Genomic DNA, 55,943 nt, shown 5'->3' with positions numbered 1-55,943 from the left:
GGCGTACAGCGACCAGCCGAACGCGGCGAGCACGCCCAGGGAGATGAGGGTGTCCATGGTCGCCGCGCCGTGCCGCAGGTTGGTCCAGGCCGCCCTGTGGAACGGCCAGGCGGCCCAGGTGACGACGGGCGCGACCAACGTCAACACGAGCCACTGCCAATAGTCGAACTGCAGCGCCGGGATCATGGCGAGCGGGATGACCGGCAGTGTCAGCACCAGGCTCGTCACCAGGCGGTGGCGCAGCGCGGTGAGCGGGTCGGGCGCCGCGACGGATGGGGCGCCCGCGTCGGCACGGGGCGGCTCGGGCAACGTGGCGGTGTACCCGGTCGCTTCGACCGTCGCGACGAGATCCTCGGGGGTCACGGTGGCGGCGAAGCTGACCCTGGCCTTCTCCGTCGCGTAGTTCACGGTCGCGCTCACGCCGTCCATGCGGTTGAGCTTCTTCTCGATCCGCGCGGCGCAGGAGGCGCAGGTCATCCCGCCGATGGCCAGCTCGATGATGGTGCCCGCGTCGGCGGGTCGGGCGCTGCCCGACGCACCGGTCGGGGTTGTCGTCGTCACGAGGATTCTCCTGTATCGGTGACGCGGTCAGTGGCCGTGCGGGGTGGCGTCGTGTGCCGGGGTCGCCCGGGTGTTCGCGGCGGGAGCGCTTGCGCCGACGGTCACGGTGAACGCGGCGGTACGCACCTTCCCCGCGTGCTGGAAGTCCAGGAAGAGCCGGTAGGTGCCGTCGGTCGGGAAGGTGGTGGCGAAGCTGACCCGCGGGCCGCCCCGCTGACCGGCGTGCGCCTCCTGCGTCGGGTGCGTGTGCAGATAGGCCAGGTCGCCGCCGCGCAGCGACACGAGATGGCCGTACGCGCCGAGGTAGGGCTGCAGGTCGGTGAGCTGTTCACCGTCCCTGCTCACGGTGAACGTCAGGTCCGACTCCCGCCCGGCGAGCGGGCTGCCGTCCATGCGCACCTCGTACCCATCGACCGCGGCCGTCGTGGCCGGGGCGGGCAGCGGCGCGGGCGTGAACCGACCGGCGACCGCGACGTCGGTGCCGAGGGTGAGCCCGTCGCCGCCCAGCGCGGTGGGCGCGAAGTCGGCGAAGACGCGGTACGTGCCCGCGTCGGCCAGGTTCAGCGGCACGGCCCAGGTCCCGGCGGCGTCGCGCACGGGGTGCACGTGCTGGAAGCCGGCCAGGTCGCGGCGGACCACGATGAGGTGCAGTTCCTTCTCGTGGGAGAGCGTGAAGTCGCGGACCGGAGCGCCGTCCGGCCCGGTGATGGTGAAGGCGAACGGCACGCGCGTGCCGGCCGGCAGCGTCGCCGACGCGGGGGTCAGGGTGTAGCCGCGCTCGGAGACGGCAAGTCCGGCGGGCGTGGCGCGGGCGGCGGCGTGGGCGCCGTGCCCGTCGCCCGGCGCGGGTGTGCTGCTGTCGTGGCCGTTCAGGTCATCTTCCCGGGGCATCGCGCCGGTCTGGTGGCTCGCGGCGCTCGACGTGGGAGTCGTGATCGGGTCGATCACGTCGCCGACGGCGAACGCCGCCGCGAAGACGACGGCGAGCCCTCCGGCGTACGCGCCGAGCTTGACCGGTGCGCTGCCCAGGTTCATGACCGTGCCCCGGTCAGCTCGTAACCGGCCTCGTCAACCGCCGCGCGCACGGCGGCCTCGTCCAGTCGGGTCGCGCTGGTGACCGTCACGGTGGAGTCGCCGCCGCTGACCAGGGCGACGTCGACGCTCTCTACCCCGGCAAGCGCGGTGAGCTCCGCGGTGACGGCGGAGACGCAGTGCGCGCAGGTCATGCCGGTCACGGTGTAACGGGCGGTGGTCGCCATGGCGGCGCTCCTTCTGTCGACCGGCGCGGTGGCGCCGGAGTTCGCTCTCCGGTTACCTACCCCCAGGGGGTACCTGTCGTGATCATATACCCCCTACCGGTAGGGAGTGAAGCGGATTGCGGGCGACGGGCATGGTGGCGCGCGTCACGACCACCGGGAAAAGGCGCGCGAGAGGTCACCGGGGTCAGCGCGCCAGGAGATCGAGCAGGCGGTCCAGCTCGGCGGCGGGATCTCCGGTCAGCCCGGTGTGGACGGGACCGGCCCGCACCACCGTGCCGCGCGGCGCGATGAGCAACCGGAACCGCGCAACGGGCCGCATCACCGCCGCCGGCCCCCCGCCGTCGCCGCCGAGACAGGTGGACTCTTGATCTGCTCGCCGCGCTCGATGCGCGGAACGGCGCGGATCACCGCGTACTCGAAGGGATGCTTGTCGAGCAGCTCGGCGGTCACCCGCGGGGCGAGCTCGGCGTCGGCCTCGGCCAGCGCAGTCGCGTACCGGGCCAACACGTGGTCGTCTCCGCGAAAGGGGCGGTGCACCACGCCGGCGGCGCGCGGCCAGTTGTGGTCGAAGTAGCGGGACGCACCGTGGTCGATGAGCCACAGGTCGCGGTGCCAGATAAGCAGGTTGGGGTTGCGTCAGCCGCGGTCCACGTTCTCGACGTAGGCGTCGTTCACGAGGTAGCTGCCGAGATCGTCGCTCTCGACGAGGGCAGGGAGCGCGCCGCCCTCGCGCAGGGGGTGACGTCGCGGGTCCCGGTCACCTGTCGCAGCACGATCAGCACCCTAACCCGGCGCTGCCGACGCAGCTCCCGGGCGTCCTCGGCGGTCGGGCCGAGGACGCACCGGGAGCTGTGGGTGAGCGTCGGACTCCCCGTCAGGCGGGGAGACCACCGACCTGGGAGTTGATCCAGGAGCGGATCGACGGCAGATCCCCGTAGATCGAGGGCGCCGTCGCGCAGGTGGAGCTGCTGTTGCCGGCCCGGCTGGTGGCGCCGATCAGGTTCCAGACACCGTTGACCCGGCGCACCTGCGGGCCGCCGGAGTCGCCGTAGCAGGCGCCCGCGTTGCCGTTGGTGTTGTTGGTGCAGATCTCGTACGGGCCGTTGATCCCGCCGCAGCGGCTATCGGCGACGATCGAGGTGTCCAGCTCGTTGGCGACCGTCGGGGAGCTACCGCAGCCGCGCGGCGCGCAGGTCTGACCCCAGCCGATGATCCGGGTCGCCGTGCCGACCGCGCCCGAGCTGGTGGGGATCGGCGCCGGGGCGTACGCGACCGAACTGCTGAGCTGCAGCAGCTTGACGTCGATCGACGGGTGGTTGACGCCGCGGACGACGCCGACGACCGTGCCGCCGCTGGTGCGGTTGACGCTGCCGACGCGCACCGAGCTGGGTGTCGGACAGTGCTTGGCGGTCACGGCCCAGTTCGACTTGATCAGCGAACCGGTGCAGCCGGAGACGTAGACCATGAACGGGTAGTTCTCGGTGGCCGGGCGGCCGTTGACCACGAGGATGCCGATGTCGTCGGCACCGGCGGGCGCCGCGCTGGCCGCGGCCGGCGCGGCGAGCCCGGCGGCGACGAAGCCGACCGCCAGGAGCAGTCGGGCAAGGAGCGAGTGGGGCTTCATCGTTGCGGGTCCTTCTCTGTGCGGGGGGGGCCGGGCACGCCGGCGGACGCCGAGGTCGCCGGGGGGATCGGCGATCTCGGGGGTTGGCGTCGCCGGCGTGACCGGGCCGGTGTGGGGGATGGAGCTGCGGGCACCCGAGGAATACGCTAACGCCGAAACACCGCATTTCAATGTTTCGATGTATACCGGTTCCGACCTACCACCGGGCGATGACCCGACCCGCCGGGCGCCTCGCACACGTCGCCCCGCACCCGTCCACCGGTTCGGCCCATACCGGCTGCGCGCGCCGGTTGCCGTTATCGCACCGCAGGCTCCCGAGGTGCCACGGGTTGCTGACGTGGGCGGCGAAGCAGTGCGTAGACGGCTGGCGGATTCAGGCGGACAACGACCGCTTCCCGCCTGTCGAAAGACGCGATCGCCTAACGTACGACGAGTGGCCGGCCAGGACCGCCGGCTTTGTGTCGTACGGCTGCTGTTGAATAGGCCCGCACGCGGTCGACCAGTTCGGTCTTCACCGCGCTGCACGCCGTGCCGGTGCGCGACATCGTCGGCGTCGACCTGCTCTGCGGCGAGCCGACGCCAGTGGCACCGACCAACCGTGCCAGGACGCGCGCGTCCTGCTCGACCAGCTCTGCCGGTGGGGCCCGGCGCTGCACGACGGCTGCGCGGCGCGTGCCCTGACGTCTCCTGAATGCGCACGAGGAAGGTAAAGATCATGAGCAGACGCACGACCGGCCTGGCGATCGAGGCGGAAGGAGTCACCCGATCGTTCGGCGAGACCCGCGCGCTGGCCGGCATCGATCTCCAGGTCCCCGCCGGCACCGTCTACGGACTGCTCGGCCCGAACGGGGCGGGGAAGACCACCGCCGTACGGGTGCTGGCGACGCTGCTGCGTCCCGACGGCGGCCGGGCTCGGGTCTTCGGCCACGACGTCGTAGAGGAGGCCGACGCCGTTCGGGCCCGGGTCAGCATGACCGGCCAGTACGCCTCGGTGGACGAGGACCTGACCGGGACGGAGAACCTGGTGCTCCTCGGTCGCCTGCTCGGACTGAAGAAGTCGGCCGCCCGCGAGCGTGCGGAAGCCCTGCTCGCCGCGTTCGGTCTGAGCGAGGCGAGCGACCGCCAGGTCAAGAAGTATTCGGGCGGCATGCGGCGGCGCATCGACATCGCGGCGAGCATCCTCGGCACCCCTGACCTGCTGTTCCTCGACGAGCCGACGACCGGGCTCGACCCGCGCAGCCGCAACCAGGTGTGGGAGATCGTCCGGGCCGTCGTGGCGCACGGCACGACCGTGTTGCTGACGACGCAGTATCTGGACGAGGCCGACCAGCTCGCCGGCCGCATCGCGGTCGTCGACCACGGCAGGGTGATCGCGGAGGGCACGCCGGGCGAGCTGAAATCGTCGGTCGGCTCCGGCACCGTTCACCTGCGGCTGCGCGACCCGGGACAGCGGCCGGAGGCCGACAAGGTGCTCCAGGCGGCGCTCGGCGTTCCGGTGCAGCTCGAGTCCGATCCGCTCGCGATGACCGCCCGGGTCGGCGGAGCCGGCACCGACCTCGATGCCAGCGAGCAGGCCGCCCGTGCCCTCTCCGACCTGGCCAGCGCCGGCATCGCCGTCGATCACTTCTCCCTCGGCCAGCCGAGCCTGGACGAGGTCTTCCTGGCCCTGACCGATCACCCCGCGGGCCCCGCCGACGAGCGGGACGACGAGCTGGAGGCAGCCCGATGAGCAACACCGCTACCACGGCAGGGCTCGCCCCGTCCGTCTATGTACCGTCCGCCGAGGCCCTGGGGACCGTTCTCGCACCCGGTGCGCGACCGCCCAGGCCGAGTGCGCTCTCGGCGTCGCTCACGTTCGGCTGGCGCGCCCTTCTGAAGATCAAGCACGTGCCGGAGCAGCTGTTCGACGTGACGGCGTTCCCGATCATCATGGTGCTGATGTTCACCTACCTGTTCGGCGGCGCTCTCGCCGGCAGCCCGCGCGACTACCTGCAGTTTTTCCTGCCCGGCATCATGGTGACCAGCGTCGTGATGATCACGATGTACACCGGCGTCGGACTCAACACCGACATCGAGAAGGGGGTCTTCGACCGCTTCCGGACGCTGCCCGTCTGGCGGCCGGCCGCCCTGGTCGGCATGATCATGGGAGACGTGCTGCGGTACATCCTCGCGGCCGTGGTCATCCTCGGTGTCGGGCTGGTGTTGGGGTTCCGGCCCGGCGGCGGGCTGATGGGCGTGCTGGCCGGGATCGGCCTGCTGGTGGTCTTCTCGTTCGCGTTCTCCTGGGTCTGGACGTTCTTCGGCCTGGTCCTGCGCAGCGAGAAGTCCGTGATGGGGGTCAGCATGATGGTGCTGTTCCCGCTGACGTTTCTGAGCAACGTGTTCGTCGAGCCGGGCACGATGCCCGGCTGGCTCCAGGCGTTCGTGAAGGTCAATCCGGTGACTCAGCTGGTGGCGTCGGTGCGCGCGGTGATGTCGGGGTCGCCCGACCCGTCGAGCACGATGTGGACGCTGCTGTGGAGCGCGGGGTTCGTGGTGGTCTTCGGCACGCTGACGATGTACCGCTACAACCGCCGCTGATATCCAGCTATTTCGGCCCTCACTGCCCCCGCCCCGGCAAGGATGGGTCGGGGGATGTTGGCTGGGAGGTAAGGATTATGGGCGAGCACGGTCAGGGACCGGGCCGCCCCAAGGGTGCGACCGTGGACCCCGTCGTCCTCGGCGCGGGTGTGGCCGGCGTACTGGCCGTTGTGCTGTGGGGAGTGCTGGCGCGTGGCTCGCTGGCCACGTTCGCCGTCGCGGCCCTGGGGTGGGTCCTCGGGACCTTCGGCTGGCTCTTCGTCGTCGCCGCCGACACTTTCCTGGTGTTGGCCGTGGTGATCGCTATGAGCCGGTTCGGTCGGATCCGGCTCGGCGCGGACGACGACGAGCCCGAGTTCACCATGTTCGCGTGGGTGTCGATGATGTTCGGTACCGGGATGGGCATCGGCCTCATCTTCTATGCGGTCGCCGAACCCATCGAGCACTACGCGACGCCGCCGCCGGCTACCGACGTCACGGCGCAGACCGGCGCCGCGGCCTCGATCGCCATGCAGTACACGCTGTTCCACTGGACTCTGCACCCGTGGGCGATCTACGCCGTGACCGGGTTGGCCCTCGCCTACTCGACGTTCCGTAAGGGTCGGGGCAATACGATCTCCGCCGCGTTCCGCCCGCTGCTCGGCGACCGGGCGGACGGGCCGGCCGGGAAGGCGATCGACCTGCTCGCCATCTTCGCCACCGTCTTCGGCTCCGCCACCAGCCTGGGTCTGGGTGCCCTGCAGGTGGCCGCCGGCCTGGGCATCGTGACCGGGATCCCGAACAACACCTGGCTGGGCCTGATCATCATCGCCGCGCTCACGGCGGCATTCGTGATCTCCGCCGTGTCCGGGGTGCACCGCGGCGTCAAGTGGCTGGCCAACTTCAACGTCGTACTGGCGGTCCTGCTCCTGCTCTTCGTCTTCGTGGTCGGACCGACGATCTACATACTGGAGTTGCTGCCCGCCTCGATCGGCGACTATCTGGACCGTCTTATCGTGATGGGCACCCGGACCGGCGCGTTCTCCGAACACGCCTGGTTCGGCTCATGGACAATCTTCTACTGGGCGTGGTGGATCTCCTGGGCGCCCTTCGTCGGCACCTTCATCGCGCGGATCTCCCGCGGGCGTACCGTCCGGGAGTTCGTCACCGGCGTGCTGCTGGTTCCCAGCGGGGCGAGCGTCGTATGGTTCGCCGTGCTGGGCGGCAGCGCCCTGCGGGCGCAGGCGACCGGGACCGCGGACCTCGTAGCCAAATTGAAGGAGGGCCCCGAATCGACCCTCTTCAGCCTGCTCGACGCTCTTCCGCTCTCCGCCGTGACCAGCGTCATCACCATTGTTCTTGTCGCGCTCTACTTCGTTACCGGTGCTGACTCCGCATCGCTGGTCCTGGGCTCGCTGTCGTCGCGTGGCGCCCTGCGGCCACATCGTTGGCTCGTCGTGGTCTGGGGCGTGCTGATCGGGGCCGCCGCGGCGGTATTGCTGCTCGCTGGCGGCCTTGACGCACTGCAACAGGCGACCATCCTCGTCGCACTCCCGTTCGTGGTGGTGATGCTCGCGCTCGCGGGCTCGCTGCTCCGGGAGATGGCCAGTGACCCGATGGCAGGGGGGCGCCCACGCCGCAACCGCCCGTACGGCCTCGGAGCGGCCGTGCGCGCCGCCCGGTCGTACGAGGACGAGGACACCACGCCGCACTCTGTGCGCTGGTTTTTCGGGCGCCGACAGCGCTGAGCGACAGCGCCGCCGTCCCCAACGACGCAGGCGTCTGCCCCGCGTTTCCGCAGGCCAGACGCCTCGTCGTACTGCTCGCCCGAAGGCACCCGGATGCTTCTCCTGATCCGTGGTCAGATGTTCGCGATGAGCAGCGCCGGCTGCTCGATGCAGTCGGCGACGTGGCGCAGGAATCCGCCGGCGACTCCCCCGTCGCAGACCCGATGGTCGAAGGTCAGGCTGATCTGGCTCACCTTCCGCACCGCCAGCTCCCCGTTGACCACCCAGGGCTTGTCGACGATGCGGCCCACACCGACCAGCGCCGCCTCGGGGTGGTTGATGATCGGGGTGGAACCGTCCACACCGAACACGCCGTAGTTGTTGAGCGTGAAGGTACCGCCGGTCATTCGCGCGGGCGGCAGCGTTCCGGCCCGCGCCGCGGCCGTCGTCTCCGCGAGCGCGGAGGCCAGTTCCCAGGTGGTGAGGCGCTGGGCGTCGGAAATGACCGGCACGACCAGGCCCCGGTCGGTCTGCGCGGCGATGCCGAGCTGGATGCGTCCGGACTGCACGATCTCCTCGCGGTCCGGGTCCACCCGCGAGTTGAGCGCGGGAAACCGCTGCAGACCGTTCACACAGATCCGCGCGAGCAGCGCGAGCAGGCTGACCGGCCGGTCCGGGCGGGCGGCGTTGATCGCGGCGCGGGTGTCGAGCAGCGCGGTCGCGTCGACATCGACCCAGATGGTGACCTCGGGGATCTCCCGGCGGCTGCGCGAGAGCTTGTCGGCAATCGCCCGGCGAACCCCGCGCAACGGGATGACCAGATCGTCGCTGGCGGCGGAGGCCGGACCCGCGCCAGAGGCCGGAGTCGCGGCGGCGACCGGTGCGAGCGCCTCCTCCACGTCGGCGCGGCGCACGATCCCACCCGGCCCGGAGCCACGCAGCCCCGCCAGGTCCAGCCCCCGTTCGTGAGCCAGCCGCCGGACCAGTGGGGAGATCACCCGGGGAGCCGCGGCGACGGGCGGGGCAGCCGGCACGGCAGCAGCGGCGGGTACGGCAACGGGGCGCGACGCGACGGCCGGGGCCGGTACGCGACGGCGCCGTCGGCCCGCGTGACCGTGCCCCGTCCCGTACCCGATCAGCACATTGCCCGAGCCGGCCCGCTCCTCCTCGCGGTAGGTGGCGTGCCCGGCGGGCTCGTCGTCGGGCCGCGCCACGGTGACCAGCGGCTGGCCGACGGGGCGCGCCTCGCCGGGCGCGCCGTGCAGCGCGACGATCCGACCCGCGTACGGGCACGGCACGTCGACGACGGCCTTGGCGGTCTCCACCTCGACCACGGTCTGGTCCACCTCGACGGTGTCGCCGACGGCGACCCGCCACTCGACGATCTCGGCCTCGGTCAGCCCCTCCCCCAGATCGGGGAGCATGAACACCTGGTCGCTCATGCCGCCACCTCGCTACGCTCGCCAGCGGCATGAGGCTCCACCGCACTGAGCCTGATGATTCGCTCGCTACGCTCGCTCATGCTGCCACCCACCGGCTGTCGGGTTGGTCGTTCCACTGCAGCCGCGCCACCGCGTCGAGCACCCGGTCGACCCCGGGCAGGTGGATGTGCTCCAGCTTCGGCGCCGGGTACGGGATGTCCAGACCACTCACCCGCAGCACGGGTGCGTGCAGCGAGTGGAAGCAGCGCTCCTGGACCCGCGCGGCGATCTCGGCGCCGACGCCCGCGAAGCCCTGCGCCTCCTGGATCACCACGCACCGGCCGGTCCGGCGGACCGACGCGGTCACCGTCTCGTCGTCGAAGGGGACGATGGTGCGCAGGTCCACCACCTCCAGGTCCCACCCTTCGTCCCGGGCGGCCTCGGCGGCCTCCAACGCGACGGGCACCGAGGGGCCGTACGCGACCAGCGTGGCGTCGCGCCCCGGCCGGCGCACGACGGCCCGCCCGAACGGCTCCGTGGCCACCGGCAGGGACGCCTCGGCGCCGGAGAAGTAGAGCTTCTTGGGCTCCATGAACACGACCGGGTCGGGGTCGGCGATCGCCTCGCGCAGCAGCGAGTACGCGTCCGTCACCGTGGCCGGGGTGACCACCTTGAGACCGGGCGTGTGGGCGTAGTAGCCCTCGCTGGAGTCGCAGTGGTGCTCGACGCCGCCGATGCCCCCGGCGTACGGCACCCGGATCACGATCGGGACGCTGAGCGCGCCGCGGGTGCGGTTGCGCAGCTTGGCGACGTGCGAGGCGATCTGTTCGAAGGCCGGGTAGGCGAACGCGTCGAACTGCATCTCCACGACCGGGCGCAACCCGGACATCGCCATCCCGACAGCGAAGCCGACGATGCCGGCCTCGGCGAGCGGGGTGTCGAAGCAGCGCCGTTCGCCGTAGGTGGCGAGCAGTCCGTCGGTGATCCGGAAGACGCCGCCGAGTTGGCCGACGTCCTCGCCGAAGACGATCACCCGGTCGTCGTCGGCCATCGCGTCGCGCAGCGCGGCGTTGAGCGCCTTCGCCATGGTGACCGGTGCCATCAGGCCTGCACCTCCTCGTCCTGTGCGGCGGCCAGTTCGGCTCGAACCTGCTCGCGCTGCTCGATCAGTTGGGGGGTGGGCGACGCGTAGACGTGGTCGAAGAGGCTGAGCGGGTCGACGGTCGGTTCGGTGTTCATCCGGGCGCGCAGGTGAACGGCGAACGCCTCGGCCTCGTCGCGGATCGCCGTCACGGCGGCGTCGTCGAGGACACCGAGCCCCCGCAGGTACGTCTCCAGCCGCGCGATCGGATCGCGTCCGACCCACGCCTGCACCTCTGCGCCGTCGCGGTAGCGGGACTGGTCGTCGGCGTTGGTGTGCGCCTCCATGCGGTACGTGTGCGCCTCGACCAGGAAGGGTCCGTTGCCGGCGCGGGCGTGTTCGACCGCCCGGGTCAGCACGGCGAGCACGGCGACCGGATCATTGCCGTCGACCTGCTCACTGGCGATGCCGTACCCGACGCCCTTGTACGCCAACGACGGCGCGGCGGTCTGCCGGGAGAGCGGGACGCTGATGGCGTACCGGTTGTTCTGCACGAAGAACACCACGGGCGCGCGGAACACGGCCGCGAAGTTGACCCCCTCGTGGAAGTCGCCCTCGCTGGTCGCGCCGTCGCCGATGAAGGCGAGGGCGACGGTGTCGCGGCCCTGGTGCGTCTCGCCGTACGCCACTCCGGCGGCGTGCACGGTCTGGGTGGCGAGCGGCGTGCACTGCGGCGCGGTCCGCTGGGCGGCCGGGTCGTACCCGCAGTGCCAGTCGCCGCGCAGCAGGGTGAGGACCTCGACCGGGTCGATGCCGCGCGACACGAGCGCCATCGACTCCCGGTACGTCGGGAAGATCCAGTCGGTGGGGCGCACGGCCATGATCGCGGCGACCTGGCAGGCCTCCTGGCCCCGCGCGGACGGGTAGACGGCGAGCCGCCCCTGTTTGGTCAGCGCGGTGGACTGCAGGTCGAAGCGGCGGCCGATCACCATGCGGCGGTAGAGCTCGCGGAGGGTGTCGGTCCCGGGTTCGGGGTAGCTGGTGGCGGCGGTGAGCCGGGTGCCGGACTCGTCGAGCAGCCGGACCGGCTCCGGGGTGGGGAGCAGGGCGCGGACCGGTTCGGGGGGCGCGGGGGCGCGACGGGCTCGCGGGGATGCCCTGCGGACCGCCGGGGGCGTGGTCGTCACGGCGAGGACCTCCTGGACGTGTGGTGGGCCTATGCTCAGCCCTGGTGGATCATTGACTCAAGAACCGCGTGAAACGCGGGACGGATGACCGGCAGGAGTGGTTTCTGTGAGCCAGGAGACCGAAGCGGAACCCGAGTACGCCGCCGCGCCGGGACGAACGGTCCGTCTCCTCGACGACGTGGACCGGCGCATCCTCGACGCGCTCGTCCGCGACGGCCGGGCGTCCATCCGGACCCTCGCCGAGCGCATCCACATCTCCCGCACCAACGCGTACGCCCGCGTCGAGCGGCTGATGCGGGAAGGAGTGATCACCGGCTTCCGCGCGCAGGTGGCCCCGGAGCCGGCGGGGCTCGGCACGTCGGCCTACATGAGCCTGACGATCGAGCAGAACAGCTGGCGGGAGGTGTCGGCCCGGCTCGCCCGGGTGCGCTACATCGAGCACGCGGCGCTGCTCGGCGGTGACTACGACGTGCTGGCGTTGGTCCGCGCCCCGGACAACGCCGCGCTGCGCGATGTGGTGCTCAACCAGGTGCAGAGCATTCCGGGGGTGCTGTCGACCCGGACGTGGCTGGTGTTCGAGGAGTTCGACGGCGTGGAGAACGCGTGGACGTGACCTGACGCGCAGCTCGGCGGCGGTAGCGTCGGCGCGTGGGGGTCCCGAAGGCGGTGCGCGCCAAGCTGGACGAGGAGCGCATCACGCACCGCCTGCGCGGATCGTGGCGCCGGCTGCCGGAGACGCTGCGCGCGCGACAGCACCGGGTCCGGGCCAACATCGGGTTGGCGACGCAGTCGGGACTGGCGGCGGCGATCTCCTGGTTGATCGGGCACGACCTGCTCGGCCATGCCGAGCCGGTCTTCGCTCCGCTCGCGGCGGTGGGTACGCTCGCCGCGTCGATCGGCCAACGGCTGCGTAACACCGTCGAACTCGTCGTCGGGGTCGCGCTCGGCGTCGCGGTGGCCGACGCGGTCGTCGCCGCGATCGGCGCCGGCTGGTGGCAGCTGGGCCTGGTCACCGTCATCGCGATCGTCGCGTCGATCTTCGTCGGCGGAGGCCCCGCCCTCGTCACCCAGGCCGCGAGCGCGGCGGTGCTGATCGCGACGCTCTCGCCGCCGACGACCACCGGGATCTACGCCTCCCGCTTCTTCGAGGCGCTGCTCGGCGGGGCGGTCAGCCTGGCGGTGATCATGGTGGTGCCGGTGCGGCCGCTGGCCCTGGTGCGCCGTGCGGTCGACCCGGTCCTCGACGTCCTCACCGCCTCGTTCAGCGATGCCGGCGCGGCGCTGGCGGAGCGCGACCGCTCCCGCGCGAACGCGGCCCTGGACCGACTGCGCGGCGCGGAGGACGAGTTGGCGGTGATGCGGGAGTCGTTGCAGGCGGGGCAGGAGAGCGCCACCCTCGCTCCCGCGCACTGGAACGCGCGCGGCACGCTGCGGCAGTACGTGAACGCCTCGGAGTTCCTCATGCGGGCGGTGCGCAACGGCCGGATGCTCTCCCGGCGGTGTGTGACCGCCATCGACGCCAACGAGCCGCTTCCGCCGTGTCTGCCGGCGACGCTCACCTCGCTGAGCGAGTCGGTGGTCCTGCTCAAACAGGAGCTGAGAAACCGGGGCGAGGCGCGGGCCACCCGGGACCGGCTGCTGGAAGCGGCGAGCCGGGCCGGCGAGGCGTACGCGGCGGGCGTCGGCTTCTCCGGCAACGTCATCATCGCGCAGGTCCGGGCCACCGCCATCGATCTGCTGCAGGCGACCGGGGTGGGGCCGGAGGACGCGAACGTGCTGGTGCGTGCGGCGGTGGCGCGCCGGGCCCCGAACCAGCCGCCCGATTGACCGGGCTCCGCATGACCGGGCCGCGTCGTCCATAATCAGGTGTTTGACACCCTTTAGTCGATATGATCAAATCGGCCGGTAAATGCGTGGATAGTCGGCGTCACAGGGGGAGACAATGACATCCGGATTGCGACTGCCACGTCCCCGGCCCGTCCACATCGGAACGGCCACGGCCGGAGAGCGATCTCCGGGCTGGACACTGACGTCTCGAACCAGGCCGTGAGCACCAGACGGGGTGATCGCCGCCGATGGCCGCTTCGGACGTACGTCGTGGCCCTCGTGGTCCTCTTCATCGTCGCCGGCGCCACGAGTAGCGCGTATCAGCATGCCGAGGCCGACGGCGAGGCCCGACGGGCGGCCGTCGGCGACGCCGTGTTCGGGGCGCGACTCGCCGCCCGCGACATCAGCGAGGCGCTCGCGGCGCTGCAGAAGGTGATCGTCGAGACAGGCGCGAACCCCGCCATCGAACAGGCATTCGCGCCCGGCGTCGATCCGTCGGGCTGCTCCCTGTCGTTCACCGGCATCGGCGCGTTCAAGACCGGCCACCTCGACATCGTCCGGAGCGACGGCAGGGTCATCTGCAGTTCCCTCAAGAACAACGCCGGCTACCGGGGTGCGTCCTGGCTGGCGCGAGCCCGCTCCGGGCCGGGAGTGATCGGGCCGGTCGTGGACGACCGAACCGGCAAACAGGTGATGATCGGCAGCACGCCGATCAAGCGTCTCGGGATGGTTGCCGCCTTCCTCGACCTCGACGCTCTCGGCCCGGCGCTCGCCGCGACGTACGGCGGCCCGCGGAGCCTGTCGATCCTCGTCACCTCCGGCGACGGCGCCACCGCGGTGACCCGCTCGATCGCGCCGCAGCGGTGGACGGGGGCACCGTTGCACGGGACGCCGTTCGCCGCCGACGCCGGCCGGGTGGAACGACGCGACCCCGACGGAGTGCCCCGGCTGTACGGCACGGCGACCGTTCCCGATGTCGGCTGGCAGGTCCACGCCGGGGCGGACCGGGACGCGGCGGTGGCCGCCGCCCGCAGGCTCAGCGAGCGCCAGTCGGCGATCACTCTCGCGGGCCTGCTCGTCATCCTCGTCGCCGCCGCGGTCTTCTACCGACGCATCCTGCGCCCGGTCCGACAACTCAGTGCCGCGGTCAGGACCGCGACCGGTGGCGGGGCGGGGCCCCGGCCGGTGCCCGTCGCCGGCCCCGCCGAACTCGCCGATCTGGCCGAGGACTTCAACCGGATGATCGCCACCACGGAACTCCACCTGGCCGACGTGTCCCGGCTGGCGGCGATCGTGCAGTCGTCCGGCGACGCCATCGTCGGCAAGACGCTCGACGGGATCATCACCAGCTGGAACGACGGGGCCGCCGCGATCTACGGCTACCGGGCGGACGAGGTGATCGGGCGGCACATCTCGATGCTCGTCCCGGCCGACCGCCACCACGAGCTGGACGGACTGCTGCACCGGGTCAGCCAGGGGGAACGGGTGGAGCGCCAGGAGACGCAGCGAATCCGCCGCGACGGGACGCTCGTCGAGGTCTCCGTGACCATCTCCCCCATCCGCGACGGCGCCGGACGGGTCGTCGGGGCATCCGCGGTCGCCGCGGACATTACCGAGGAGAAGCGGGCCGCCGCCGAACGCGCCAGTCTGGAGCAGCGGCTACAGCAGTCGCAGCGGCTGGAAAGCCTCGGCCAGCTCGCCGGTGGGGTCGCGCACGACTTCAACAACCTGCTCGCGGTCATCCTCTCCTGCGCGGAGCTGTTGACCGAGGAACTGGACGAGGGTTCCGCGGGCGCCAACGACCTGCGGGCGATCCAGCGGGCCGCGGAGCGGGCCGTGCGGCTGACCCGGCAGTTGCTCATCTTCGGGCGCCAGGAGACGACGCATCCGGAGGTCCTCGACCTCAACCTCGTCATCGCGGACCTGCAGGACCTGCTCGCCCGCAGCATCGGCGAGCACGTCCACTTGGTCGTCGAGCCAGAGCCGCGGTTGCCGGCCGTGAAAGCCGACCGGGGACAGCTCGAGCAGGTGCTGGTCAACCTGGCCGTCAACGCGCGCGACGCGATGCCCGACGGCGGACGGTTGACGATCGAGACGACGACGGTCGAGGTCGACGAAGCCCACAGCCAGACGCATCCGCAGATCACCCCGGGCCGGTACGTCCAGCTCTGTGTCAGTGACACCGGCACCGGGATGAGCGCCGACGTGGCGGCCCGCGTGTTCGAGCCGTTCTTCACCACCAAGGCGAAGGGCACGGGGACCGGACTCGGCCTGGCCACCGTCTACGGGATCGTGACCGAAGCCGGCGGCACGGTGGGGGTCTACTCCGAGCCCGGTCTCGGCACCACGTTCCGGGTCTATCTGCCGCAGGTCGACGACGAAGCCGTCGTGCCCGCGCCGCACACCCCCGTGCCCATCGAGAAGGGCCACGGCGAGACGGTCCTGCTCGTGGAGGACGAGGAGGCGCTGCGCGAGGTCACCGGCCGCATGCTGCGACGCAACGGCTACGAGGTCATCGAGGCCGGCCACGGCCTCGAAGCGCTCGACGTCGCCGCCCGGACCGACTGGGACCTGCTCCTCACGGATGTCGTCATGCCGCACATGTCGGGCCGCGAGCTGGCCGAGCGGCTGCGCGCCCAGCGCGCCGACCTCAGGGTGCTGTTCATGTCCGGGTACAGCCAGGGCGTCCTCGGGCCACGGCAGGCGCTCGAGGACGGGGTCACCCTGATCGAGAAGCCCTTCACCGAGGCCACCCTCCTGTCCAAGATCAGTGCAGCGCTCACCGGTCACCGCGGCGACGCCGAGACCGTCGCCCCGCCGCGTCCGCCCGCCGCCGTCGTCGACTGATCCGGCTGGTCAGGATCGCGCGGGGTGGGCCAGCAACTCCACCTCGGCGACGGACATGACCGGATCACCGGCGGTCACCTCGAGCCGGTAGTGCGCGTACCGGCCGGGTTTCGCCACGGTGAACACCCGCGTCTGCATCCGCCACCGGAACGACTCGTCCACCCGGCTGTCGATGGTGGTCCAGCTCCGGCCGTCGGAGGAGCCGAGCAGCCGCCAGCCGCGCGGGTCACCGGCGGCCGCCGCCGAGGTGAGGGTGTAGTGGGTGACCTTCCCCGGCGGTCCCGACACCGTCCACGCCACCGGCCCGTCCACGGCCGCGGCGGTCGCGGAGGTGTCGTCGGAGAGGGCCGAGGGACCACCGGTGACCGCGACGTCGGCCAGCGGGCGGGGCGGCGCGCCGGGCGGGGTGAGGGAGACCGGCAGGTTCTGATCCCCACTCCCCCAGTTCGATGGCGACGGACCCATCCGGAAGTCCAGCACTGCGCCATCGGCCAGGTCGCGATGGGCGATCCAGGACTTCCCGTACGACTTGCCGTCGACCCGCAGTCCCTGGACGTACACGTTGCGGGCGCTGTTCTGCGGCGCGTTGACCACGATCGTCCGACCGTTCTCCAGGTGGACCGTCGCCTTGCGGAACAGCGGCGACCCGAGCACGTAGTTGGCGCTGCCGACCTGCAACGGGTAGAGCCCGAGCGCGCTGAACAGATACCAGGCGGAGGTCTCGCCGTTGTCCTCGTCACCCGCGTAGCCCTGACCGATCTCGCTGCCGACGTACATCCGGGCCAGCGCCTCGCGTACCTTCGCTTGCGTCTTCGCCGGCCGGCCCGCGTAGGTGTACATCCAGGGGATGTGGTGGGAGACCTGGTTGCTGAAGCCCCACATCCCCATCCGCACGTCGCGCGCCTCGACCATCTCGTGGATCGTGCCGCCGTACGAGCCGGGGAACGACGCGGTCTCCGGGGTCGCGAAGAATTCGTCGAGCTTCTCCGCGAGCCGCGCCCGCCCGCCGTACAGGTTGGCCAGGCCCTGCCCGTCGTGCGGGACGTGGAAGGCGAAGTTCCAGCCGTTCGTCTCGGTGTAGTCGTGCTCGTGGCCCCAGACCCGCGGGTCGTAGGCGTCCGGCGTGGACTTCCACGCCCCGGCCGCGTCGCGGCCCTGGAAGAACCGCGCCGCCGGATCGAACATCCGCACGTAGTTCTGCGCCCGGTTGCGGAAGTACTCCGCCTCGGTCCGGTAACGGTCCCGTTCGCCCGCCGGCGTCGCCGGGTCGACGGCGAGCCCCGCCGCCATGTTCGCCAGACCGAAGTCGTTGATGTAGCCCTCCAGCGCCCACGACACCCCCTCCGAGACGGACGAGGCGGTGTAGCCGCGGAAGATCGAGGTCTGCAGCCCCTTGCGGCCGACGCTGGTGTTGTCGGGGTTGCTCCCCGGTGGCACGACGGTGGCGTTGCGCAGCGCCGCGTCGTACGCGGCGCGCGCGTCGAAGCCGCGGACCCCCTTCACGTACGCGTCGGCGAACGACACGTCGGAGCTGGTGCCGGTCATCAGGTTCGCGTAGCCGGGTGAGGACCAGCGCGACACCCAGCCACCGTCGCGGTACTGCTGCACGAATCCGTCGATCAGCTCGCCGGCCATCGTCGGCGTGAACAGGGAGTACGCCGACCAGGTCGTGCGGTAGGTGTCCCAGAACCCGTTGTTGACGTAGACCTTGCCGTCGACCACGGCCGCGCCCGTCTCGGTCGGGGTGGTTCCCGTGGGAATGGACGACGACGCGGAGGACTGCACGGCGTGCTTCCAGACGGGCGCGGCGGCGGTGCCCACGTTCTCGTGCGCCGAGTTCGGATAGAGGAAGAGGCGGTAGAGGTTGGAGTAGACGGTGACCAGTTGCGGCTCGGTGGCCCCCTCCACCTCGATCACCCGCAGCTTCCCGTCCCAGAGCCGCTGGGCCCGCTCCCGCACCGCGTCGAACGTGTCGGCCGGTGTGATCTCCAGGCTCAGGTTGCGGCGGGCCTGCTCGACGGAGATCAGCGAGGTGGCGATCCGCAGCGTGACCGTCTTGCGTGTCGCCGTGTCGAAGGCGAGGTAGCCGGTGACGTTGGCGCCGCCGCCGCCCGCGAGTCGGCCACTCGCGACGACGGTCTCGTCGACCGTCCCGTAGACGAAGAGCCGGCCCGCCCCGTTCGAGAGTCCGCTGCGGACGTCGGAGTAGCCGGTCACGGTCCGGGCGGTCGGGTCGAGGGTCAGCCCGCCGTTGTTGTTGACGTTGTCGAAGATCAGGTTGCCGCGGTCGCCGGTGAACGTGAAACGGAAGATCGCGGCGTGGTCGGTCGGGGCGATCTCGGTCCTCATCCCGTTGTCGAAGGTGACGCCGTAGTGGTGCGCCTTGGCGATCTCGTTCTCGTGCCGGAACGGCAGCGCGCGGGCGGCCCGGCCGGGGTCGGGCGTCCCGGTGGCCGCCGAGGGCATCACCTGGAACGTCTGCCGGTCCCCCATCCACGGGCTGGGCTCGTGGCTGACGGTGAACGCCTGCAACGCGGGACGGTTCTCCGCGTTGTTGGCGCGCTGGTAGTCGTAGAGCCAGCTGGTCGACCCGGCGTTGGTCATCGGGGTCCAGAAGTTGAACCCGTGCGGCACCGCGGTGGCCGGGATGTTGTTGCCGCGCGAGAAGCCACCGGTGGAATTCGTGCCCCGGGTGGTGAGGACGTGGTCGGACGGGCGGTCGGGGGCTTGGGTCGGGGGCTCGTCGCTGATCCGGATGTCGTCGAGCCAGCCGTTGAACACGCCGGTCCCGGTGGTGCTGTCGTAGCCGACCAGGATGCGGTCGACGCGCTTGCCGGCGGCGACGTCGCCGATGCGGGAGCGCTTGAGGTTCCACTGGTCGGCGTAGAGCGACTTGCCGGTCCCCTGCGCCCGCGGGTTGAGCCCGAACCCGTACTGGTCGACGGCGCCGAGGTCGCTGAGGTAGCTGCCGTCGGTGAACGCCAGGTCGACCGCGACATGGGTGCTCGGGTAGTCCAGGTCCCGCGCGGTCAGCTCCGGAAAGATCAGGTACGACAGCTCGGTGTGCCGATCCACCGGCAGGTCCACGTCGAAGACCTTGTTGTAGGCGTAACCGCGCCCCGCGACGATCTGCCCGCCGGAGAGCTGCAACGCCTGCCGACCGGTCCACCCCGCGTTCGGCTTCATGGTCGGTCCGTTGACCGGGCCGCCGCTGACGACGGTCCGCATGTCGGTGACCGGCGGCGGCGTGGTGTCGCCGTCGGAGAGTTGGAGTTCGGCCAGTTGGGTGAGACCGCCCGCGACCACGGCGGTGACGGTGAGCCGGTAGTGGAGGTACGCGCTGCCGTTGTCGAAGCGGTACTCGCGGGTCTGGAATCGCTCGGTGAAGCTCTGCCCGGTGCGGGTGTCCAGCGTCGTCCATGTCTGCCCGTCGGCCGAGCCTTGCAGCGTCCAGTCCCGGGGGTCCCGGTCGGGGGCGTCGTTGGCGGCGGTCAACGCGTAGTGCACGACGGCGACCGGGGCGTCGAGCCGCACCTGCACCCATCCGGTGGGCTGGAACGCGAGCCATTTCGTGCTGATATTGCCGTCGACGACGCGCTCGGCCGTCTCGTTGGGCGGGTTCTCGGCGCTCGCCGTGGCCTCGACGACCCGTTCGGTGATGTTGCCGGGGATGCCGGTCGCCGGGCTCCCGGTCACGCCGGAGCTCTTCTTGCCGCCACGGGGGTCGGTTTCGGCGGTGCTGGTCCAGGTCGGCTGGGGTTCGCCGGCTTCGAGCGAGGAGAAGAATCCGCCGGCGGGGGCCGGCGCCGCGAGTGCGGGCAGGGGCGCGGCGGGCACCGTCAGCACGGCTGCCGTCGCGGCCGCGATCACCAGATTCCGGGACTGCACGATCATGGCAACCTCCGCGGGGACTGCCGGGTGCGAAGGCGGCGCGCCCGGGTGGAGATTGCGTCAGGGTTTCGACTGAACGACGCCTATGTCAATAGTCTTAAATAAATTGATCGATGCGTGCGGATCATGCGGCGGCGACGCGACCCACGTCCGGATTGGGAGGATTGACGGATCTGGCCATGAGAGGTTGGCGGATCAGCCGGTCTTTATCAGGAAATACCGCAGTTAACGCGGAACTGACACCGGCGTGTCGCGTTGAGCAGTGACGTGACACCGGTACCCCATGATGATTCGATCAGGTCCAGAAGACTCACCTCGCTGCTGTTCTGCGGGGCTCTAGCGGGGGTCGCGGTCGCGGCGGCGGCGTTCCCCATCGCGGCGGTCTCCGGTCTCGCGGCGAAGGCCGGCGCGGAGACCTTCGAGGCGTTGCCCAGCGAGCTGATCACCAAGCAGGCGCCGCAGGCGTCCGAGGTGTACGCCTCGGACGGCAAGACGCTACTGGCCCGCTTCGCGGACGAGAACCGGCGCGACGTGACGATCACCGACATTGCCCCGACGATGCGCGACGCGATGATCGCGGCCGAGGACCACGACTTCTACCGCCACAACGGCATCGACGCCAAGGGCATCGCACGGGCTTTCGTCGCCAACAAATCCGGCCAGTTCCAGCAGGGCGCGTCCACCCTCACCATGCAGTTCGTCCGGATGTCGATCACCTACGCGGCGACCGATCCCGCCGCCGTCGTCGCGGCGAGCGAGGACACGGGCGGACGCAAGGTGCGCGAGGCGCGGCTGGCGATCCAGGTGGAGAAGAGATTCTCCAAGGACGAGATTCTCGAGCGATACCTGAACATGGCGCCCTTCGGTAACGGCGCCTACGGCGTCTACGCGGCCAGCCAGCTCTACTTCAACAAGCATCCGCGCGACCTCACCGTCGACGAGGCCGCCATGATCGCGGGATTGGTGAAGTCGCCGTCCGACTTCAACCCGCTGACCGAGGCGGGGGCCCGCGCCACGCTGGACCGACGCAACTGGGTGCTCCAGCAGATGCGGGAGACCGGGTCGATCACGACGGAGGAGGCGGTGGCCGCCCAGACGGTCACGCTGCGGGTCAAGGGCGTGCAGCCGCCCAACGGATGCGTGGCGGCCCGCTTCAACGACTGGGGTTTCTTCTGCGACTACTTCTACCGGTGGTGGATGGGGCAGGCCACGTTCGGGGTCACCGATTACGACCGTGAGCGACGGCTCAAGGGGGGCGGGTACCGCGTGGTCACCACGCTCGACCCCGGCACGCAGAGCGCGGCGCGGCGCAACGTGAGCAAACGGATCCGCGACGACAGCCCCAACGCCCTGATGGTGGCGGCCGTCGAACCCGGCAGTGGGCGGGTGCGGGCGCTCGCCGCCAACCGCACCTTCGCGCTCGACGACCCCACCGAGCCGCACAACCGGCTCTCCTCCGACCCGGCCAAGGCCGCGAAGGGGATCCGGGGCAGCTATCCCAACACCACGAACCCGATTCTGACCGGCGGCGGCGACATCCTCGGTTACCAGGCGGGCTCGACTTTCAAGATCTTCACGTTGATCGCGGCGCTGCAGCAGGACTATCCCCTCGACTACACCATCAACGCGCCGACGGTCTACCAGTCCAAGTACGTCGGCGCCTCCGGCACGTCCGCCTGCCCACGCAGTCAGCGCTACTGTCCGCGCAACGACAACGACGCCATGGCCGGCGTCCATAACGCCTGGACGGCCTTCGGCGGCTCGGTCAACACGTACTTCGTCCCGTTGGAGGAACGGGTCGGCGCGGAGAACGCGGTTGACGTGGCGCGCCGGCTCGGCATCACGTTCCGCGCGCCGCACGAGGCCGACATCGCCAGCGACCGGGCGACCGCGAACGGCTGGGGTGCGTTCACCCTCGGTGTCTCGGCCACCACGCCGCTGGAGGTCGCCAACGCGTACGCGACGCTCGCCGCGGACGGCAGGTTCTGCGATCCGACGCCGGTGCAGGAGGTCCGGGACCAGACCGGCACGCAGCTCGCCGTCGCCGAGACGCGGTGCGAGCAGGCGATCTCGCCGGAGGTGGCGCGCGCCGCGGTGGACGCGGCCCGTTGCCCCGTCGGTGACCAGTCCGCCTTCGGCGAGTGCCGTGGGGCCACGGAGCCCGAAGCACGCCGCGCCGTCGGCCATCCGATCGCCGGCAAGACCGGCACGACGGACAACCACCGCACGGCGACGCTGGTGGCGACCACCCGGTCGCTCGCCGTCGCCGGCATCCTCGCCGACCCGGACTGGCCGGACAGCAGGGCGGAGATGAGCCACAAGATCGTCAACCCGGCGGTCTACCGGACCCTCGCCGACGCGATGAAGGGGAAGAAGAAGCAGGACTTCAGCACTCCGGAAAACCGGCTGGCGTACGGCGAGCAGGTCCCCGTTCCGGACGTGTCCTGCAAGAGCGTCGCCGAGGCCACGATAATGCTGAAGGGGGCCGGATTCCTCGTGGAGGTGGACGCCCGGCCGGTCGAGTCGCGCTGCCCGAAGGACACGGTCGCGGGCACCGAACCCAGCGGCCACACGGTCGCGGGCGGGGTGGTCGTGATGCGGGTGATCGGTCCGAACCCGAAGGACGTACGCCGATAGCGGCGTCGTGGCGGGTCGAGCCCGCCCCGGGGTGACCGGGTGAGCCGCAGAGCGGGCTATTCGAAGGACCGGGGCGGCTGCTCGGGCATCGCGAAGGGGTCGCGGACGGCGTCGCGGCGCTTGCGCCGCTCGCGCGCCTCGCGCTTCTTGCGGCGCTGCTCCTCGCTGTAGCGCTTGCGCGCCTCCAGGTCCCGCTTCCATCCGTCACGGGCCGCGGCGCTGGTGCCCTGCACGGCGTTGTCCACCGTGGGAGGGCCGAGGAACTTGAACAGGACCTCGAACAGCCGGTCCCGCTTCACCGGCTTCTCCGGCGCTGGCTGATCCGACCCGTTCATCCGAGTCACTCCCGTCCTCATCGTTGCCGACACACAAATAGTTTGTACACCAAGAGAAGTATGATGCACGGGAGAACGGGAGGTCGCGTTGGGTGACGTGGGAGCCATCAGCGAGGGCGTCGTCAGCGATCCGCTGGCGTTGGAGCGGCAGGTCTGCTTCGCCCTCTCCGTGGCATCCCGCGGCGTGGTGGCGCTCTACCGTCCGCTGCTGGAGCCCATGGGGCTCACCCACCCGCAGTACCTGGTCATGCTGGCGCTGTGGCAGCACGCGCCCCGCTCCGTCAAGGAGCTCAGCGCGCTGCTGCAGCTCGATCCGGGCACCCTGTCTCCGCTGCTCAAGCGCCTGGAGGCGGCCGGACACGTGCGGCGCGAACGAGACCGCACGGACGAGCGGGTGCTGGCCGTGACCCTGACCGCGGCCGGCGCGGCGCTGCGTGCGCGGGCCGAAGCCGTGCCCGGGGCCGTCGTCGAGCGCCTCGGGATGAGCCTGGACGACCTGCGTGACCTGCACGCTGCGCTGACCCGGGTCATCGCCGCCGCTCAGCCGTCCTGACGCCCGACCGCACGCCTGCGCTGCGCGCGGCGGGCATCGCGGCGACGTCCGCCCGTCCGGACGTGTCTAGGACCGCCCCGCCCACGGCTGCGGCTGCGTCAGCGAGCCCAGGATGTCACTCAACTCGAGTGCCCGCGGCACGCGGCGCGGTGGCCCGATCACCACCACGCTGACGCCCTCGGCGGCGGCGGCGTCCGTCACCGTCACCAGCGTGTCCATGCCGACGGCGTCCAACAACGTCACGCCGTCGAGATCGAGGACCAGTTCGGCGACATGGTCGACGGTGATGGCCCGTTCGACAGCGGCGATCAGCAGGTCCACAGTAGACCGCTCCAGCTCGCCGTCGACCGCCAACCGTACGACGCCGTCGTTGACCGGGTGCTTCGTGACCGATAACTTCATCTGACCTTCCGACCCGTCATCCACGGGATTGTCCGGTGTGCCGCAGCGACCCGCTCCGGCCCCGTGTGCCATCGTCCTCCCGGCCGCCCGCTTTCTCAGCATTTCGGCCGAACCCGCAGGGGCGGATACCGAGGCACCCCGACGGGAGACCGTCGGGGCGCCTCGCCCTTCACGGGCAACTGTCGTCACTCACCGTCCGGGTTCGCCGCGGGGTCCGCGGCGACGGGGGTCGGCAACGCCGGGGTCGGCGTAGCGGCCGCCGGCGGCGCCGGCTGTGCCGGCGACTTCAGTTCCTCGGGCACCGGCAGGGCACTGCCCTTGACGTACTCGGCCCAACTCATGTCCCAGGCGGTCCAGCCGTTACCGCGGTCCAGCTTGACCTCGGTGCCGCGGATCGTCACCAGATCACCGACGTGCGTGACCTGCATGAGCCAGTTGGCGTTCGCCGGAGAGACGTTCGTGCACCCGTGTGACACGTTGCGGTAGCCCTGGTCGCCGACGGACCACGGCGCCGAGTGGATGAACTCCCCACCCCAGGTCAGCCGCTGGGCGTCATCCACGTCAACCACGTAGCCGCCGTTCGGGTCACCTCTGGTGTCGAAGGTGGTGCGGTCAAACTTCTCCATGATCACCATCTTGCCGCTCGACGTCGGTGTGCTCGACTTGCCCATGCTCACCGGGATCTTCCTGGCGAGCTTGCCGTCCTTGAAGACCGACATCTGCTTGGTCGCATTGTCGATCTCAACGGTGACCTTGTTGCCGATCTTCGCCGACTCGCCGTGATCGGTGTCGCCGTACCTGTCGCCGATCGGCAGCCCGCCGAGCGCCGCCCGAACGTTGATCTTCGTGCCCGGCTGCCAGAACTCCGCCGCCCGGTAGTAGACCTGCTTGCCGTCCTCGTCCCAGTGCCACACCCCGGGCTGCGGAGGATCGGTGGTGACGAAGAGCCGTCGCTGCACGGCGGCGCGCGTCTCCTTCGACACGGCGTGCTCGAAGCTGATCGTGACCGGCATGGCGACCCCGTACGTGCGGCCCGTGGTGAAGTAGAGCGTGGTCTCGTTCTGCTTGGCCGGCTTGCTCATCGTGGTGAAGCTCGCCGTCTGCGTCGTCGTCCGCCCCTTGTCGCTCACCGCCGTCACCCGCGCGGTGTAAGACTGTTTGTGCTTCAGCGCCGCATCCGGCAGCCACGTCGAGCCGTCCGCGCGCATCGCGCCGCCGACCTTGGCGCCCGCGGCGTCGGTCAACGTGACCTCGGTGATCTTCCCTCCCGTCACCGTCGCCCCGATCTCGGCGCTGACCGGCACGTTCCTGCTGTCCGTCGCCGGCGTGATCGCCACCGTCGGCGCCGGCGGCACCGCCTCCTTATTCTCCGGTTTGCCGGTGCACCCGACCAGAACCAGCGGCGCAGCCGCGGTGATCACCAGGCACAGCCCTGTACGCCTTCCCTTCACGATCCCCACCTCTCTCCCCGACCCCCGCCACATCTTCTCCGGCCCCGCGAGATCGTGTGACGGGTTCCGGCGAGTAGGTTCTGGCGAGATTCGGCCCGATCGCCGAGACATAGAAGCCTTTGCTGCCAACGGTTTCCGCCGACCGACGCGCATGCGGACCCGCCCGGTCGATCCGGCGCCGCCGATCGGGGACCCACGGCCGTCGAGTGGTTGGGCACCACCTCCTTTCACCTACAGTGGACGGACCGTGGATCGTTGCCGCGCGCGCGGCCCGGCGGCGGGAGCCGCACCCACCCGTGACGCCGCGCGCACGGGGAGTCGCGGTGGCGCTCTGCGCGTCACGCGGGCACTCCGGACGCGGCGTCGATCGCTACGCTCGCCCGGTGCTTCTCCGCCACCTCCGGCCGCGGCACCCCCGGCCCACGGCCACCCCGACCCGGTTCCGTCGCCTCGCCGCCGTCATCACCGTGGTGATCGCCGGCGCGCTGGCCGGTGGCGCCAGCCCGGCCGCGCCGCACTCGCGTGGTGGTGCGCCCTCCGCCACTCCTGCCGCCCCGTCGTCCCCGGGTGGGCCGGGCAATTCCCGCGGCGTCCCCGGTGACGACTCCGGCGCCACCCCGTTGGAGGAGGGGCTGCCCGACGGCCCCTCGCCCCGGCCCGCCGACGCCGGACCGTCGCGCGACATCCTGGCCCGCATCCCGACGTTTCCGGCGGCACCGCCGCCACAGCCGATCACCCTGCCGGCCGGCGCGTCGGCGCCCTGGCTGACCCACATTCCAACAACCCAGCCGGTCGCGTTCATCACCATCGACGACGGCTGGGTGAAGCATCCCCAGGCGTTCGCGCTCATCCGGGCGGCACAGGTGCCGGTCACCCTCTTCCTGACCGTCAACGCGATCCAGGACGACCCCGGCCACTTCGCCCGACTGCAGGCGGCCGGCGCGGTGATCGAAGCCCACACGATCAGCCACCCCAACCTCAGGGGCAGGTCGTACGACTTCCAGCGCCGGGAGATCTGCGGGTCGGCGGACCGGTTGGGCGCGATGTACGGGCGACGTCCGGTGCTGTTCCGGCCCCCCTTCGGCGAGCAGGACCCCACGACGCTGCGCGCGGTGCGCGACTGCGGGATGCGCGCGGCGTTCTTCTGGAAGGAGACGGTCAACAACGGGGTGGTCCGCTATCAGGTGGGGCGCAAGGTGCAGTGCGGAGACATCATCCTCATGCACTTCCGACCGGCGTTCGTGGCCGACTTCCTCGCCGCGCTCCAGGCCATCCACGACGCGGGTCTGACCCCCGCGCTGTTGGCGGACTACCTCCCCGACGGCCCCGAACCGGCGATCCCGTCCAGCCCCGTTTCAGCACCGCCGGGCCGTGATCTGCCGGCGTCGTCCATCTCCGGCGACCAACGGAATTGACCGGGGCTACCGCGCGCCGGCGACCGCGTGCGGGGGTGCCCGACGGGGCAGCCCCCGCACCGTCGGCGATGATCACCCCTGCCAGTCCCGGCGGAAGTCGGGATGGTCGGTGTAGGGGAGCGCCAACTGCCGCAGGATGGACTCGCCGCGCGGAACCACCCCCGTGCCGTGCTGCTCGATCAGCTCCAGGATCGCCCGTTTCGCCCGCACCTCGCGCAGCACCCGGACCGGGTCATGGCGCGCCACGTGCTCGACGACCGCGGCGGCCATCCCCGTCGGGCCGCTGAGCACCCCGGACCCCCGGACGCGCAGATCGCACCGGTCGCCGCTGCCGTCGTACCACGGGTCCACGTCCCAGATGACGTACCGGCCGCTCGGCCCTCCAGCCGCGCGGGCGATGAACTCGTCTTCGTCGAGGCGAGCCCGGAGAAAGAGCAACAGGCCATTGCCCATGCCCCATCTTCACTCTCCCGTCGGGGCGCGGCCAGTCGAGCGCCTGCCTGCCGTGCCACGCGGCGGCGTGGAACCGCATTCACGAGGTCGCGTCGATCGTCGCCTCGAACCGTTCCACCGCCGATCCGGCCCCCTCCCACGCCCGCCGCAACGCCAGCGTCAGCCGGCTCGCTCCCGGCGCGACCACGGTGAACCGCAGCTCCCGTACGCCCCGACCCCCGATCCCCGCGCCCGGCGCGAGGGACTCCTCCCCGGCCGGGGTGAGCACCTCCGGGTCGAACTCCTCGATCTGCCAGCGGTAGCCGGAGGTGGGTGTCTCGTCCAGCCGGACGACCACCACGTCGCCAGCCGAGGCCGGGTGGACACGACCGCCGTCCGCCCTGCCCAGGTTGATCCGCGCCACCTGTCCCCCGGTCCGGTCTCTCGGGCATGTCCTAGTGCGGCAACTCGGCCGCGCAGCACGCCTCTCCGCGATCCTGCAGAAGGCCGTCGAAGTCGGCCCGCTTCATCTTGAACCGTCCGTCGAGCCCCCATCCGGAGCCCCAAGAGTTCTGGAAGAGGTAGGCGTCCTCGGCGTCGAGGCGGTCCAGCATCAGATAGCAGTGGCCACCCGCGGCCGCACCGGTCGGCTTGACGTATCCGGTGGCGTCGGGGGCGAACATGTCATCGGTCCAGGTCGTGCCGATCACCAGCGAGCCCTGGGTGTTGACCCACTGGTCGATCTCCGCGGTGCTCCGGGCGAACGCGAACGCCGCCAGCCGGCCCCGCGCGCGCATCGCCAGGGCGCCCGAACGCACCGTCGACCCGTTCTCGGCGCGCGGCTCCCCGTCGATCACCTTGCACTCGTAGTAGACGGCGTGGGCGTCGGTGTTCTGGTAGGTGCCCGCCACCGGCGTCGCGTCCACCCAACCCGACCAGCCGAACCCCACGCAGTGACCGGTCTGCCCCTGGTCCAGCTGGACGTTCAGCTCCCATGCCGGGGCGGCGTCGCGCGGCGCGACCGGCTCGCGTTGCCGGTTCAGCCAGCGCCAGAAGACGAGGTACGACCGCCAGTCGGAGAAGTAGCTGGTCTCCCGGATCACCTGATCGACGGTCTTCTGGCGTATCGACTCGGGCGGGTCGGCGATCTCCAGGAGCTGCGGGAGGCTCCAGTCGCGGGGGTCCGGCTGGTAGAGCCGGCCCAGCAGGTGTCGTCCGATTGTCTCGCTCGCGCTGCGCGCAGGCGGGTCCACCGCCCGCCGTCGATCCTGTTCCATCGGGCCCTCCCCCACGCGTCACACGGGCACAGCGACTCCTCGGGAATCCACTCTGCCCCGCGACACGGCGCCCCGCCTGGCCGTTGTCACCACAACGTGCGGAGATTTCTCCAGTTCTACCGCACGCCGTCCGGCTCGCGAGTTCTTTCACGCCGCTGGCGTGCACCGCCACAGGTCAACTACGCGGCACGGGCCCAGCTTTCGACTCTGAAGCGCGCCACTTTCGTACGACGAAACAAGGTCTTTTCACGACTGACAAGAGCGCGTAACCTGACTACGGCCATAGAAGCGTTTACATCACCCGATCTTTTGTCGTCAGGTCAAAACTTCCGCTTCGTTCACATCAAAGTGTCCCCGCAGTGACATCACCTGGGCGACGGAGCCCCGCGCGCACCCCCTCCGCGGGCATCGGCGCACCCGGTGATCCCCTGCCGAAACGGCTCAGCTACCGCCGCGGCCGCTCGTCCCCGCCGTGCGACAACAACCTGTCCCGTCGCTAAGGAGTCAGCCCATCATGGAGCTCCACGAACACGACGACCAAACCCCCGAGCCCGTGACCCAGCCGGTCAGCCGCCGCGGCGTGCTGCGCGCCGCGACCGTCGGCGCCGCCGCGATCGGCGCCACCCAACTGCTGCCCGGCGCCGCCCGGGCGCAGCCGGCCGGCACGGACCACCGGGACGCCGCCCGTCGGCGCGTGCCCGTGGACAGAATCAGCATCCAGCTCTACACCCTGCGCGACCAACTCGCGCTCGACCTCCCCGGCACCCTCGCGGCGCTGCGCCGGACCGGCTACACCCGCGTCGAACACGCCGGCTTCGTCGGCCGCAGCGCCACCCAGTTCCGCGCCGCGCTCGACGCGGCCGGCCTGCGCGCCACCTCCGGCCACGTCGGCATCCCGCAGCCGTTCGACGACGCGACCTGGCAGGCAGCGCTCGCCGACGCACACACCGTCGGCTGCCGCTACCTCGTGCATCCGTTCTTCGGTCTCGACTTCGCGACCGGCGAGCCGATCCGCGACCCCGCCCGCTACCGGGCCTTCGCCCGCGACCTCAACCGCGCCGGGCTGCTGGCCCGCCGCGCGGGGTTGGAGTTCGGCTACCACAACCACCAGCTGGAGTTCGTCCGGATGACCGGCGAGCGGCGCACCGGCTTCGACATCCTGACCGCGGAGACCGACCCGCGGCTGGTGCACCTCGAGGTCGATCTGTTCTGGGCGTTCCGTGGCGCGCACGATCCCGTCGACCTGATCCACGAGCACCGCGGGCGGATCCGCCAGGTGCACGTCAAGGACCTCAGCGTCGGCGGCAGCTTCGAGGACCCCGGCCGCGGCGTCATCGACTTCGGCCGCATCTTCGCCGAGGCGAAGGCCGCCGGGCTGGAGGAGTACATCGTCGAGCGCGATGACGCCGGCACCCCACCGCGCAAACCCGCCGACGCGCTCAGCACCGCGCGCGTCGGCTTCGACTATCTCACGTCCCTTCGCTTCTGACGTTCATCGACCACCGGAGGTATCCACAGATGAGAAGGGCCGCACTCCTGGCCTGCATGGCACTGGTACTCGGCGGGCTCACCGCGCCGTCGTCGTCTGCGACGGCCGCGCCCGCCGCCGACGCGGCCGCGCCACCGGCCGACACCAGCTTCCAGAAGGTCACGCTCAACGACTTCCCCGGCGAGCCGGTCAGCCTCGCCGTCCTGCCGGACCGGCGGGTGCTGCACACCGCGCGCACCGGCGAGGTCCGCATCCACGATCCACGTACCGGCCTCAACACGATCGCCGCCCGCGTCCCCGTCTACCAGCACGACGAGGAGGGGCTGCAGGGCATCGCGATCGACCCCGACTTCACCCGCAACCACTGGGTCTACCTCTACTACTCCCCGCCGCTCAACACCCCCGTCGACAACCCGGCGACGCCGGACGTCAACGAGGGCGACGCGCCGTTCGTCGGGACGGAGGCGGACTGGCAGCGCTTCCGCGGATTCCTCCGGCTGTCCCGGTTCAAGCTCAGCGGCGCCACCCTGAAGCTCGACACCGAACAACGCATCATCGACGTACCCGTGGACCGGGGCATCTGCTGTCACGTCGGCGGCCAGATCGACTTCGACGGCCAGGGCAACCTCTTCCTCTCCACCGGCGACGACAGCAACCCGTTCTTCTCCGACGGCTACGTGCCGATCGACGAGCGGGCCGACCGCAACCCGGCGTTCGACGCCCAGCGCAGCTCGGGCAACACCAACGACCTGCGCGGCAAACTGCTGCGCATCCGGGTCAAGCCGGGCGGCGGCTACACCGTCCCGGCCGGCAACCTCTTCGCGCCGGGCAAGGCGAAGACGCGGCCGGAGATCTACGCGATGGGGCTGCGCAACCCGTTCCGGTTCGCCGTCGACCGGCGCTCCAACGACGTCTACATGGCCGACTACTCCCCCGACGCGTCCACCGCGAAGCCCGACCGCGGGCCGGCCGGACACGGTCGGTGGATGGTGATCGACCGCCCGGCCAACTACGGCTGGCCGTACTGCGTCACCCCGGACATGCCGTACGTCGACTACGACTTCGCCACGGGCCAGTCCGGCGCGGCCTTCGACTGCCGCAGCCCGATCAACGACTCGCCGCACAACACCGGTCTGAAGCGGCTGCCGCGCGTCGAACAGCCCGAGGTCTGGTACCCGTACGGGCCCTCGGAGCAATTCCCGGGGCTCGGCACCGGTGGCATCGGCCCGATGGCCGGCCCCGCCTACGTGTTCGACCAGAACAACCCGTCCGCTACGAAGTGGCCCGCCTACTACGACGGCGTGCCTCTGTTCTACGAGTGGACGCGCGACTACATCAAGGAGTTCCGCCTCGACCGGCGCGACCAGGTGCGCGACATCCGGCCGGTGGTGCCCTCGATCGTGGTGGACAACCCGATGGACATGGAGTTCGGTCCGGACGGGGCGCTCTACGTGCTGGAGTACGGCGACGGCTACTTCGCCGAGAACCCGGACGCGCAGCTTTCCCGGATCGACTTCGTCCGCGGCAACCGCACCCCCATCCCGAAGATCAGCGCCAACCCGGGAGCCGGGCAGGCGCCGCTGACCGTCTCGTTCTCCAGTGTCGGCACGGTCGATCCCGACGGCGACTCGCTCAGCTACGCCTGGGACTTCGACGCCGACGGCAAGGTGGACTCGAGGGCGCCGAACCCGACCTTCACGTACACCGCCAACGGCTCGTACCTGCCGACGCTGAAGGTCACCGACGTCACCGGTCGCTCCGCCGCCGCGTCACTGAAGTTCCACGTCGGGCCGGGGGCGCCGACCGTCTCGTTCGTGAAGCCGGTGACGGGTCAGCCGTTCCAGTTCGGCCAGCAGGTGGCGTTCGAGGTCAACGTCGTCGACGACACGCCCGTCGACTGCGCGCGGGTCAAGGTGACCTACATCCTCGGGCATGACCAGCACGGGCATCCGATCTCGTCGGCGACCGGCTGCACCGGCACCATCACGACGTCGGTGGACGGCGGCCACGGCGGGGCGGACAACCTCGTCGCGGTCTTCGTCGCCGAGTACACCGACGCGCCGACCGAGCCCGGGGTGCCGCCGCAGACCGGCACCGCGACCGTGGTCCTCGAACCGACGGCCGGATAGTCCGCGGTACGGATGACCGGGGCCCGCACACCGCGGGCCCCGGTTCCGCGTATGTCAGCCGGCGACCGCCACTCAGCGTCCATTTCGGATAGTCTTCGCAACGGTCCGGCGTGGTGCCGGACGTCGAAGGGAGTGCAGATGCTGGGGCTCGAAGCGAAGCTGTCGAAGGAATGGGAAGGCAAGAGCGCGCAGGATCTGGCGGCCGCGCCGGTCACCGCGATCCAGGGTGTCTCGGAGAGCGACGCCGAGCTGCTGCTCAAGGCGTTCAACATCAAGACGGTCCGCGACCTCGGCACCAACAAGTACTTCCGCTGGGCGCAGTCCATCGTGACGCTGGCGGACTGATGACTTCCGGTGGTACGGGCACCTACCGGCGCCCGTACCACCGGGCCGCGCCCCCTCGATCAGTTGTCGGCCGTCGGCGACGGCGGTAGCCCGATCGGGGTCTTGTCCGGGAGGTAGGCACGGGCCGCCGCGGCGATCGGTGTCAACAGGGCCGCCAGGCGTGCGGTGCGCTCTGTTCCCAGCCACCGCCACGGTGCGGACGCGAGCGCGTCGGTCGTGTGCTCGATCTCATCCCGTGCCGCGTACGCGGCGTCGGCGGCCACTCCGTCGGGGCGCAGCCACCCCCGCGCGGTCAACCGCGCGGCCGCCGCCGCCCACTCCTCATCGGACCAGCCACGGGCCGGCTGCAGCACCTCCCGCGTGCCGTCGAGCGCGGCGCGCCACACCTGAGTCTCGATCCCGTCCAGCCCGGCGACCAGCAGAGCGGCCACGTGCCCGTCGCCACGGTGCTCGCGCAGCACCGTGGCCGCCTGCCACAGCACATCGAGCGCGTCTTCCGGCCAGGGCAGGTCCGCGTTCGCCGCGGCGAGTGCCCGCCCGGCGACGTCGACAGTGGACGCCGCAGTACGCAGCAGCGTCGCCGTCTCCACGACCGCCTCCGGCGGAACGTCCCCGAGCACCGCCGACAGGGCCTGACGGGCGCCCTCGCACCGCGCGGTCAACGCGGCCGCAGGGTCGGCGCGCGTCCACACATCGGGCAACGCCCGGCGCACCATGGCGTCGCTGAAGCCGAAGAACGTGGCGTACACCGGGCCGGCCCCGACCGCGCCGAACGGCGCCGCCCGCCCGGCGAAGTAGCCGCGCCAGAATCCGCGCAGTCCGGCCGCTTCGAACGCGGCCCTGGCCTGCGGCGCGAAATAGGTCACCGCGTGCACCGGCTCGAACAGTGTCCACATGGTGCGGGTCAGCTCCCGCGGGTCGCCTCCCATTCCGGGACTCTCCCATACGGTCGGCTCGGCCGACACCGGACATCGTGCCGATCGGAGGCGGACCTGCTCACCTTTCGGGCCGGGCATCTCGCGACCCAGCGGTCATGATGACGGCCACCGGAGTAGAACAAGGGGTGTGTACTGCTCGGAGATCGACGAGGTGGCGGCGGGCAGGCCGGGACGGCGCCCGCCGACGCTGTCCCTCCGTGTCGCGCGACCGGGACCATGAGGGACCTTCTCGACCGGTTGCTGAACCTGCCGGGAACGCTCGTCTACGTGCTGGTCACGCTGGTGGTCTTCGTCGAGGACGCGCTCTTTGTCGGGTTCGTGCTGCCCGGCGAGACGGCCGCGATCGTCGGCGGGGTAGCGGCCAGTCTCGGTCACGTGTCGCTGCCGGTGATGATCGCGCTCGTCGTGGCGGCGGCGATCATCGGTGACACCGTCGGGTACGAGGTGGGCAAACGGTTCGGGCCGCGCGTGCTGCGGAGCCGGCCGCTACGGCGCCATCAGCACCGCCTGGACCGGGCGAGGGAGTTTCTCGCGCGGCGGGGCGGCGGCGCCGTGTTCCTCGGTCGGTTCACCGCGTTCTTCCGGGCCGTCATGCCTGCCCTCGCCGGCGCGGCGGGAATGCGGTACCGACGGTTCCTGGTCTACAACGTGGCCGGCGGTCTCGTCTGGGGGGCCGCCTGCGTGCTCGCCGGCTACCTGGCCGGCCGCTCGTACCGGACGGTCGAGCCCTACCTTGGGCGTGGTACGGCGATCGTGGTCGTCACGATCGCCGTCGTCGCGCTGGTGCTGTGGCGGATCCGCGCGCGTCGCCAGCGCCGCGATGAGGAGTGAGCGACGCTCGTCCAACCCGCGCCGGCGGACCCTCACCCGGGCAGCGTGAGGCCGCCGATCGGGGCGAGCACCTCGCCGGTGTAGTACGAGGAGAGTTGGTCGCTGGCGAAGAAGACGTACGACGGGGCGATCTCGTCGGGCTGGGCGGGACGCTTCATCGGCACATGATCGCCGAAGCCCTTCACCTTGTCCGCCGGGAAGGTGGCCGGGATGAGTGGGGTCCAGACCGGACCGGGCGCGACGCAGTTGACCCGGATCTTGCGCTTGAGCAGCGACTGGGCCAGCGAGTAGGTGAAGGCGATGACAGCGCCCTTGGTCGCCGAGTAGTCGATCAGGTGGTTGTTGCCCTTCAGCCCGTTGATCGACGCGGTGTTGATGATCGCGGAGTGCTCGGGCAGGTGTTTCAGGGCCGCCCTGGTGACCCGGAAGAAGCTGTGGATGTTGACGTCGAAGGTGTGCAACCACTGCTCGTCGGAGATCTCCTCCAGCGAGTCGGCGTTCTGCTGGTAGGCCACGTTATTGACGAGCAGGTCGAGCCCGCCGAGCTCGCGTGCCGTCCGCGACACCGCCTCCTCACACTGGGCGGCGTCGGCGAGGTCGCCGGGGATCAGCACGCAGCGCCGGCCGGCGGCCTCGACGAGCGCCGCGGTGTGGCGCGCGTCGTCGTGCTCGCAGAGGTACGCGATCGCGACGTCCGCCCCCTCCTTGGCGAAGGCGACGGCGACCGCCCGTCCAATGCCGGAGTCGCCACCGGTCACCAACGCCCGCCGCCCGTCGAGCAGACCGCGGCCGACGTACTCGGTCATCTCGTCGCGCGGACGCGGCCGCATCTCGCGGCTGTCGCCCGGATACGGCTGCTCCTGCTCCGCCGGCAGCGGCATCTGCTCCGGTGAACTCATGTCGCGCCGGTACCCTGGGCGCGAAAGCGGCAAACCAGCTTCGGTGCCGGCGGAGTCACCCGCCGCGGGCCTTGCGGGTGCTGCTGTTGTTGGCCTTCTGGATGGCCTCGACCAGCTCCGGCTTGGTCATCCGGGAGCGCCCCCGGATATCCAGCCTCTTCGCCACGTCCATCAGGTGATCCTTGGTGGCGTTGGCGTCCACGCCGCCCGCCGTCCTGGTCGGCTTGGCCTTCCGGCTGCGGGCCGCCTGGGCGTCACTGGGCCCCTTCCTGCCCTTGGCCTCCCAGCGGTCACCGACCTTCTCGAACGAGTGCTTGACGGCGGAGAAGGCGGTGCGGTGCGCCCGCTCCCCCTCGCCGTACGTGTCGACCGCCGAGTCGTGCGCCTTGGCCCAGGTGTCCTGCGCCTTCTTCGGCGAGCGCTTCAGCGTGCTGGGCATCTCGTTGCGAGCGGGCATCGTCTCCTCCTCCGGTTGCCCTTACCGGCGCGATCGTTCCCCGGCCGCGACGCATACAAACAGGACAGGCTCCGCTCTTCGGGCCGCCGGTGGCGATTCCCGCCGGGACGGGACGCCGGGTGAGGAAGAACAGAAATCTCGGATCGCGTCCCTCCCGAGCGCTTGTCGCGGAGGATGACACCGGTCGTGCGTTCGCGGCGTCAGCGGGGAGAACAGCATGCGCAGCAGCGAGATCGGCACCGGTGACCGGCGGGTTCTGGTCGTCGTCTGCGGCAAGGGCGACGAGGCGGTGCGGAGCATCACCGATGCGGTGCGCGACCACGACATGGGCGCGGCGCAGGTGACCGCCGTGGGGGCCTTCTCCGACGCCGAGCTGGGCTGGTTCGACCGGCAGGAGCGCTCGTACCGGCGCATCCCGGTCGGCGAGCAGGTGGAGGTGCTGTCACTGATCGGTGACATCGCGACCCGCGGCGGGGCGCCCGAGCCGCACCTGCACGCGGTGCTCGGGCGCGCGGACGGCTCCACCGTCGGCGGTCATCTCCTGCGGGGCACCGTCTGGCCGACGCTGGAAGTGATCATCACAGCCGTGGCGGCCGAACTCGCCAAGCGCATCGATCCGGAGACCGGGCTGCCGCTGCTGACCCTGGACTAGTGCTGCGACGGTTCGACGACGGCCTGCCGCGGATGTATGGCGGGCAGCCGGATCCGCGCCGGGTCCGGCTTGCCTGTGCCTACCTCGGGCGCGTCCGGCGATGCCCTGTTCATATGGGCCGCTTCCCCGTCACCGCCGCGCTAAACGTCGCGGCGGCCCTCCGCGGGATCGGTCGTTCCGGTTCGAAGAATGCCAAACAGACATAGGCTGCTTCTCGACATCCCGATTCAGGACACCACCCCCGGACCAGCATGAATCACGTTCACGGGGGGAAAATGACCTTCAATCCACTGACCGAACGCGGCATCCCACTCGATAAGCAACTACGCAACTGGCGCGAGCTCGACGTGGCACCGCTGGATCCCGACGAGGTGGACCCGTACACGCAGTGCCGGGCGATCGTGATGAACGGCATCGAGGTCGAGTCGATCTTCTTCGGCCATCATCTCGACCGGTTCTGCCAGGACGTCGAACTGAAGCGGCAGCTCGCCTACATCCGCTACATCGAGGCGCAACAGCAGAAGGTGGTCAACTGGCTGCTGCCGCCGATCGCCAGCGTGCTGGAAACCACGATCGCGTACGAGCAGGTGGCGGTCGACCTCACCGCCTGGGTGGCGCGCAACGAACCCGATCCCTACCTCAAGCAGGCCTACGACTTTGGCGTACTGGAGGACTTCGACCACCTCTACCGGTACGCCAACCTGTTCGAGATGGTCGAGCGGCGCAAGGCGGAGAAGATCGTCGACCGGCTGACCGAGGTGATGCCGGGACGGCCGACGAAGATGCACCACCGGCACCCCGCCGACAACGTGCGCGACCCGTACGACAAGACCACGACCCACCCGCTGTCGAAACTGCACACACTCACCGTGCTCTCCGCCGAGCAGCAGACCATGAACTTCTACATGAACGTCGGCCCGCAGTACATGGAGCCGATCGCGCGCCAGCTCTACCAGGAGATCTGCCTGATCGAACAGGAGCACGTCACGCACTACGAGTCGTTGTGCGACCCGCGCGAGACCTGGTGGGAGCGGCTGGTCCTGCACGAATACAACGAGGTCTACCTCTACCACTCGTTCATGACGCAGGAGCCGGATCCGCGGGTGAAGGCGATCTGGGAGCTGCACCTGAACATGGAGCTGGAGCACCTGCGGGTGGCCTGCGACCTGATGCGCCGCCTCGACGGGCGGGAGCCGGAGGAGATCGTGGGCAAGGAACTGCCGAAGCCGCTGAAGTTCGAGCCCAACAAGGAATACCTTCGGCAACTGCTCACCACCGAGATCGATGTCACAACCCTCGGCTCCGGGTATGTGCGCGACGCGCATGAGCGCTTCAAGAAATTCCAGGAGCAGATCCACGGCGGCGAGGAGCCGCCGAGCGAGCGGGCGATGGACATGCACCGCGCGCGATTCGGCGGCGAGTACCGGATCGAGACCGAGGGGCCGCACCCCGACGAGAGGTTCCGCGCTCCGGCGGGTGAGGCGCGATGACCGGCAGCGGGAGCGGGAAGATTCTGCGGGTCGGTGGCGTCGACGTGGTCGACCTCCTGCTGGCCCAGCACGCGCAGATCGAGGAGTTGTTCCGCACGGTCCGCTCCGCACGGGGCGACGCGAAGCGCACCGCCTTCGAGGACCTCGTCCACCTGCTCGCCGTCCATGAGACGGCCGAGGAGGAGATCGTGCATCCGCTGGCGAAGACCAGCATCGACGCCGGGCCCGACGTGACCGAGGCGCGACTCGACGAGGAGCGCGAGGCCAACAAGCTGCTGATCGAGCTGATGGAGCTCGGAACCGAGTCGCCGCAATTCGATGCGCAGTTCGATGTTCTCCGCATGGCGGTGCTGCAGCACGCCCGGCGCGAGGAACGGTGGGAGTTCATGCAGTTGCGGGCGGCACGGCCGCAGGAGCAGCTCGCCGCGCTGGCCACGGCGGTGCGGGCCGCAGAGACGGCGGCTCCCCCGCGACCGATGCCCGGCGCCGCGCCGCCGAAGGAGCCGCCCGGCCCGCGCAGCGCGGTGATCGACAAGGTCCGGAACGCGATCCGGGAAGCCATGCAGAGCTGAGTTCCGGAGCACGGCCATGCGTAAGCGCGTCGTTTGCGGGCACCCCTGGCTCGACAGCGACACGTTCCGGAGGTAGGCGATGCCACAGAGCCCGGTGAAGGACAAGAACTATGACCTCGTCAGCATTCTGCAGCTGTCGTTGGAAAACGCCTGGCGGATGGAGAACTACATCAAGGACGCCGAGCAGGAGGGCGACGCCGAGCTCGCCGAATGGTTCCGAAAGATCCAACAGAACAGCCAGAAGGCCGGCGATCAGGGCAAGCAGATGCTGAAGAAGCGGTTGCAGACCGAGACTGCCTGACGATCAGCTGAGCCGGCCGGGCGGGTGGCCGCAGCTCTGCCGACGGCGATGCGTCTCCCGCCCCCCCTACCTCGCCCGCCCCTGTCGATCGTGCCCGCTTACCGTCCTTACCGGGTCAGCAAACGACCACGATCGTCGACGTGGCCGCGCCGTCACCGCCACGGCGACGGGACGGGGGCGCCGCGACCCGGGCGTCCTGCGCCGAGCCGAGGGTCGATGACGGTCAGCCCCCGAAAGACAGGGCGTCAACCGGGTCGGGGCAGGACGTCGTGTGTTCCAGATCAGTCGACATCACAACGGAGAGGCCGGCCGGATTGCCACGCCACACCGACACCTGCAGCTCGGCTACGGATGCTGGCGTCGGCTTGCAGAACCGGAAGGCACCTTCCGTCGGTAACTGCGGCGTTGCGATCAGCCGCCAACCGTCGGACCGCGCTACGGGCCCATAGAGGTCGGAAACCTCCCGCAGGGACAGCAGACGCTCGGTTTCGTACCGTCGATGAAGGCTCACTCCGTCATACGGGCCCCGGACTTCCTTGCCGACGGCGGGCGGGCGGCACGCTCCCACCGCTTTCGACTCTTCCACGAGCCTGCCTCCGGGCGGCGCGACGTTGTACAGCGGATCCGACCCATAGGCTGTCAACAGGTCGCTCTGGTGCTGGGGAGCGGTGCACCACAGGGGATTCTTCTTCAGCACAACCGCCGCCACGCCGCCCAGGAGCAGCACAACGAAGACGACCCCGAAAAGGCCCGTGCGGTACGCGCGCCGGAGCCGTCGCGTGACTTCATCCCGGTAACCCATCTGCTCTCCTGACCGGACGGCTCCGCCCCGCTCAAGCGCCTGACCGCCGGGCGCGAGGATGCGGTCGCGCTGCGAAGGCAGCGTCGGTGCGACGTGGAGCTGGACGGTACATCCTCAACCCGCGCCGGGACGTCGAAGGGGCACCACACGGTGATCCACTGGGGTTGGCTTCCACGATGCGGTGCGCGGAGAGCAGGAACGTGCCGGCGTACGCGTCGGTCGAGTCCATGTCACCGGTCGAGGTCACCGTTCCGTCTGCGTTGATGACGTAGTCGGTGACGAAGCCGTCCGCGTCCTGGTGCTTGCCGTACCAGGACAGCCACCGCCACGCTGCGTCTTGGTACTTGGCCTCACCAGTGACGGTTGAGGCGTCGACGAGCCCGATCGCGGCGAAGTTGGCCAGGTACGACCAGACTCGCTGCCGGTCGGCGTGGTGCGCGATCGCCCCGTCACCCAGCTGGCTGGTCAGAATCCAGTCGGCGAGCTCGCGGACCTCGGTGACCGAAGCCGGTCCTTTCGGCGTGGTGTCACGCTCCGGTGGGGTGGTCGCTTGGTCGGTGGACGTCGGTGCAGGGCGGGTGGAGCGCTTCGCCTCGGTGCGTGTGGCGGCCGCCGCTGGGGTACCCGCGGGCCGGTTGGCGGACACGCTCGTCGCGGGCGACGCCCCCGTGGCGCTTTCTGCGGAAGATGACGCGGACGGCAGGGCGGACGGTCCAGGGGTGGAAGGTGCGGCGGTGCAGCCGGCGAGCATCCGCAGCGCAACTGATCAGCGACAGGGGCTGGTGGGTGTGCCACCAGCCCCTGCTGATACTGCTATGCCGGTTTGGTCAGCACCATGGTCGCAGACGCGCCATGGGCGGCCTGGGTCAATTCCAGATCTGGGCGGAAGTCGGGTAATACACATCCGGTCGTTCCGCCGACGATGGAGTCGCATCGCAGACCGCCGCCAGGACCGTGGTAATCACCGTCGCGGGCGTGGTCATAGCCACGACAGTGCCAGCTCGGCGGCACGGGACAACCGCCGTGGCTGAACTGGGCGAGACCACGATCCAAGCAGGGGCGGAAGCACGAACGGACCGTCTTTGATGCGACCAACCGCGGCCGCATCACCGATTGGAGTCCAGTTCGTGCGCAGTTCCCTCTTCACGTCCGACAACCTTGAGCAGGACGCCACCCCGGGCGAATTCATGCTCCGGAACGACCAGCTGCTGAAGGTCACGCTCGCCGGCGACATGCTCGCACTGCAGGGCTCAATGGTCGCCTACCAGGGGCAGGTGACGTTCGCGCATGAAGGCTCCGCAGCCCCGTACCTACACAGACACCCGCGGCACCCACCGCGACGGCCGGAGCTGGTGCGAGCCTCCGCAGAGATGGTCGGTGTGGGATCAATCCCTGTCGAGGTAGGTGCGCAGATGCCGGGCGGTGAGCGAGTCGCCGTGGGCCACGAGATCGGCGGGTGTGCCCGTGAACACCACCCGACCGCCGTCCTGGCCGGCCCCCGGGCCGAGGTCGATGAGCCAGTCGGCGTGCGCCATCACGGCCTGGTGATGCTCGATGACGATGACCGTGTTGCCGTCGTCGACGAGCCGGTCCAGCAAGGCCAGAAGCTGGTCCACGTCGGCGAGGTGCAGGCCGGTGGTCGGCTCGTCCAGCACGTACGTCGTCGCCTTCTCCGCCATGTGGATGGCCAGCTTCAGCCGCTGCCGCTCGCCCCCGGAGAGCGTGGTGAGCGGCTGACCCAGACCGATGTAGCCCAGGCCCACGTCGGCGAGCCGGTCGAGGATGGTCCGGGCCGGGCCGGACGTGATGAAGTCACGCGCCTCCGTCACCGACATGCCGAGCACCTCGCTGATGTCCTTGCCGCCCAGCTTGTGGGTGAGCACCTTGGGTGTGAACCGCTTGCCCTCGCACTGCTCGCAGACGGAAGCGACCCCGGCCATCATGGCGAGGTCGGTGTAGACGACGCCGATGCCTTTGCAGTTCGGGCAGGCGCCCTCGGAGTTGGCGCTGAACAGGGCCGCCTTGACCCCGTTGGCCTTGGCGAAGGCGGCCCGGATCGGGTCGAGCAGCCCGGTGTAGGTCGCGGGGTTGCTGCGGCGGGAGCCACGGATCGCCGACTGGTCGACCATGACCACGCCCTCGCGGCGGGGAAGCGAGCCGTGGATCAGCGAGCTCTTACCCGAGCCGGCGACGCCGGTGACCACGGTCAGCACGCCGAGCGGGATGTCGACGGCGACGTCCTTCAGGTTGTGCAGGGTTGCGCCCGTGATCGACAGCTGTCCGGCGGGTTGGCGTACCTGGTCGCGCAGCCGGGCCCGGTGGTCCAGGTGCCGACCGGTCAGCGTGCCGGAGTCCCGGAGGCCGGCGACGTCACCGGTAAAGCAGACGTGCCCGCCGGCGGATCCCGCGCCGGGGCCCAGATCCACCACGTGGTCGGCGATCTCGATCATTTCGGGCTTGTGCTCGACGACGAGGACGGTGTTCCCCTTGTCGCGCAGGCGGAGCAGCAGGTTGTTCATCCGCTGAATGTCGTGCGGGTGCAGCCCAACTGTCGGTTCGTCGAAGACGTACGTGACGTCGGTGAGGCTGGAACCGAGATGCCGGACCATCTTCACCCGCTGCGCTTCGCCTCCGGACAGGGTGGCGGACTCGCGGTCCAGGCTCAGGTAGCCCAGGCCGATCTCGACCAGCGAGTCCAGCGTGTTGCGCAGGGCGGCCAGCAGCGGCCCGATCGAGGGGTCCTCGATCCGCTGGACGAAGCCGGCGAGATCACTGATCTGCATGGCCGCGCACTCGGCGATATTGCGACCGTCGATCGTTGAGGCCAGCGCCGCAGCATTGAGCCGGGCGCCACCGCAGGCTCCGCAGGTGGTGAACGTGACGGCCCGGTCGACGAACGCCCGGATGTGGGGTTGCATCGACTCGCGGTCCTTCGACAGGAAGAGGCGTTGCACCTTCACCACGAGGCCCTCGTAGGTGGTGTTCATCCCGCCGATCTTCATCTTGGTGGCGGGCTTGTGGAGGAAGTCCTCCCACTGCGTGGGGGTGTAGTCCTTGAGCTTGACGTCGGGGTCGAACAGGCCCGAGTCGGCCAGGCCCTTCCAGTACCACGAGTCAGGGGTGAAGTTGGGAACGGTGATCGCGCCCTCGTTGAGCGAGAGTTCGACATCCACGAGCTGCGAGATGTCGATCGTCGACACCCGGCCGAGTCCCTCGCACTCGGGGCACATGCCGTCCGGGCTGTTGAAGCTGAAGGCGGTCGAGGTGCCGACGTGGGGGTTTCCGACCCGGCTGAAGATTATCCGCAGCATGGTCTGGGCGTCGGTCGCGGTGCCGACCGTGGAGCGGGAGTTGGCGCCCATCCGTTCCTGATCGACGACGATCGCCGCACTGAGGTTGTGCAGCGCGTCGACGTCCGGTCGGCCGAGGCTCGGCATGAACGACTGGATGAACGCGGTGTAGGTCTCGTTGATCAGACGCTGCGACTCCGCGGCGATGGTGCCGAAGACGAGGGAGGACTTTCCGGACCCGGAGACCCCGGTGAAGACGGTGAGTCGGCGCTTGGGGATATCGAGTGAGATGTCGGCAAGATTGTTCTCCCTGGCCCCGCGCACCTCGATCACGTCGTGCCTGTCCGCGGCGGACCGCTGCCCCACCGTTGCCGGGACGCCCGGATCGGAACCCATACTGTCTCCCCCTGATATCTTTACGAGATAAGGAAATGCTCGGCGAGGTTACTTTACGGTATAAGGAGTTGCAAGTGGTCGTCTTTGCCGGGCAGGGCGATCCGCGTCGTTCCATGGCCCTGCTGTGGCGTGCCTCGGGTTCGCGGGAGGCGCGGACCGCTCCCGGACCCAAACCGGGCCTGAGCGTGGACCTGATCGTGGACGCGGCGATCACCGTCGCCGACGCGGACGGGATGGCGGGGCTGTCGATGCGGGCGGTGGGCGAGCGGCTCGGGCGTACCGCCATGGCGCTCTACACCTACGTGCCGAACAAGAGCGAGCTGATCGACCTGATGTACGACCGGGCGCTCGCCGAGCTGCCCACCGACTACGACCTGACGCCGGGTTGGCGGACGGCCGTGAGCTGCTGGGCCGAGGACCTGTGGGCCTTCTACCTGTGGCATCCGTGGGTGCTGCAGGTGTCGCAGGCACGACCGGTGCTGGGGCCCAATGAGTTCCTCGTCCTGGAGACGGTGACACGGATCCTCGCCGAGACCGGGCTCGAGGCCACCACGCTGCGGCGCATCGTCGGGACCCTGTTCCAGGTGGTGCGCGGGTCGGCCCTGATCGTCGTGGAAGCGCGGCAGGCCGCGACGGCGACCGGGGTGTCCGACGAGGACTGGTGGTTTCCCCGTTCCGCCCTGCTGGAGGAGATCGCGCCCGACTTCGCCGAACGGTTCCCGACGGTAAGCCGGCTCGAGAGTGACGCGCCTTCCGAGCCCGAGGACGAGACCACGCCTTACCTGGAACATCAGGCGAGGCAGACCTTTGAGGTCGGACTCACGGTGCTCCTGGACGGGATCGAGGCAACCATGGCACGGGCGGGGGTCTGACGACCGCTTCTGCGTCGCGGGGCCCGCGACGAGGTGCCGTCCGGTGATATCGCGACCGCTTCCGTCTCCTCGTCGTCGCCACCCGTTCGTCCCCCGGTCCGGTGAAACTGGGACACAGACGAATCGCGCGGCGCCGTTCGTCGATGAGACGTGGAGGTAAGCATGTTCGATGAGCTGTTCCCGATCCTGTCCACGCCTGATCTGACACGGGCACTCGGCTTCTACCGCGACCTGCTCGGCGGCACCGTGACGTACCAGTTCCCGCTGGATGGCGACCCGGGTTACGTCGCGGTGCAGATCGGTGGTTCGCATCTGGGCATCGGCCAGCAGGACCAGCCCGACGTCCTGGCGAACGATCGGGTCACGCTGTGGGTCTACGCGCAGGACTGCGATGCCGCGCTCGGCCGGCTGCGTGACGGCGGCGTGGAGGTGGTGCAGGAGCCCGTGGACCAGCCATGGGGCGAGCGGATGGCGACCGTTCTCGATCCGGACGGCAATCGCGTCATCGTCGCGTCGCGCGCAGCCGCCCAATGAACGGGTGCGGCGTACGCGCGGACGTGGCCATAGCGTGTCGGGTGGGTCCACGAGATATCGGGGAGAGTAAACGTGATCATCGTGTCCGGCAGGCTGTACGTCAGTTCCGACACCCGCGACAAGTACCTGGCCGGCTGCCGCACGGTCATCGAACAGGCGCGGGCCGCGCCTGGTTGCCTGGATTTCGTGCTGTCGGCCGACCCGATCGAACCAGATCGGATCAACGCGTACGAGCAGTGGGAGTCCGACGCGCACCTCGAACAGTTCCGCGGTGCGGGCCCCGAGCCCGATCAAGAGGCTGAGATCCACGACGCGCACGTGGCGAAGCACCGCATTTCCTCCACCGAGGCCCCCTGACACCGACCGGACGCGTGCACGCCCCGAGACCCTCCTGCGCGATCCCCGGTCACCGGGGTTCGCGGGCGCCACGACACCCATGGCCTCGGGCCGCCCGGTGCGGCGACCACAGCCGCCGCACCGGACATCACCCATTACCGACCGTCGACCGCGTTCCAGTCCACGAGTTGCACGATGACGCCGTTCGGGTCTCTCACCTGAAACGCACGCTCGCCCCATTCCTCGACGGTCAGCGGCATGGTGATGGGGACCCCCTCGGCCTGCAGGCGTGCCAACTCACCTTCGAGGTCGTCGACGACGAACGCGAGGATCACTCCACCGGCGTGGTCGTCGCGCTGATCTTCCGGGAGCGTCGCCAGGCCGCGTCGCAGGTAGATCACGTTCATTCCGGCGTCGTCACGCGACAGCGAGGCGAACCCGTCCGCGGCCATCGCCTCGCGGAAGCCGAAGTGGGTTGTCAGGAACGTGCTGGACGCGGCGACATCGTCCACGTTCAGCGACACAGCAGAAGAGCTGATCTTCATGGGTTCCTCCGGATCGGTACCACGCGCCGTGGGCAACTTCTCCGGCCATTATATCCGTACGCCGTACGGAGAACCACCCGGCGATAGTCGTCCAGAGCCGGTCGCGTCGCGCGGCCTCGCTCAGCGCGGTGGCCCTTCCGCCTCGAGCAGACGTCGGATCTCGGTGGCCGCGGAATGCTCCGGCGCGCGATTGAGAAACCGTCGCAGCGTCTCCCGGGCCAGCGGAGAGCCCGCCTCACGCCGTGCGAGCCCGAGCATGAGCAGCGTGTCCGGGTCGTCGGGACGGACCGCGAGCACCTGCTCGGCGACCCGCGCCGCCTCGGGGGCTTCGCCGGCGCGGATGAGCGCGAACGCCAACCGCAGCCGGAGTTGGTCGTCCGGCCGCCGGCGCAGCACGTCGCGGTAGAGCTCGACCGCGGCGGCGTACCGGCCCTGCTGCTCCAGCGACCGGGCGAGGGCCAGGTCGGCGGCGGCCGACGGAGCCGCGCGCGGTTGCTCTTCCGCCAGTCGGGGCCCGGCGAGCGCCACGCCGACCACCAGGGCGATCAGGCAGAGCGCGGCGAGGTTCCACGTCCGTTCCGCTCCGCGCCGCGATCCGGCGTCAACCATCGTCGCTGGCGTACGCGGACGGGTCCGCCGGCGCCGGGCGCGCAGCGCCAGCCCGAGGCCCCCGGCGAGCACGATCGCGGGTACGACCCAGAGCAGCAGCCCGACCCCACGGGGCTGGGGCGTGGCGAGCACCTCCGGTCCGTACCGTTGCACGAACCAGTCACGGATCTGCTCCGGGCTGCGCCCGGCGGCGACCTGCGCGGCGATCACGTCGCGCATCGCGGCGGCCATCGGCGACCGGGAGTCCGCCACCGACTCCCCCTGGCAGGCCGGGCAGCGAAGCCCGGCGCCGAGCTGCCTGGCCGGATCGGGCGCGGGCTGCCGGATCGATCGCCACATCGCGGCGCCGGCGCCGAGCGCGAGGAAGCCGATGATCACGAACACCACGACGCGCCGGCGGGTCATGGCGCCAGCAGCGGTGGTAGCCATCGCTCCAACCAGGCAGCCGTGATCGCCCCCTGGGCCCGCTGCCGCACACGCCCGTCCCGATCGACCAGAAAGGACTCCGGTACGCCGCGCACGCCCCAGCTGACCGCCGTGTCACCGCGCGGATCGGCGACCACGGTCAGCGTCCCGGCGCCGGTCTCGTCGAGCAGCGCGCGCGCCGCGTCCGGCCCGTCCCGCACATCCAGGCCCACCACTCGCAGCCCCCGTCCCGACCAACGGCGCTCCGCGTCGACCAGGAGCGGAAGTTCGGTACGGCAGGGCTCGCACCAGGAGGCGAAGACGTTCACGAGCACGATCTGCCCACGCAGGGCGGTCAGGTCGAAGTCGGCGCCGGCGAGGGTACGCCCGGTCAGCGCAGGCGCGGTCGTGCCCGACGCGACGGTGACCGGTTCGCCGACCGCGTCGGGCGGCGACCGGAGCGCCACCAGCAGCGTCAGCGCGAGAGCGCCGACCGCGAGCAGCGCCACCGCCGGCCAGAGAAACCGGCGAAGAACGCCGTTCACGCTCCGCTCCCCGCCCGCGCTGGGAGGGGCGGCTCGTCGTGCTCCGGTGATCCGCCCGGTGGCGCGTCGACCCGGGTGCCGCGCGACCCCGACCGCCGCCCCACCGCGAGCAGTCCGCCCAGCGCGGTGATCGCCGCTCCCGCCCAGATCAGGCCGATGAGCGGGTTGACGGCGAGCCGGAGCGTGGCGCGACGGCCGTCCGGGGCGACCGCGATCAACGTCGCGTAGATGTCCCGCGCGGGTGCGGACCGGATCGCGGGGACGCTCACCGTCATCTCCCGGGCGGGGTGGTACCGCAGCTCGGGGGCGGCTGCCCCGGCCGGGCGACCGTCGCGGACCAGTGCGAGACGGACCCGTACCCACATCCCGGCGTCCCCGCTGCGGCGCTCCACCGCGACCAGCCGCGCCGAGACCCCGTGCACCGTGATCGTGTCGCCGACGCCGATCTCCTGCTCGGTCGCGCTCGGGTAGGCCGAGGACGCGGCGACGCCGGCCGCGACCAGGGCTATGCCCGCGTGCGCGACCCTCCCGCCGTACGCCCGGCGGCGAACGACGAGTGTCTGCGCCGCTCCCCCGGCCCGCCGCGCGATGGCGCGCAGCCCGCCGGCAGGCCCCCGTCGATCAAGGACTTCGTCGTCGATCAAGGACGTATTCACACGATCGGAGATCGAACCGTGCGCATACTCCCTTGATCGACGGGGAGAGGTAGCGCGCGATCGGCGGGCAGGGATCGCGCCGGCGAGGATGAAGGCGGCGCAGCCGAAGGCGGCCAGCGCGGCGGGGCCGGGGCGGCTGAGCAGCCCTACGGCGGCGACCGTGCCCAGGCCCGCGCCGGCCGGCACGATCAGCCGCCGCGCCAGGGCGGCCGGCGTGTCGGCACGCCAGCGCAGCAGGGGGCCCACCGCCATCAGGACCAGCACCGCGATCGCCACCGGCACCGCGGCCCGATTGAAGTAGGGCGGTCCGACGGCAGCCCTGGTCCCGGTGACCGCCTGGGCGACGAGGGGGAAGACGGTGCCGGTCAGCACCACCGCGGTGAGCGTGGTGAGCAGAACGGCGTTGCCGAGGAACGCCGACTCCCGACAGAGCGGGGCGCCGATCGGCTCGCCGGGTGCGAGCCGCTCCGCCCGCCACCCGACGAGCGCGATCACGGCGACGGTGAGCAGCAGGACGAAGCCGAGCAGCATGGGTCCGAGCGGTGACTGGGTGAAGGCGTGCACGCTGGCGACCGCGCCGGAGCGGGTCAGGAAGGTGCCCAGCAGGACGAGGAGGAAGCTCGCGCAGGCGAGGGCGATGTTCCAGCCGGCGAAGATCGCTCGCCGACGCTGCGCCAGAGCCGAGTGCAGGAACGCCGTCGCGGTCAACCAGGGCAGCAGCGACGCGTTCTCCACCGGGTCCCAGGCCCAGTAGCCGCCCCAGCCGAGCACCGCGTACGACCACCATGCGCCGAGCGCGATGCCGGCGGTCAGCAGCGCCCAGGCGACCAGTGTCCAGCGTCGGACGGCGCGCAGCCATTGGTCTCCGCTGCTCCCGGCGAGCAGCGCGGCGACCGCGTACGCGAACGGGATCACCAGTCCGATGTAGCCGGCGTAGAGCAGCGGGGGGTGCAGCCCCATGGCCGGGTGCTGCTGCAGCAACGGGTTGGGGCCCGGCCCGTCGGCCGGAGTCGGCTGCACGGCGCGGAACGGGTTCGCGGCGAAGTATGTGAGGGCGAAGAAGAAGACCAGCACCGCGCTCACCACGGTCATCGCCCAGGGATGCAACTGCCGGGCGTGCGACGGCACCGCGCGGCCGAGCAGCCCGGCGTAGCTGCCGAGGATGAGCAGCCAGAGCAGCAGCGAGCCGTCCAGCGCGGCCCAGAGGCTGGTGATCGTGTAGTAGAGGGGCACGTCGCGACCGCCGTTCTCGGCGACGAAGCGCACCCCGAAGTCGTGGCGCAGCAGCGCCCATTCCAGTGCCGCACAGGTCAGCGCGGCGGCGGCCAGGGTGGCGATGGTCGCGATCCGGGCGTGTCGGCGGGCCGGCGACGACGGTGACGGGCCGCACGCGGCAGGGGCACGCTGCGCGACGCGCAACCAGAGCAGGGTCGCCGCGACCGCGCAGACCAGGCCGACCGCGAGCGCCGCCGTCCCGAGTTGCCCGATGACCGACTGCCCGCTCATCCCGGCGTCGGCTCTCCGCCGGCGTTCCGGCGCGCGCCCGTCCCGGCCGACTCCGCCCCGGCGGGCCGGTACTCGTTGCCGTGCCGGACCAGGACGGTGTCGGCGCGGAACACCGGCCCCGCGCCGAGAACCCCCTCGACAACGGCGTCCCGGCCCTCCCGGAACATGTCCGGCGGCGCTCCGCGCTGCACCACATCGATCTCGTGGCTGCCATCGGTCAGCCGGAAGCGGGTCTGCCCGCCGTCCTGCCGCAGTGTGCCCGGCACGACCCGGCCGCCGAGTCGTAGCCGCGCCCCCGCCGCGTCACCCCCGGCGAGCACTTCGCCGGGGGTGCGGTAGTAGGTCACGGTGTCCCGCAGGCCGGCCCCGACGAGCAGGCCGGCGCCGGCGAGCACGATCAGAACCAGGGTCGCGCGGGCGCGACGTCGCCGGCTCACCGCCCGCTCCACCAGGTGTAGCAGCCGCCGGTGGCCGCGCTGAGCAGAAGGCCGATGACGACCGCCGTCCAGCCGCTCATCGCGCGCCCGACCGCAGCGTGGGACGCCCCGCCGTGCGGCTCGCAGCGGCGGCTCTTTCCAGCGCGTCGACCCGGCGCAGGAACACCCAGGCGGCGCCGGTGGTGAAGGCCGCGACGCACAGCAGCAGCGCGATCCCCATCAGCAGGTCGATCGGGGGGCCGTGCACCGCGAGGATGGTCGCCGGCTGGTGCAGCGACCGCCACCAGACCACCGAGAAGTGCACGACGGGCACCAGGGCGAATCCGGCGACACCGAGGAACGCGGTGTGGGTGGCCGCGCGGTGTCGCGCGCGCTCCGAGTGGCCCGCGACGGGGCCGGCTCGACCGACGCACAGATATCCACAGTAGACTATGAGGAGCAGCGTGGTGCTGACGAGGCGGGGATCCCACGCCCACCACGCGCCCCAGGTGGCCTTCCCCCAGACGGCGCCCAGCGCGATGGCGAGGGCGGTGCAGCCGACCCCGATCTCCGCGGCCGCCCGGGCGTACCGGTCCCAGCGCAGGTCCCGTCGGGTGAGATAGGCCCCGCTGGCGAGCGCGACCACCGCGAACGCGGCGAACGCGGTCCAGGCGGCGGGCACGTGCAGGTACATGAGTCGCTGGGCGTCGCCCTGCGCCGCGTCCGTCGGCGCGACCACCAGACCCACGACCAGGCCGGCGCCGCCGAGCCCGGCGGTCAGCCACCCGAGCCCCCGCCGGTCGGCCTCCGTCGTCGAGCGCGATCGGTTCTCCGCTCGCATGATCGCCTCCTCCGCGGCTGCTGCGACCGCGGGCCGGCCCTTCCCGCGTACGTCGGGGGTAAACGTCGGGTGCCGGTATTTCCCGTGCGCCGCCGGGGTGTCGGCCGGGACGCGCGGAGACGACGGAATCCGCAGGTTTAAAGCGGCGGTACGGGGATAACGGCGGATCGCCCAGCGGCGGAAGGAGGTCGGATGCGGCGCGGATCCGGCAAATCCCCGCAGCGGCGCCTCGCGCTGCCGATCGCCGCCGTCGCGCTGCTGGCGCTGGCCGGCTGCGCGGGCGACGCTCCGTCGACTCTCAACCCGGCGGGCTACGGGGCGCGGCGGGTCGAAGGACTGTGGTGGCTCCTGTTCTGGATCTCCGTCGCGGTGTTCGTCGAAGTGATGGCGCTGCTCGCCTGGGCGTTGCTGCGTCGCCGCGGCCCGCGGACCCGGGTACGCCACGGTGACCCCACCCGGTTCGTGGCGGTCGCCGGGGCCGGGCTGCCCCTGGTGCTCCTGGTGACCGTCTACGGATTCGGTCTGCGTGACCTGGCAGCGCTCGGTGATCAGCCGGACCAGCCGGCGGTGACCGTCGAGGTGACCGGCCACAAATGGTGGTGGGAGGTGCGGTACGCGGGCAGCGCCGGCGCCACCGCGAACGAACTGCACGTGCCGGTCGGTGAGCCGGTCCGGGTGCGGTTGCGCACCGCCGACGTGCTGCACAGCTTCTGGGTACCGCAGCTGATGCCGAAGACGGATCTGATCGCGGGCAGGGTGAACGAGACCTGGCTGCGGGCGGAGAAGCCGGGTCGCTACCGGGGGCAGTGCGCGGAGTACTGCGGCCTGCAGCACGCGCACATGGCGTTGCAGGTGGTGGCGGAGCCCCGGGGAGACTTCGACGCGTGGCTGGCGCGGCTCTCCTCGGACGCCCCGGCGCCGCGGACCGAGGCGGAACGGCGCGGTCTGACGGTCTTCGAGCGCAGCGCGTGCGCCGCCTGCCACACCGTACGGGGCACCTCGGCGAACGGCACGGCGGGACCGGAGCTCACCACGGTGGGTTCGCGGTGGAGCCTCGGCGCCGGGACGCTCCCGAACGACCGTGGTCACCTCGGCGGCTGGATCGTCGACGCGCAGAACAGCAAGCCGGGCAACGCGATGCCGCCGCAGCCGGTTCCCGCGGCCGACCTGCCGGATCTGATCGACTTCCTGCAATCCCTGAAATAGTCGGAGGAGAAGCATGTCGGCGGTCGCCGAGCGACGCCCGGACGCGGAGCCGGAATCCGTGCACCGCCTCACGGAGCACTGGGGCGAGGCGCCGACGCTGCGCAGCTGGTTCAGCACGGTGGACCACAAGCGGATCGGCCGCCGCTATCTGGTGACCGCCGCGGTCTTCTTCACCCTGGCCGGGATCAGCGCGCTGGCGCTGCGCGCCCAGTTGGCCCGGCCGGAGGCGCGGCTGCTCTCGCCGCAGGAGTACAACCAGCTCTTCACCATGCACGGCACCGCGATGATCTTCCTCTTCGCCACCCCGATGCTCTTCGGGTTCGGAAACTTCCTGCTGCCGTTGATGCTGGGCTCCCGGGACATGGCGTTTCCCCGGCTCAACGCGTTCGGCTACTGGGTCTTCCTCTTCGCCGGCGTCGTGATGTGGGCCAGTCTCCCCGCTGGCGCGGCGCCCAACGGCGGGTGGTTCGCCTACGTGCCGCTGACCGAGCGGGAGCACACCCCCGGCGCGCATCTGGACGTCTACACACTGGGGCTGCTCTTCCTCGGGATCTCCACCACGGCGGGGGCGATCAACTTCATCGTGACCGCGCTGAAGCTGCGGGCGCCGGGCATGTCGCTCAACCGGGTGCCGCTCTTCGTGTGGGCGATGGTCGCCACCTCGTTCATGGTGCTCTTCGCGCTGCCCGCGTTGAATCTCGCCAACGCGCTGCTCTTCCTCGACCGGCGCTTCGGCACACACTTCTACGATCCGGGGGCCGGCGGCAGCGTCCTGCTGTGGCAACACCTGTTCTGGATCTTCGGGCATCCCGACGTCTACATCATCGTGCTGCCGGCGCTCGGCATCGTCTCGGCGATCGTGCCGACCTTCTCCCGCCGGGGCATCGCCGCCTACCCGCTGGTCGTGCTCTCGCTGGTCGCGATCGCGATCATCTCCTTCGGGGTCTGGGTGCACCACATGTTCGCTACCGGGCTGCCTCAGTTGTCGCTGAGCTTCTTCAGCGCCGCGAGCACCGTGATCACGATTCCGTCCGGCATCCAGATGTTCGCGTGGCTCGCCACCATGCTGCTCGGGCGGGTCGTCCTGCGGGTGCCGTTGCTGTTCGTGATCGGGTTCATCGTCACCTTCGTCATCGGCGGCGTCACCGGCGCGATGTTCGCGATAACCGCGTTCGACCGACAGGTCACCGACTCGTACTTCGTCGTCGCGCACTTCCACTACGTGCTCTTCGGCGGCGCGGTCTTCCCGATCCTCGCCGGGCTCTACTACTGGCTGCCGAAGTTCACCGGGCGACTGTTCAGCGAGCGGCTCGCCCGCTGGGCGTTCTGGCTGATCCTCGTCGGAATGAACGTCACGTTCTTCCCGATGCACCTCTCGGGTCTGCTCGGTATGCCCCGCCGGGTGTACACCTATCCGGCCGGCCTCGACTGGGATCCGTGGATGGCACTGTCCACCGTCGGTTCGTACCTCCTGGCCGTGGGGCTGCTGCTCGTCCTGGTCGGGATCGGGCACGCGCTGCGCCGGGGACCGGTCGCGCCGGCCGATCCCTGGGGCGGCGACACGCTGGAGTGGACGACCGCCTCCCCGCCCCGGCCGTACAACTTCGCCGTGGTGCCCGAGGTGTTCAGCCTGCACCCCGGCTGGGACGAGCGGACGCGGGCGTCGATCGCGGACGGCGCGACCGGGGAGCGGATCCTGGCGGACGGGCGACGCACGCCGTTGACGAGCGAGTTGGACGGCCGCTACGAACGTCCCGCGGAGATGCCGGAGCAATCGGTCCGGCCGCTGCTGGCCGCAGTCGGCCTGCTGGTCGCCGTCGTGGCGCTGCTCTTCGGCTGGTACCCGGTCGCCGGGGCGGGCGCATTGCTGCTCGCCGTGACGCTGGCGGCCTGGCTGTGGCCGGCCCTGCCCGGGGCGACGGAAGCGCGGGTGGCCCGGTGACGGAGGCTCTCATCGCGTCACCGGACGGCGGGGCGACCGGCCCGGCGGCACTCGCCACCGAACTGCCGCGCGGGCGCAGCCCCGGCTGGTGGGGGATGCTCCTCTTCGTCACCACCGAGGCGACGCTCTTCGCGGTGCTGCTCGGCAGCTACTTCTACCTCCGGTTCCAGGCCGCGGCGCAATGGCCGCCACCACGGACCGGCCCTCCCGAGCTCACGCTGCCACTCGTGATGACCGCGCTGCTGCTGCCCAGCAGCCTGCCGGTCATCTGGGCGGAACACGGCATCCGCCGCGGGCAGCGGTGGCGGCTGCGCCTGGGGCTCGCGCTCACCCTGCTGCTCGGTCTGGCCTTCGTGGGCCTGCTGCTGATGGAGTACGACGAGAAGCTCGCGAGCCTCACCGTCACCACCGACACGTACGGGTCGCTCTTCTACGTGGTCACCGGCTTCCACGGCCTGCACGTCACGGTCGGGCTGCTGATGCTGGCCTGGTTGCTGGCCGCGTCGACCGGCGGCAGGTTGGACGCCCGACGTCACGAGCCGGTCCGCCTCGTCGCGATGTACTGGCACTTCGTCGGCGCGGTCTGGGTCGCCGTCCTGTTCACCGTCTACCTGTCACCGCGGCTGTGATGGGCGTCGTCCGTACGCCCGACGCGCGCGCCCGGCGCCGCGGCGGACTGCTGCTCTGGTTCACCGCGTTCGGCGGCGCGGCGGCCTGGTCGGCGCACGCGCTGGCCGCCTGGAGCATCGACGAGCTGACCTGTGCGACGGGGCGCCGGGACATCGCGGGGGTACCGCTCGGCATCGCCCTCGTGTGCGCCACTGTCGCGCCGGCGGCGGTCACGGTGGTCGCGCTCGCGCTTGCCTGGCGGGCCTGGCGTCGCACGTCCGCCGGAGCCCGCAGCGGCGACCGGGGGGTGGAGCGGGCCCAGATGGTGGCGCTGATCGGCCTCTGGTCCAACGCGCTGTTCCTGACCATCATCCTGCTGGGGGCCGCGGCGGTCATGGTGTTCCCGCCATGCTAGGCCCGGGCCCCGCCATGGCGCACGGCCGCGGGACGGCCGCCGGGCTGATCAGCGTCGCGTTCGTCGTGCTGGTCGCCGCGCTCACCGCCGGGTACGGCCGGGGCGTGCACGAACTGTGGCACCGCCGGGGTCTCGGCGGGGTGCTGCCGTACTGGCGGGTCATGGCGTTCGTCGCCGGGCTCACCGTGCTCGTCGCGGCGCAGAGCGACGCCGTGCACGGCGTCGCGGAGCGCTCCTTCGCCGGCCACATGGGTCAGCACATGATCCTGCTCGTGCTGGCCGGCCCGCTATTGGCCGCCGGCGCGGCCGGCCTGCCCCTCACGCTGGCCGTGCCCCGGCGGCTGCGGCGCGGACTCACCCGCTGGCGCGCCGGCCGGGTCGGGCGCTGGTTACGCCGCCCGGCGGTGCTCGCGCTGGTGGCCGCCACCGCGCAGGCCGGCGTGCTGTGGAGCTGGCATCTGCCCGGGCCGTACCTGCTCGCCCTCGCCGACCCCGTCGTGCACGGCGCCGAACATGCCAGCCTCGCCGCGGCGGCGTGGCTGCTCTGGTCGCTCGTGCTCGGCGCCCGGCAGCACCGACTGAGCGGTCCGCTCGCGGTCCTGCTGCTGTTCGCCACGATGATGCCGGCCTCCGCGCTGGCCGCCGTGCTCACCTTCGCTCCGGCGCCGCTCTACCCGCACGGCGCGCTCGCCCCGGACGGCGGCGACCCGCTCGTCGACCAGCAGCTCGCCGGGCTGGTCATGTGGATCCCGATGGATGTGGCCGTCCTGGCCGTCGGGGTGGTGGTTTTTCTGGGCTGGCTGCGGCAGATCGAACGGACGACGCCGTCGCACCGGGACCTGCGCCCCGACGACGGGTTCATCGCGCAGGCGGAGGGGTGATCGCGTGATGAGGTGGAGACTGCCTCTGTTGGCCGGGCTGCTGACAGCCGGGCTCCTCCCCCAGGCCTGCGCGACAGTGCCGCCGCCACCTCCCCCGCAGGCGCCGGGCGGCAATCCGCAGCGCGGGGCGCAGCTCATCACGCGGTACGGGTGCGGAAGCTGTCACACCGTGCCCGGCATCCGGGGCGCGGACGCACTCGTCGGACCGCCATTGACGCACTTCGGCAAACGTACCTACATCGCCGGCGCGCTGATCAACAACGCGGACAATCTGCGCCGGTGGGTTCAGGACCCGCGGGCGGTGGAGGCCGGTACGGCGATGCCCGACCTCGGCGTCACCGCCGTCGACGCCGAGGACATCGCCGCCTACCTGTTGACACTGGAATGACGGCGACGGAGCCGACGGGGCGCTCCCCGAACGCCAGCTTCCCGACCCGTCCGGCGGCGCGTCGCCGCGTCGCCGGACGGCTGCTAGAATCTGCTGCTCACGCTCGGTCAGCGCGGCCTCGACCGGCGCCGCCGGCTCTGGTGTCTCCCACGGCGGCGCG

53 protein-coding genes and 1 pseudogene (1 of these 54 running past the window's edge) are annotated in these 55,943 nt (G+C 70.9%); 26 read left to right on the top strand and 28 right to left on the bottom strand.

What is annotated here, in order from left to right; translation table 11 throughout:
* The 6 genes from AB0J06_RS20835 to AB0J06_RS20810 all read right to left on the bottom strand — a co-directional run.
* Positions 1 to 501, bottom strand: the 5' portion of a protein-coding gene (locus AB0J06_RS20835; RefSeq protein WP_357430603.1) for a heavy metal translocating P-type ATPase. It extends 1,731 nt beyond the left edge of the window; only the first 501 of its 2,232 coding nucleotides appear in the window; it begins with the start codon at positions 499 to 501; its stop codon lies beyond the left edge, outside the window.
* An 87-nt stretch (positions 502 to 588) separates the two neighbouring features.
* Positions 589 to 1,596, bottom strand: coding sequence for a hypothetical protein (locus AB0J06_RS20830; protein ID WP_357430599.1), 1,008 nt, complete (start codon positions 1,594 to 1,596; stop codon positions 589 to 591).
* Entirely contained in the window at positions 1,593 to 1,820 is a 228-nt protein-coding gene (locus AB0J06_RS20825; RefSeq protein WP_357430598.1) for a cation transporter, read from the bottom strand. The genes AB0J06_RS20830 and AB0J06_RS20825 overlap by 4 nt, the downstream gene beginning before the upstream one ends.
* A gap of 184 nt (positions 1,821 to 2,004) precedes the next feature.
* On the bottom strand, positions 2,005 to 2,139 hold the full coding sequence (locus AB0J06_RS20820) for a DUF3037 domain-containing protein (protein WP_357430597.1): 135 nt from the start codon (positions 2,137 to 2,139) through the stop codon (positions 2,005 to 2,007).
* On the bottom strand, positions 2,139 to 2,327 hold the full coding sequence (locus AB0J06_RS20815; protein ID WP_357430596.1) for a hypothetical protein: 189 nt from the start codon (positions 2,325 to 2,327) through the stop codon (positions 2,139 to 2,141). Before AB0J06_RS20815 ends, AB0J06_RS20820 begins: the two co-directional genes overlap by 1 nt.
* A 367-nt stretch (positions 2,328 to 2,694) precedes the next feature.
* Positions 2,695 to 3,444, bottom strand: a complete 750-nt coding sequence (locus tag AB0J06_RS20810) for a trypsin-like serine protease (protein WP_357430595.1) — start codon at positions 3,442 to 3,444, stop codon at positions 2,695 to 2,697.
* A 715-nt stretch (positions 3,445 to 4,159) separates the two neighbouring features.
* On the opposite strand from AB0J06_RS20810, the gene AB0J06_RS20805 reads away from it, so the two are divergent.
* From AB0J06_RS20805 to AB0J06_RS20795, 3 genes are all read left to right on the top strand, one after another.
* Positions 4,160 to 5,173 carry an ATP-binding cassette domain-containing protein gene (locus AB0J06_RS20805; RefSeq protein WP_357430594.1) on the top strand — a complete coding sequence of 338 codons (1,014 nt, stop codon included), beginning with the start codon at positions 4,160 to 4,162 and terminating at the stop codon, positions 5,171 to 5,173.
* The gene (locus AB0J06_RS20800; RefSeq protein WP_357430593.1) at positions 5,170 to 6,024 is read left to right on the top strand and encodes an ABC transporter permease; all 855 of its coding nucleotides are present in this window, start codon (positions 5,170 to 5,172) and stop codon (positions 6,022 to 6,024) included. Before AB0J06_RS20805 ends, AB0J06_RS20800 begins: the two co-directional genes overlap by 4 nt.
* Positions 6,025 to 6,101: 77 nt before the next feature.
* Complete coding sequence (locus tag AB0J06_RS20795) at positions 6,102 to 7,751, top strand: BCCT family transporter (RefSeq protein WP_357430592.1); 1,650 nt, start codon at positions 6,102 to 6,104, stop codon at positions 7,749 to 7,751.
* A gap of 113 nt (positions 7,752 to 7,864) precedes the next feature.
* Here AB0J06_RS20795 and AB0J06_RS20790 read toward each other — a convergent pair whose 3' ends face one another.
* The 3 genes from AB0J06_RS20790 to pdhA form a co-directional block, all read right to left on the bottom strand.
* Positions 7,865 to 9,172, bottom strand: coding sequence for a dihydrolipoamide acetyltransferase family protein (locus AB0J06_RS20790; protein WP_357430591.1), 1,308 nt, complete (start codon positions 9,170 to 9,172; stop codon positions 7,865 to 7,867).
* A gap of 76 nt (positions 9,173 to 9,248) precedes the next feature.
* A complete protein-coding gene (locus AB0J06_RS20785; protein ID WP_357430590.1) occupies positions 9,249 to 10,253 on the bottom strand; it encodes an alpha-ketoacid dehydrogenase subunit beta in 1,005 nt (334 codons plus the stop codon).
* Entirely contained in the window at positions 10,253 to 11,452 is a 1,200-nt protein-coding gene (pdhA, locus tag AB0J06_RS20780; protein ID WP_357430602.1) for a pyruvate dehydrogenase (acetyl-transferring) E1 component subunit alpha, read from the bottom strand. Before pdhA ends, AB0J06_RS20785 begins: the two co-directional genes overlap by 1 nt.
* 73 nt (positions 11,453 to 11,525) lie before the next feature.
* Here pdhA and AB0J06_RS20775 point away from each other — a divergent pair, with 73 nt between their 5' ends.
* The 3 genes from AB0J06_RS20775 to AB0J06_RS20765 all read left to right on the top strand — a co-directional run bounded on the left by AB0J06_RS20775 (position 11,526) and on the right by AB0J06_RS20765 (position 16,093).
* Positions 11,526 to 12,032 carry an Lrp/AsnC family transcriptional regulator gene (locus AB0J06_RS20775; protein WP_357430589.1) on the top strand — a complete coding sequence of 169 codons (507 nt, stop codon included), beginning with the start codon at positions 11,526 to 11,528 and terminating at the stop codon, positions 12,030 to 12,032.
* A gap of 35 nt (positions 12,033 to 12,067) precedes the next feature.
* Complete coding sequence (locus tag AB0J06_RS20770) at positions 12,068 to 13,246, top strand: FUSC family protein (protein WP_357430588.1); 1,179 nt, start codon at positions 12,068 to 12,070, stop codon at positions 13,244 to 13,246.
* Positions 13,247 to 13,516: 270 nt separating this feature from the next.
* Complete coding sequence (locus tag AB0J06_RS20765) at positions 13,517 to 16,093, top strand: PAS domain S-box protein (RefSeq protein WP_357430587.1); 2,577 nt, start codon at positions 13,517 to 13,519, stop codon at positions 16,091 to 16,093.
* Positions 16,094 to 16,120: 27 nt separating this feature from the next.
* Here the strand turns inward: AB0J06_RS20765 and AB0J06_RS20760 are convergent.
* Positions 16,121 to 19,966: pseudogene (locus tag AB0J06_RS20760) on the bottom strand (GH92 family glycosyl hydrolase); the annotation flags it as partial.
* Between the two features lie 285 nt (positions 19,967 to 20,251).
* Here AB0J06_RS20760 and AB0J06_RS20755 point away from each other — a divergent pair.
* Positions 20,252 to 22,621 (top strand): transglycosylase domain-containing protein, encoded by a 2,370-nt coding sequence (locus AB0J06_RS20755; protein ID WP_357430586.1) that lies wholly within the window; start codon positions 20,252 to 20,254, stop codon positions 22,619 to 22,621.
* 56 nt (positions 22,622 to 22,677) lie between these two features.
* Here the strand turns inward: AB0J06_RS20755 and AB0J06_RS20750 are convergent, their stop codons facing one another.
* Positions 22,678 to 22,956 carry a hypothetical protein gene (locus AB0J06_RS20750; RefSeq protein ID WP_357430585.1) on the bottom strand — a complete coding sequence of 93 codons (279 nt, stop codon included), beginning with the start codon at positions 22,954 to 22,956 and terminating at the stop codon, positions 22,678 to 22,680.
* Positions 22,957 to 23,062: 106 nt separating this feature from the next.
* Between AB0J06_RS20750 and AB0J06_RS20745 the strand changes: the two genes are divergently transcribed.
* Entirely contained in the window at positions 23,063 to 23,509 is a 447-nt protein-coding gene (locus tag AB0J06_RS20745; protein WP_357430601.1) for a MarR family transcriptional regulator, read from the top strand.
* A gap of 66 nt (positions 23,510 to 23,575) precedes the next feature.
* Here AB0J06_RS20745 and AB0J06_RS20740 read toward each other — a convergent pair whose 3' ends face one another.
* Both AB0J06_RS20740 and AB0J06_RS20735 read right to left on the bottom strand, forming a co-directional pair.
* Complete coding sequence (locus AB0J06_RS20740; protein WP_357430584.1) at positions 23,576 to 23,911, bottom strand: STAS domain-containing protein; 336 nt, start codon at positions 23,909 to 23,911, stop codon at positions 23,576 to 23,578.
* A 185-nt stretch (positions 23,912 to 24,096) separates the two neighbouring features.
* Positions 24,097 to 25,362: an Ig-like domain-containing protein gene (locus AB0J06_RS20735; RefSeq protein WP_357430583.1), complete on the bottom strand. Its 1,266-nt coding sequence runs from the start codon at positions 25,360 to 25,362 to the stop codon at positions 24,097 to 24,099.
* Between the two features lie 383 nt (positions 25,363 to 25,745).
* Here AB0J06_RS20735 and AB0J06_RS20730 point away from each other — a divergent pair, with 383 nt between their 5' ends.
* Complete coding sequence (locus AB0J06_RS20730) at positions 25,746 to 26,777, top strand: polysaccharide deacetylase family protein (RefSeq protein WP_357430582.1); 1,032 nt, start codon at positions 25,746 to 25,748, stop codon at positions 26,775 to 26,777.
* Positions 26,778 to 26,849: 72 nt separating this feature from the next.
* Here AB0J06_RS20730 and AB0J06_RS20725 read toward each other — a convergent pair whose 3' ends face one another.
* The 3 genes from AB0J06_RS20725 to AB0J06_RS20715 form a co-directional block, all read right to left on the bottom strand.
* Positions 26,850 to 27,230, bottom strand: coding sequence for a DUF6221 family protein (locus tag AB0J06_RS20725; RefSeq protein WP_357430581.1), 381 nt, complete (start codon positions 27,228 to 27,230; stop codon positions 26,850 to 26,852).
* Positions 27,231 to 27,309: 79 nt separating this feature from the next.
* The gene (locus AB0J06_RS20720) at positions 27,310 to 27,633 is read right to left on the bottom strand and encodes a protease inhibitor I42 family protein (protein ID WP_357430580.1); all 324 of its coding nucleotides are present in this window, start codon (positions 27,631 to 27,633) and stop codon (positions 27,310 to 27,312) included.
* Between the two features lie 31 nt (positions 27,634 to 27,664).
* Entirely contained in the window at positions 27,665 to 28,486 is an 822-nt protein-coding gene (locus AB0J06_RS20715; protein ID WP_357430579.1) for a hypothetical protein, read from the bottom strand.
* Between the two features lie 514 nt (positions 28,487 to 29,000).
* Between AB0J06_RS20715 and AB0J06_RS20710 the strand changes: the two genes are divergently transcribed.
* The 3 genes from AB0J06_RS20710 to AB0J06_RS20700 all read left to right on the top strand — a co-directional run bounded on the left by AB0J06_RS20710 (position 29,001) and on the right by AB0J06_RS20700 (position 32,449).
* Positions 29,001 to 29,975, top strand: a complete 975-nt coding sequence (locus AB0J06_RS20710) for a sugar phosphate isomerase/epimerase (RefSeq protein WP_357430578.1) — start codon at positions 29,001 to 29,003, stop codon at positions 29,973 to 29,975.
* 29 nt (positions 29,976 to 30,004) lie between these two features.
* Entirely contained in the window at positions 30,005 to 32,104 is a 2,100-nt protein-coding gene (locus AB0J06_RS20705; RefSeq protein WP_357430577.1) for a PQQ-dependent sugar dehydrogenase, read from the top strand.
* Positions 32,105 to 32,242: 138 nt separating this feature from the next.
* A complete protein-coding gene (locus tag AB0J06_RS20700) occupies positions 32,243 to 32,449 on the top strand; it encodes a hypothetical protein (protein ID WP_357430576.1) in 207 nt (68 codons plus the stop codon).
* 59 nt (positions 32,450 to 32,508) lie between these two features.
* Here AB0J06_RS20700 and AB0J06_RS20695 read toward each other — a convergent pair whose 3' ends face one another.
* A complete protein-coding gene (locus AB0J06_RS20695) occupies positions 32,509 to 33,378 on the bottom strand; it encodes a hypothetical protein (protein ID WP_357430575.1) in 870 nt (289 codons plus the stop codon).
* A gap of 225 nt (positions 33,379 to 33,603) precedes the next feature.
* Between AB0J06_RS20695 and AB0J06_RS20690 the strand changes: the two genes are divergently transcribed.
* Positions 33,604 to 34,218, top strand: a complete 615-nt coding sequence (locus AB0J06_RS20690) for a DedA family protein (protein WP_357430574.1) — start codon at positions 33,604 to 33,606, stop codon at positions 34,216 to 34,218.
* Positions 34,219 to 34,250: 32 nt separating this feature from the next.
* Here AB0J06_RS20690 and AB0J06_RS20685 read toward each other — a convergent pair whose 3' ends face one another.
* Both AB0J06_RS20685 and AB0J06_RS20680 read right to left on the bottom strand, forming a co-directional pair.
* Entirely contained in the window at positions 34,251 to 35,117 is an 867-nt protein-coding gene (locus AB0J06_RS20685; protein ID WP_357430573.1) for an SDR family oxidoreductase, read from the bottom strand.
* Between the two features lie 55 nt (positions 35,118 to 35,172).
* Positions 35,173 to 35,574, bottom strand: coding sequence for a ChaB family protein (locus tag AB0J06_RS20680; RefSeq protein WP_357430572.1), 402 nt, complete (start codon positions 35,572 to 35,574; stop codon positions 35,173 to 35,175).
* A gap of 217 nt (positions 35,575 to 35,791) precedes the next feature.
* On the opposite strand from AB0J06_RS20680, the gene AB0J06_RS20675 reads away from it, so the two are divergent.
* From AB0J06_RS20675 to AB0J06_RS20660, 4 genes are all read left to right on the top strand, one after another.
* Positions 35,792 to 36,226, top strand: a complete 435-nt coding sequence (locus tag AB0J06_RS20675) for a PPC domain-containing DNA-binding protein (protein WP_357430571.1) — start codon at positions 35,792 to 35,794, stop codon at positions 36,224 to 36,226.
* 275 nt (positions 36,227 to 36,501) lie between these two features.
* Complete coding sequence (locus AB0J06_RS20670; protein ID WP_357430570.1) at positions 36,502 to 37,716, top strand: hypothetical protein; 1,215 nt, start codon at positions 36,502 to 36,504, stop codon at positions 37,714 to 37,716.
* A complete protein-coding gene (locus AB0J06_RS20665; protein WP_357430569.1) occupies positions 37,713 to 38,288 on the top strand; it encodes a hemerythrin domain-containing protein in 576 nt (191 codons plus the stop codon). The genes AB0J06_RS20670 and AB0J06_RS20665 overlap by 4 nt, the downstream gene beginning before the upstream one ends.
* Positions 38,289 to 38,367: 79 nt before the next feature.
* Entirely contained in the window at positions 38,368 to 38,589 is a 222-nt protein-coding gene (locus tag AB0J06_RS20660; RefSeq protein WP_357430568.1) for a hypothetical protein, read from the top strand.
* Between the two features lie 223 nt (positions 38,590 to 38,812).
* Here the strand turns inward: AB0J06_RS20660 and AB0J06_RS20655 are convergent, their stop codons facing one another.
* The 3 genes from AB0J06_RS20655 to AB0J06_RS20645 form a co-directional block, all read right to left on the bottom strand.
* Positions 38,813 to 39,391, bottom strand: coding sequence for a hypothetical protein (locus tag AB0J06_RS20655; protein WP_357430567.1), 579 nt, complete (start codon positions 39,389 to 39,391; stop codon positions 38,813 to 38,815).
* Positions 39,392 to 39,422: 31 nt separating this feature from the next.
* The gene (locus tag AB0J06_RS20650; protein ID WP_357430566.1) at positions 39,423 to 40,037 is read right to left on the bottom strand and encodes a hypothetical protein; all 615 of its coding nucleotides are present in this window, start codon (positions 40,035 to 40,037) and stop codon (positions 39,423 to 39,425) included.
* Between the two features lie 739 nt (positions 40,038 to 40,776).
* Entirely contained in the window at positions 40,777 to 43,077 is a 2,301-nt protein-coding gene (locus AB0J06_RS20645; RefSeq protein ID WP_357430565.1) for an excinuclease ABC subunit UvrA, read from the bottom strand.
* 74 nt (positions 43,078 to 43,151) lie between these two features.
* Here AB0J06_RS20645 and AB0J06_RS20640 point away from each other — a divergent pair, with 74 nt between their 5' ends.
* From AB0J06_RS20640 to AB0J06_RS20630, 3 genes are all read left to right on the top strand, one after another.
* Entirely contained in the window at positions 43,152 to 43,949 is a 798-nt protein-coding gene (locus tag AB0J06_RS20640; protein WP_357430564.1) for a TetR/AcrR family transcriptional regulator, read from the top strand.
* A gap of 162 nt (positions 43,950 to 44,111) precedes the next feature.
* Positions 44,112 to 44,483, top strand: coding sequence for a glyoxalase superfamily protein (locus tag AB0J06_RS20635; RefSeq protein ID WP_357430563.1), 372 nt, complete (start codon positions 44,112 to 44,114; stop codon positions 44,481 to 44,483).
* Positions 44,484 to 44,555: 72 nt separating this feature from the next.
* The gene (locus AB0J06_RS20630; protein WP_357430562.1) at positions 44,556 to 44,840 is read left to right on the top strand and encodes an antibiotic biosynthesis monooxygenase family protein; all 285 of its coding nucleotides are present in this window, start codon (positions 44,556 to 44,558) and stop codon (positions 44,838 to 44,840) included.
* Positions 44,841 to 44,974: 134 nt separating this feature from the next.
* On the opposite strand, the gene AB0J06_RS20625 is transcribed toward AB0J06_RS20630, so the two are convergent.
* From AB0J06_RS20625 to ccsA, 6 genes are all read right to left on the bottom strand, one after another.
* A complete protein-coding gene (locus AB0J06_RS20625) occupies positions 44,975 to 45,364 on the bottom strand; it encodes a VOC family protein (protein WP_357430561.1) in 390 nt (129 codons plus the stop codon).
* A 120-nt stretch (positions 45,365 to 45,484) separates the two neighbouring features.
* Positions 45,485 to 46,378: a cytochrome c-type biogenesis protein CcmH gene (locus AB0J06_RS20620; protein ID WP_357430560.1), complete on the bottom strand. Its 894-nt coding sequence runs from the start codon at positions 46,376 to 46,378 to the stop codon at positions 45,485 to 45,487.
* The gene (locus tag AB0J06_RS20615; protein WP_357430559.1) at positions 46,375 to 46,923 is read right to left on the bottom strand and encodes a TlpA disulfide reductase family protein; all 549 of its coding nucleotides are present in this window, start codon (positions 46,921 to 46,923) and stop codon (positions 46,375 to 46,377) included. The genes AB0J06_RS20620 and AB0J06_RS20615 overlap by 4 nt, the downstream gene beginning before the upstream one ends.
* Positions 46,920 to 49,085: a cytochrome c-type biogenesis CcmF C-terminal domain-containing protein gene (locus tag AB0J06_RS20610; protein ID WP_357430558.1), complete on the bottom strand. Its 2,166-nt coding sequence runs from the start codon at positions 49,083 to 49,085 to the stop codon at positions 46,920 to 46,922. The genes AB0J06_RS20615 and AB0J06_RS20610 overlap by 4 nt, the downstream gene beginning before the upstream one ends.
* Positions 49,082 to 49,522 carry a cytochrome c maturation protein CcmE gene (locus AB0J06_RS20605; RefSeq protein ID WP_357430557.1) on the bottom strand — a complete coding sequence of 147 codons (441 nt, stop codon included), beginning with the start codon at positions 49,520 to 49,522 and terminating at the stop codon, positions 49,082 to 49,084. Before AB0J06_RS20605 ends, AB0J06_RS20610 begins: the two co-directional genes overlap by 4 nt.
* A 76-nt stretch (positions 49,523 to 49,598) precedes the next feature.
* On the bottom strand, positions 49,599 to 50,342 hold the full coding sequence (gene ccsA / locus AB0J06_RS20600) for a cytochrome c biogenesis protein CcsA (RefSeq protein ID WP_357430556.1): 744 nt from the start codon (positions 50,340 to 50,342) through the stop codon (positions 49,599 to 49,601).
* Positions 50,343 to 50,534: 192 nt separating this feature from the next.
* On the opposite strand from ccsA, the gene coxB reads away from it, so the two are divergent.
* Genes coxB through AB0J06_RS20570 form a run of 6 tightly spaced genes read left to right on the top strand, consistent with a single transcriptional unit; the run spans position 50,535 to position 55,783 of the window.
* A complete protein-coding gene (coxB, locus tag AB0J06_RS20595; protein WP_357430555.1) occupies positions 50,535 to 51,548 on the top strand; it encodes a cytochrome c oxidase subunit II in 1,014 nt (337 codons plus the stop codon).
* 13 nt (positions 51,549 to 51,561) lie between these two features.
* Positions 51,562 to 53,490: a cytochrome c oxidase subunit I gene (gene ctaD, locus AB0J06_RS20590; protein WP_357430554.1), complete on the top strand. Its 1,929-nt coding sequence runs from the start codon at positions 51,562 to 51,564 to the stop codon at positions 53,488 to 53,490.
* Entirely contained in the window at positions 53,487 to 54,119 is a 633-nt protein-coding gene (locus AB0J06_RS20585) for a heme-copper oxidase subunit III (RefSeq protein WP_357430553.1), read from the top strand. The genes ctaD and AB0J06_RS20585 overlap by 4 nt, the downstream gene beginning before the upstream one ends.
* Positions 54,119 to 54,514: a hypothetical protein gene (locus AB0J06_RS20580; protein ID WP_357430552.1), complete on the top strand. Its 396-nt coding sequence runs from the start codon at positions 54,119 to 54,121 to the stop codon at positions 54,512 to 54,514. The genes AB0J06_RS20585 and AB0J06_RS20580 overlap by 1 nt, the downstream gene beginning before the upstream one ends.
* Positions 54,508 to 55,395 (top strand): cytochrome c oxidase assembly protein, encoded by an 888-nt coding sequence (locus AB0J06_RS20575; protein ID WP_357430551.1) that lies wholly within the window; start codon positions 54,508 to 54,510, stop codon positions 55,393 to 55,395. Before AB0J06_RS20580 ends, AB0J06_RS20575 begins: the two co-directional genes overlap by 7 nt.
* A gap of 7 nt (positions 55,396 to 55,402) precedes the next feature.
* Positions 55,403 to 55,783, top strand: a complete 381-nt coding sequence (locus tag AB0J06_RS20570) for a c-type cytochrome (RefSeq protein ID WP_357430550.1) — start codon at positions 55,403 to 55,405, stop codon at positions 55,781 to 55,783.
* Positions 55,784 to 55,943 lie beyond the last annotated feature (160 nt).

This window comes from Micromonospora sp. NPDC049679, assembly GCF_040659735.1.
In the GTDB taxonomy this organism is placed as follows: Bacteria; Actinomycetota; Actinomycetes; order Mycobacteriales; family Micromonosporaceae; genus Micromonospora_I.
Note: the sequence above shows the minus strand (reverse complement) of the source record. Positions and strands in the feature narration are given on the sequence as shown.

What these genes read in the sequence shown, in the direction of transcription:
- AB0J06_RS20695 (WP_357430575.1), bottom strand. Translation starts at nt 33,378, where the DNA reads ATGGGAGGCGACCCGCGGGAGCTGACCCGCACCATGTGGACACTGTTC.
- AB0J06_RS20635 (WP_357430563.1), top strand. Translation starts at nt 44,112, where the DNA reads ATGTTCGATGAGCTGTTCCCGATCCTGTCCACGCCTGATCTGACACGG.
- AB0J06_RS20810 (WP_357430595.1), bottom strand. Translation starts at nt 3,444, where the DNA reads ATGAAGCCCCACTCGCTCCTTGCCCGACTGCTCCTGGCGGTCGGCTTC.
- AB0J06_RS20580 (WP_357430552.1), top strand. Translation starts at nt 54,119, where the DNA reads ATGGGCGTCGTCCGTACGCCCGACGCGCGCGCCCGGCGCCGCGGCGGA.
- AB0J06_RS20710 (WP_357430578.1), top strand. Translation starts at nt 29,001, where the DNA reads ATGGAGCTCCACGAACACGACGACCAAACCCCCGAGCCCGTGACCCAG.
- AB0J06_RS20625 (WP_357430561.1), bottom strand. Translation starts at nt 45,364, where the DNA reads ATGAAGATCAGCTCTTCTGCTGTGTCGCTGAACGTGGACGATGTCGCC.
- AB0J06_RS20680 (WP_357430572.1), bottom strand. Translation starts at nt 35,574, where the DNA reads ATGCCCGCTCGCAACGAGATGCCCAGCACGCTGAAGCGCTCGCCGAAG.
- AB0J06_RS20795 (WP_357430592.1), top strand. Translation starts at nt 6,102, where the DNA reads ATGGGCGAGCACGGTCAGGGACCGGGCCGCCCCAAGGGTGCGACCGTG.
- AB0J06_RS20610 (WP_357430558.1), bottom strand. Translation starts at nt 49,085, where the DNA reads ATGAGCGGGCAGTCGGTCATCGGGCAACTCGGGACGGCGGCGCTCGCG.
- AB0J06_RS20675 (WP_357430571.1), top strand. Translation starts at nt 35,792, where the DNA reads ATGCGCAGCAGCGAGATCGGCACCGGTGACCGGCGGGTTCTGGTCGTC.
- AB0J06_RS20685 (WP_357430573.1), bottom strand. Translation starts at nt 35,117, where the DNA reads ATGAGTTCACCGGAGCAGATGCCGCTGCCGGCGGAGCAGGAGCAGCCG.
- AB0J06_RS20690 (WP_357430574.1), top strand. Translation starts at nt 33,604, where the DNA reads ATGAGGGACCTTCTCGACCGGTTGCTGAACCTGCCGGGAACGCTCGTC.
- AB0J06_RS20805 (WP_357430594.1), top strand. Translation starts at nt 4,160, where the DNA reads ATGAGCAGACGCACGACCGGCCTGGCGATCGAGGCGGAAGGAGTCACC.
- AB0J06_RS20670 (WP_357430570.1), top strand. Translation starts at nt 36,502, where the DNA reads ATGACCTTCAATCCACTGACCGAACGCGGCATCCCACTCGATAAGCAA.
- AB0J06_RS20620 (WP_357430560.1), bottom strand. Translation starts at nt 46,378, where the DNA reads ATGACCCGCCGGCGCGTCGTGGTGTTCGTGATCATCGGCTTCCTCGCG.
- AB0J06_RS20700 (WP_357430576.1), top strand. Translation starts at nt 32,243, where the DNA reads ATGCTGGGGCTCGAAGCGAAGCTGTCGAAGGAATGGGAAGGCAAGAGC.
- AB0J06_RS20575 (WP_357430551.1), top strand. Translation starts at nt 54,508, where the DNA reads ATGCTAGGCCCGGGCCCCGCCATGGCGCACGGCCGCGGGACGGCCGCC.
- AB0J06_RS20570 (WP_357430550.1), top strand. Translation starts at nt 55,403, where the DNA reads ATGAGGTGGAGACTGCCTCTGTTGGCCGGGCTGCTGACAGCCGGGCTC.
- AB0J06_RS20820 (WP_357430597.1), bottom strand. Translation starts at nt 2,139, where the DNA reads ATGCGGCCCGTTGCGCGGTTCCGGTTGCTCATCGCGCCGCGCGGCACG.
- AB0J06_RS20830 (WP_357430599.1), bottom strand. Translation starts at nt 1,596, where the DNA reads ATGAACCTGGGCAGCGCACCGGTCAAGCTCGGCGCGTACGCCGGAGGG.
- AB0J06_RS20705 (WP_357430577.1), top strand. Translation starts at nt 30,005, where the DNA reads ATGAGAAGGGCCGCACTCCTGGCCTGCATGGCACTGGTACTCGGCGGG.
- AB0J06_RS20660 (WP_357430568.1), top strand. Translation starts at nt 38,368, where the DNA reads ATGCCACAGAGCCCGGTGAAGGACAAGAACTATGACCTCGTCAGCATT.
- AB0J06_RS20725 (WP_357430581.1), bottom strand. Translation starts at nt 27,230, where the DNA reads ATGGGCAATGGCCTGTTGCTCTTTCTCCGGGCTCGCCTCGACGAAGAC.
- coxB (WP_357430555.1), top strand. Translation starts at nt 50,535, where the DNA reads ATGCGGCGCGGATCCGGCAAATCCCCGCAGCGGCGCCTCGCGCTGCCG.
- AB0J06_RS20740 (WP_357430584.1), bottom strand. Translation starts at nt 23,911, where the DNA reads ATGAAGTTATCGGTCACGAAGCACCCGGTCAACGACGGCGTCGTACGG.
- AB0J06_RS20665 (WP_357430569.1), top strand. Translation starts at nt 37,713, where the DNA reads ATGACCGGCAGCGGGAGCGGGAAGATTCTGCGGGTCGGTGGCGTCGAC.
- AB0J06_RS20790 (WP_357430591.1), bottom strand. Translation starts at nt 9,172, where the DNA reads ATGAGCGACCAGGTGTTCATGCTCCCCGATCTGGGGGAGGGGCTGACC.
- AB0J06_RS20785 (WP_357430590.1), bottom strand. Translation starts at nt 10,253, where the DNA reads ATGGCACCGGTCACCATGGCGAAGGCGCTCAACGCCGCGCTGCGCGAC.
- AB0J06_RS20750 (WP_357430585.1), bottom strand. Translation starts at nt 22,956, where the DNA reads ATGAACGGGTCGGATCAGCCAGCGCCGGAGAAGCCGGTGAAGCGGGAC.
- AB0J06_RS20800 (WP_357430593.1), top strand. Translation starts at nt 5,170, where the DNA reads ATGAGCAACACCGCTACCACGGCAGGGCTCGCCCCGTCCGTCTATGTA.
- AB0J06_RS20645 (WP_357430565.1), bottom strand. Translation starts at nt 43,077, where the DNA reads ATGGGTTCCGATCCGGGCGTCCCGGCAACGGTGGGGCAGCGGTCCGCC.
- ccsA (WP_357430556.1), bottom strand. Translation starts at nt 50,342, where the DNA reads ATGCGAGCGGAGAACCGATCGCGCTCGACGACGGAGGCCGACCGGCGG.
- ctaD (WP_357430554.1), top strand. Translation starts at nt 51,562, where the DNA reads ATGTCGGCGGTCGCCGAGCGACGCCCGGACGCGGAGCCGGAATCCGTG.
- AB0J06_RS20715 (WP_357430579.1), bottom strand. Translation starts at nt 28,486, where the DNA reads ATGGAACAGGATCGACGGCGGGCGGTGGACCCGCCTGCGCGCAGCGCG.
- AB0J06_RS20655 (WP_357430567.1), bottom strand. Translation starts at nt 39,391, where the DNA reads ATGGGTTACCGGGATGAAGTCACGCGACGGCTCCGGCGCGCGTACCGC.
- AB0J06_RS20825 (WP_357430598.1), bottom strand. Translation starts at nt 1,820, where the DNA reads ATGGCGACCACCGCCCGTTACACCGTGACCGGCATGACCTGCGCGCAC.